This window comes from uncultured Winogradskyella sp. (assembly GCF_947498345.1).
In the GTDB taxonomy this organism is placed as follows: Bacteria; Bacteroidota; Bacteroidia; order Flavobacteriales; family Flavobacteriaceae; genus Winogradskyella.
Genome location: NZ_CANMJY010000005.1, coordinates 173,014 through 230,684, shown reverse-complemented (window position 1 = coordinate 230,684; position 57,671 = coordinate 173,014). Strand labels below are relative to the sequence as shown.

At 34.2% G+C, this 57,671-nt stretch carries 30 protein-coding genes (1 of these 30 running past the window's edge); 29 read left to right on the top strand and 1 reads right to left on the bottom strand.

Annotation, left to right across the window (positions count from 1 at the left end; all coding sequences use genetic code 11):
* The 14 genes from Q0912_RS08665 to Q0912_RS08600 form a co-directional block, all read left to right on the top strand.
* On the top strand, positions 1-1,635 hold the end of the coding sequence (locus Q0912_RS08665; protein ID WP_299114101.1) for a hypothetical protein. It extends 1,992 nt beyond the left edge of the window; 1,635 of the gene's 3,627 nt are visible here — the last part of the coding sequence; its start codon lies off the left edge, out of view; its stop codon occupies positions 1,633-1,635.
* Positions 1,636-1,985: 350 nt separating this feature from the next.
* Entirely contained in the window at positions 1,986-3,779 is a 1,794-nt protein-coding gene (locus Q0912_RS08660; protein WP_299114099.1) for a sensor histidine kinase, read from the top strand.
* Positions 3,780-3,943: 164 nt separating this feature from the next.
* Positions 3,944-4,945: a hypothetical protein gene (locus Q0912_RS08655; RefSeq protein ID WP_299114097.1), complete on the top strand. Its 1,002-nt coding sequence runs from the start codon at positions 3,944-3,946 to the stop codon at positions 4,943-4,945.
* A complete protein-coding gene (locus tag Q0912_RS08650) occupies positions 4,926-5,993 on the top strand; it encodes a sensor histidine kinase (protein ID WP_299114094.1) in 1,068 nt (355 codons plus the stop codon). The genes Q0912_RS08655 and Q0912_RS08650 overlap by 20 nt, the downstream gene beginning before the upstream one ends.
* A 1-nt stretch (position 5,994) precedes the next feature.
* On the top strand, positions 5,995-6,642 hold the full coding sequence (locus Q0912_RS08645) for a response regulator transcription factor (protein WP_299114093.1): 648 nt from the start codon (positions 5,995-5,997) through the stop codon (positions 6,640-6,642).
* Positions 6,643-6,741: 99 nt separating this feature from the next.
* On the top strand, positions 6,742-7,044 hold the full coding sequence (locus Q0912_RS08640) for a hypothetical protein (protein WP_299114091.1): 303 nt from the start codon (positions 6,742-6,744) through the stop codon (positions 7,042-7,044).
* A gap of 165 nt (positions 7,045-7,209) precedes the next feature.
* Positions 7,210-17,841 carry a BspA family leucine-rich repeat surface protein gene (locus Q0912_RS08635; protein ID WP_299114089.1) on the top strand — a complete coding sequence of 3,544 codons (10,632 nt, stop codon included), beginning with the start codon at positions 7,210-7,212 and terminating at the stop codon, positions 17,839-17,841.
* A 268-nt stretch (positions 17,842-18,109) separates the two neighbouring features.
* A complete protein-coding gene (locus Q0912_RS08630) occupies positions 18,110-20,293 on the top strand; it encodes a T9SS type A sorting domain-containing protein (protein WP_299114087.1) in 2,184 nt (727 codons plus the stop codon).
* 18 nt (positions 20,294-20,311) lie between these two features.
* The gene (locus tag Q0912_RS08625) at positions 20,312-20,470 is read left to right on the top strand and encodes a hypothetical protein (protein ID WP_299114086.1); all 159 of its coding nucleotides are present in this window, start codon (positions 20,312-20,314) and stop codon (positions 20,468-20,470) included.
* A gap of 503 nt (positions 20,471-20,973) precedes the next feature.
* On the top strand, positions 20,974-23,859 hold the full coding sequence (locus tag Q0912_RS08620) for a triple tyrosine motif-containing protein (protein WP_299114085.1): 2,886 nt from the start codon (positions 20,974-20,976) through the stop codon (positions 23,857-23,859).
* A gap of 161 nt (positions 23,860-24,020) precedes the next feature.
* Complete coding sequence (locus tag Q0912_RS08615) at positions 24,021-24,215, top strand: hypothetical protein (protein WP_299114084.1); 195 nt, start codon at positions 24,021-24,023, stop codon at positions 24,213-24,215.
* Positions 24,212-33,628 (top strand): BspA family leucine-rich repeat surface protein, encoded by a 9,417-nt coding sequence (locus Q0912_RS08610; RefSeq protein ID WP_299114083.1) that lies wholly within the window; start codon positions 24,212-24,214, stop codon positions 33,626-33,628. The genes Q0912_RS08615 and Q0912_RS08610 overlap by 4 nt, the downstream gene beginning before the upstream one ends.
* Positions 33,629-33,662: 34 nt before the next feature.
* A complete protein-coding gene (locus Q0912_RS08605) occupies positions 33,663-35,834 on the top strand; it encodes a T9SS type A sorting domain-containing protein (protein ID WP_299114082.1) in 2,172 nt (723 codons plus the stop codon).
* Between the two features lie 17 nt (positions 35,835-35,851).
* A complete protein-coding gene (locus Q0912_RS08600) occupies positions 35,852-36,010 on the top strand; it encodes a hypothetical protein (protein ID WP_299114081.1) in 159 nt (52 codons plus the stop codon).
* Between the two features lie 402 nt (positions 36,011-36,412).
* Here the strand turns inward: Q0912_RS08600 and Q0912_RS08595 are convergent, their stop codons facing one another.
* Positions 36,413-37,555 carry a T9SS type A sorting domain-containing protein gene (locus Q0912_RS08595; protein WP_299114080.1) on the bottom strand — a complete coding sequence of 381 codons (1,143 nt, stop codon included), beginning with the start codon at positions 37,553-37,555 and terminating at the stop codon, positions 36,413-36,415.
* A gap of 54 nt (positions 37,556-37,609) precedes the next feature.
* Between Q0912_RS08595 and Q0912_RS08590 the strand changes: the two genes are divergently transcribed.
* The 15 genes from Q0912_RS08590 (at position 37,610) to Q0912_RS08515 (ending at position 57,458) form a co-directional block, all read left to right on the top strand.
* Positions 37,610-38,545, top strand: coding sequence for a polysaccharide lyase family 7 protein (locus Q0912_RS08590; protein WP_299114079.1), 936 nt, complete (start codon positions 37,610-37,612; stop codon positions 38,543-38,545).
* Positions 38,546-38,572: 27 nt separating this feature from the next.
* Positions 38,573-40,402, top strand: a complete 1,830-nt coding sequence (locus tag Q0912_RS08585; protein ID WP_299114078.1) for a T9SS type A sorting domain-containing protein — start codon at positions 38,573-38,575, stop codon at positions 40,400-40,402.
* Between the two features lie 110 nt (positions 40,403-40,512).
* Positions 40,513-42,582, top strand: a complete 2,070-nt coding sequence (locus Q0912_RS17495; protein ID WP_366125126.1) for a polysaccharide lyase family 7 protein — start codon at positions 40,513-40,515, stop codon at positions 42,580-42,582.
* A gap of 40 nt (positions 42,583-42,622) precedes the next feature.
* A complete protein-coding gene (locus Q0912_RS08570; protein WP_299114076.1) occupies positions 42,623-42,970 on the top strand; it encodes a cupin domain-containing protein in 348 nt (115 codons plus the stop codon).
* A gap of 156 nt (positions 42,971-43,126) precedes the next feature.
* Entirely contained in the window at positions 43,127-46,342 is a 3,216-nt protein-coding gene (locus tag Q0912_RS08565) for a SusC/RagA family TonB-linked outer membrane protein (RefSeq protein WP_299114074.1), read from the top strand.
* A gap of 6 nt (positions 46,343-46,348) precedes the next feature.
* Positions 46,349-47,950, top strand: a complete 1,602-nt coding sequence (locus Q0912_RS08560) for a RagB/SusD family nutrient uptake outer membrane protein (RefSeq protein WP_299114072.1) — start codon at positions 46,349-46,351, stop codon at positions 47,948-47,950.
* Between the two features lie 13 nt (positions 47,951-47,963).
* The gene (locus Q0912_RS08555) at positions 47,964-49,178 is read left to right on the top strand and encodes a hypothetical protein (protein ID WP_299114070.1); all 1,215 of its coding nucleotides are present in this window, start codon (positions 47,964-47,966) and stop codon (positions 49,176-49,178) included.
* A 13-nt stretch (positions 49,179-49,191) separates the two neighbouring features.
* Positions 49,192-50,724: a PKD domain-containing protein gene (locus tag Q0912_RS08550; RefSeq protein WP_299114068.1), complete on the top strand. Its 1,533-nt coding sequence runs from the start codon at positions 49,192-49,194 to the stop codon at positions 50,722-50,724.
* A 100-nt stretch (positions 50,725-50,824) separates the two neighbouring features.
* Positions 50,825-51,682: a polysaccharide lyase family 7 protein gene (locus tag Q0912_RS08545; protein ID WP_299114066.1), complete on the top strand. Its 858-nt coding sequence runs from the start codon at positions 50,825-50,827 to the stop codon at positions 51,680-51,682.
* Between the two features lie 168 nt (positions 51,683-51,850).
* On the top strand, positions 51,851-52,552 hold the full coding sequence (locus Q0912_RS08540) for a FadR/GntR family transcriptional regulator (RefSeq protein WP_299114064.1): 702 nt from the start codon (positions 51,851-51,853) through the stop codon (positions 52,550-52,552).
* 29 nt (positions 52,553-52,581) lie between these two features.
* Positions 52,582-53,880, top strand: a complete 1,299-nt coding sequence (locus Q0912_RS08535) for an MFS transporter (protein WP_299114062.1) — start codon at positions 52,582-52,584, stop codon at positions 53,878-53,880.
* Between the two features lie 22 nt (positions 53,881-53,902).
* Positions 53,903-54,667 carry an SDR family NAD(P)-dependent oxidoreductase gene (locus Q0912_RS08530; protein WP_299114060.1) on the top strand — a complete coding sequence of 255 codons (765 nt, stop codon included), beginning with the start codon at positions 53,903-53,905 and terminating at the stop codon, positions 54,665-54,667.
* Positions 54,668-54,682: 15 nt separating this feature from the next.
* A complete protein-coding gene (locus Q0912_RS08525; RefSeq protein WP_299114058.1) occupies positions 54,683-55,705 on the top strand; it encodes a sugar kinase in 1,023 nt (340 codons plus the stop codon).
* Positions 55,706-55,712: 7 nt separating this feature from the next.
* Complete coding sequence (locus Q0912_RS08520; protein ID WP_299114056.1) at positions 55,713-56,381, top strand: bifunctional 4-hydroxy-2-oxoglutarate aldolase/2-dehydro-3-deoxy-phosphogluconate aldolase; 669 nt, start codon at positions 55,713-55,715, stop codon at positions 56,379-56,381.
* 240 nt (positions 56,382-56,621) lie between these two features.
* Entirely contained in the window at positions 56,622-57,458 is an 837-nt protein-coding gene (locus Q0912_RS08515; RefSeq protein ID WP_299114054.1) for a DMT family transporter, read from the top strand.
* Positions 57,459-57,671 lie beyond the last annotated feature (213 nt).

Sequence of the window (57,671 nt, the reverse complement as noted above, 5' to 3'; positions counted from 1 at the left end):
AGTTATAATTTAAAGATGGACCAAAGACACCTTCCAAAAATACGATTCATACAAAAATATGATAACTCTTATGTTTTAGAAAGTGTTGTTGATTGGCTCAATTATGACAAGGAAATTCCTGTTGAAATAATTGATAAAAAGGATAAAATTAAATTACTTGTTGATTGTGTTAATGCTATTATTCAAGAGTTAAGAAATAAATTAATTGAATACAATACACTCGAACTATTAAGCTTTTTAATGCATCATCATGAAGCAATTATACAAGCGAATGAATACCGAAAATTATATATACCTGCAAGGTTAGAATGTTTTTCAAAATATGTAGATGTTTTTAATGAATTTCATGAAACAGAATCGGAGTATGTAAATGTTTCTTTATCGATGAGATGCCTTATAGAATTTGCGAGTGCAGAACCGTATTTTAATGATAAGCTTCCAAATAATGACGACGTAGATTATTTACTAGCATTAATGAATGAAATGATATATTTTGGATATGTACAAGATATAATAAGGTTTGATATAGATAGTCCAAAAATGGGATTATTGGAATCTGGAAGAATTGGAATAAGTAAAGGCTTTTTCGATGATGTTCTGCTTAACTATAATATATCAAATAAAGAAGATGAATTGGTTGACTACAAAGAGAATTTTGAATCTAATTTCAATAAACATGAAAAGAATGAATCAAATGAAAAAAATGAAGAAGATTATTTAAAGAAAATAGATGAGGCCTTTATTTATGATTTGGGAATTACATTTTTAGAAATAAACACAATTTCATTGTTTTTGGCGGAATATTGTTTAATTCAAGAGAGTTCATATTATAAGATGGAAGAAAAGGAATTCATTGAATTAATAATAAAGGAAACAAAATTCAATAATGAAAAAATTAATTCATATTTAAATTTGCTTACTCTCAACAGTAGAGGGAAAATGGATAAGCCACCAGAAGGCTACATAATACCTGAAATTTTTCCTTGGCGATATAATAGAAAACTCTCTTATCTAAGGAAACCATTAATTAGACTCATTGATAATGACGATAAAGTTTGGTATCTATGGAGTGCAAGGTTTTTAATTCGAGCATCAGATAATTTATTATATCAATTTTCAAATGCAAGCCTTAGAGTGGAGGATAAGCATCATAAAATAAAAAATTTAATTGCTAAACGTCTTAATATAAAAGGTAAAAACTTCACAAATGAAGTAAGAGATTGGCTAATTCAAAACCCAAAATTGAGAGTTATTGATTTTGAAGTTAAAATTGATATAAAAGGTGTTTTAATAGCTAATAAAAATTATGGTGACATTGATATTTTGGCTTTTGATGATAAGAACAAATTGGTATACTCAATTGAGTGTAAAAATACCAAACAAGCTAAAATAATGTATGATTTTCAAAGAGATGTGAAAAATTATGCTGATAAGCAGTTACCTAAACATGTTGCAAGAAATGATTGGTTAGTTGATAATATTAAACAACTTTCAAAGAGGTTTAATAAAAATGTTGATGATTATAAGGTAAAGTCAATTGTGATAGCATCTTATCAATTACCAATTAAATTTTTAGAAAAAACTAAATTACCAATATATTCATTTAATGAGATTAAGCGATCACAAATTTTCTAATATTCTATTATTTCTTGTTTTCAATATAATTGTCCCGTATCTGTACCATTTTTCTTGAAACGTCTATGAATAGGAGGGAAGTACTTTATGTATCAGAAAGTAGTTTAAAATTATTGCCTGTAATGGAGTTATTATTATTGAAAGACTAGTAAATAGTGTAAGCACTTTATACGTCCTTAGCTTAATACTTTAAAAAGATTTCCTCAAAATCGTGGGTTAATAATTTATAAGGACCAGCACGTATAAAATGAATACTGCCTCTTATTTAGTATAATATGTTTTTATCGTAAATTTGATTTGTAATCAACGAGAGTAGTTGATTATTAAAATCTATATTCGATTTATTGTATATGATTATTATAACGCATCACCTAAATGTATTTAAATGTGTCGCTTTTATTACTTCGTTAGTTTTTGTTACCGGATTAAAAGCTCAGAATGATAGTATAGCTATCGAAAAATTATACAATGAAGGTATTCAAAATTTAAGAGTTGATCCTTCAAATTCCTATAAAAACTTAGAAGGAGCTCTAACAATTATTAATGATAGTGTTTTAACTAAAAATAAAAATAATCATCATTTCTTATTGCTAAAAGCAAATATCCTTGATAGACTAGCTTACAATTATAGAAGAAACTCAGATTATGCAAATAGTCTTAAACTTCTTCAAGAAAGTCTTACTATAAAAGAAAGGATAAATGAAACACAATCACTGTCTTTGACCTACTGTTATTTCGGGAGTTTATATGTTAAAAAAAAGGATAGCACCAAGACCTTAAGTTTTTTTAACAAAGCAATGGATGCTGCTAAACAGTATAATCATGATGATATTCCTTATGTAATGAATTCGTATTCTAATTATTATATGGTATATAAAGATTTTGAAAAAGCTAAAGTATATGCTCAAAAAGCATACAAATTCTCGGACTCAACACATAATTTTAAAGAAAAGGCCTATTCATTAACCTTATTATCGAGGTACTACATTAGAATCAAAGATTTTAAAACTTCAATTCAATATTCTTTAAAAGCGCTTAAAGTTGCAGCAGAAATTAATGATAAAGTGTTCGCAGAATTAAGTAATAAAGAACTTGGATATGCTTATAGAAAATTGGGACAGCCAAAAAAAGCACTAGATTACTATTTAAAATCTTTAGAATTAACAAAGGCTTTTGGCTTTAATAACAGACTTGCAAATCGTTATTTAAGTGTAAGTAATGCTTATACAGATTTAAATCAACACGAAGACGCGTTTTCATATTACAGATTGTATAAAAGACAGCAAATAAAAAACTTAAACATTAAGAATATTAGAGATTTTGCTGAATTAGATGCAGAATTTAAATACAAAAAAGAAAAATTAAAAGATAGTTTATTGTTTGTGCAAGAAAAAAAATTGTCTCAAGCTAAAATAGAAACTCTATCTGCACAAAACAAAATAAAAAATCAATGGCTGTTATTTGGAGGAATAGGATTTTTTACACTGTTTTTAATTATCTATTTAATTCGTTCTAAAAAATTTGCAATATCAAAGCAAGAGTTACAAGAACAATTTTCACAAGATCTTATCAATGAGCAGGAAAAAGAGCGTTCTCGTATATCACGAGAATTACATGATAGTGTGGGTCAAAAATTAATGTTATTATCTAAAACCACAAAAAGTATTGGTAATAGTGACGCTGAAAGTATTGCGAGCTCAACATTGGAAGAAATACGAAGTATTTCTAGGGGTTTACACCCTTCCAATCTTGAACGTTTAGGATTAACAGAGGCCATTAATGCATTGGTTTATGATATTAATGTCAATACAGATTTATTTTTTACCGAAGATATAGAGAATATAGATCATGTATTACCTAAAGAGTTTGAATTGCATCTATATAGAATCATCCAAGAAACGTTGAGTAATATTGTAAGACATTCAGAAGCCAAAGGAGTTAAAATGAAGGTTAATAAGACTTTCAACAACTTAACAGTAGTTATCAGCGATAATGGTAAAGGTTTTGAATTTGAAACAAAACTCAAGAATATAGGCTTAGGCTTAAAGACCTTGTTTGAACGTGCTAAAATTATTGGAGCCAAAATGAACTTAGATAGTGAAATTAGTAAAGGCACAAAAATGACATTAACTATTCCAATTTAGCAGTAATAAAATTTTTTTCGATATTTAGTTACTATAAAAATAAGAGCCAGTACGTATAAAATACGAGGCAGCTCTTATTTAATGCTAGTATGCTTTTATTGTACATTTGATTCGTAATCAACTAGAGTAGTTTATTATTAAAATCTGCATTTAATGTATTATATATGATAACTATAAGACTTACCCAAAATGTATTTAAATACTTTGTTTTTCTAGTTTTATTTTTTACTACTTTAAGTTATGCGCAAGAAGATTCTTTTGATATAAAAATTCAAAACCTTAAAGACGATATTGTTAAGTCTAATGGAGGTCATAAACTGAGGTTATTGGACAGTTTAAGTCGATTCATTAGTTATAACAGAACCCATTTAAAATTTGATTCTATTACTAAAAATACAATTGATTTAGCCTATGAGCTAGATTCTATTGATTTGGCACTTGTACGCACAAATTCATTAATTTTTTATTATGCAAACAGAGTTAATAGACCTAAAGAAGGCATAAAAGTCTTGAAAGATTTTGAAAGCAGAAACATTCAAACAAATGATTATGATCTTTTAGCAAGACTATATACCAATGCAGGTGATGCTTATTTTTTTTCTGGCGCTATAAAAGAATCTATTCCTATATACAATAAGGCTGAAGATTTTGCTTTAAAGGATAATGATAGTGTGTTATATGCCCAAGCAAGAACATATAAGGCTTCTGCCTATGTGGATACAGGTGACTATGCGACAGGTTCACAATTACTCTCTGAAACGACGAAAATGTTTACGGTTCTAAAAGATACTTCGGGTATACTTAGTGCAAGAAACACGTTAGCTGTAGTATATAGTAAAATGGGATTTTATGAAGAGGCTAAAGAAGAGCGTGCTGAGGTTATTCGCATAAGTAAAATGCAAAAAAAATATAGGTCTATAGTTCCGAATTTATTTAATGCTGCTATTGATGCCGATAAAAATGATAATCAGGCTTTGAGGATTAAGTATCTAAATGAAAGTTACAGGTACAATAAAACTGATGAGTCTACTCCACGAACTAGATTATCCTCTATAATAACATATTCTTTGTTAAGTGCATATTCAGAAAATGATAGCCTAGTTAAAGCGCAACAATTTTACAATAAAGTACAAAGTGAATTTTCTAATGAAGACCAATCCTTTTGAATATGCGTATTGGTCGTCTTTAGCAGATTATTTTATGGCAACTAAAAATTATAAACAAGCCTTAGTTAATGCGCAAAAGGCTTTAGAACTTCATCTAAACTCTAATAATACAGAAGGTGTATACCAAACTTATGATAAGCTAACCCATATATATAAAGGATTAAATGATTTTGAGAATGCGTATAAATATACTTCTATGCATAAAAAAATTGACGATTCTATAAATAGTGTGCAAAAAGCTAGAGCTTTATCGTATTATCAGACCTTATACGAAACAGAAAAACGTGATTTTAAAATTTCATCCCAGCAAAATGAAATCGTAGTTTTGGATCAAAAAAATAGAGCTAAACAGCAATGGCTATTGTTTGGTGGATTAAGTTTGCTAGCACTATTTACAATTATATATTTAATACGTTCTAGAAAATTTGCTAAAGTAAAACAAGAACTTCAAGAACGATTCTCACAAGATTTAATTAACGAACAAGAAAATGAGCGTTCACGATTAGCGCGGGAATTACATGATAGTGTTGGGCAAAAACTAATGTTGTTAACTAAGACCACAAAAAACCTCGGTAGTATAGATGCCGAAAACTTAGCGAGCTCTACATTAGAAGAAATACGGAGTATATCAAGAGGGCTACATCCTTCAAACCTCGAACGTTTAGGTCTAACGGAATCTATTAACGCATTGGTGTATAGTGTTAATGCCAATACAGATGTCTTTTTTACAGATGAAATAGAAAACCTAGATAATATATTATCTAAAGAATCTGAGTTACATTTGTATAGGATAATACAAGAAACTTTAAGCAATATTATAAAGCACTCTGAAGCAAAGGCTGTAAAAATGCAGATTAATAAAACATTAAAAGAAATACATGTAGTTATTAGCGATAATGGCAAAGGTTTTGATTTTGAGACCAAACAAAAAAGTATAAGCTTAGGTTTAAAAACCTTATTTGAACGTGCTAAAATTATTGGTGCTAAAATGAACTTATATAGTGAAATTAGTAAAGGCTCAAAAATGACATTAATTATCCCCATTTAATATGAATAAAAAAGACATTACTCTAGTTATTGCAGATGATCACCCTATGCTGTTAAAAGGATTGAATGATGAGCTACAATCAAATGGCTATAATATAATTGGGCAAGCCAGTAATGGAATACAGGCCTTAGAAGTTATTCTAAAGCTACAACCTCAAATAGCATTGTTGGATATTGATATGCCCATACTCACTGGTTTTGAAGTCATAAAAATGGCACGAGAAAAAGGCTCTAAAACAAAATTTATTATTTTATCATTTCATAAGGAGTCTTATTATATAGTACAAGCAAAAACATTTCAAATTGATGGGTATTTGCTTAAAGAAGACACATTTTTTGAAATTGAACATTGTATAATCCAAGTTTTAAATGGTCATATATATTTTAGTAAATCTATTGATGATCAACCCATTAATCTAGCAAGCGAAGAACTCAGGCGCTTAAAACTATTAACGCTTTCCGAATCAAAAATACTAAAACTTATTGCTCAAGAGATTTCTAATCAAGATATAGCAGACTCATTATCATTATCTATTAGAACTATTGAAAAACATCGTAGTAATATAATAGAAAAATTAAGCCTTAAAAAAGAAAATAATACACTTACAAACTGGGCTCTAGTCAATAGAAGCATTATTCTATCGCGATAGTATAAGTAGTGATACGTAATAATTACGTGTTAGCACTTATTTAGAAATACTTACTCTGAAACTATATTGCAATTCTAAGGATTATGATAATTATTGGATATGCAAATTTTACTAGCACACAGCGACAAAAAATATGCGAATAAATTAAAAAAAGAACTTCTTAATAAGAATTTTAAAGATATTCATGAATTTGACGACGGTTTTGCAGCCTTATCATACATCATTCAAAATTATTGCGAGTTTATTATAATAGAAGAAAATTTACCCAATTTAAATGCAACCGACATTCAAAGAGCATTGCTTTTTAAAGGCATAAAGACGAAATTTTTAATAGTGAAAAATAAGAAACCAGACTTTCGTAAAATTGAATTTGCATTGGCTCAAAATTATACCATTTCCTAAAATATGTTTAATTGAAAATTTTGTTTGTACTAGGGATTGAGTATAAATAATGAGCGATAAACATTTATACTCATACGTACTGGTACGTAATATTTACGAGCCGTCACTTATTTTATAAAGCTAATACCGAATCTACCTTGCACATGATTTAAAAATTAAATAATCATGAAAGCAAAAACCCCTTTAATAACCCTAGTACTATTCATTTTCTTTTTTAGTCTGCAAAGTGTCGAGGCACAAATTGCTCGATGTAAAGATATCACTGTTGCACTTGATGTAAACGGTCAAGCTTCTATAGACGCGCAAGATATAAATGATAATTCCTCAAGTGGTGGAGTTGCTGTTACTTACTCTATAAATGTGAGTACTTTTGACTGTTCTAATCTAGGAGAGAATACTGTACAACTTACGGTTAGTGGTGGAGGAAATAGTAGTAGTTGTAATGCTATAGTAACTGTTATTAGCGGTAACTATGCAGACCTTCAATGTAGCGACTATATTATTGGTAACGATCCTGGTCAGAGTTTTGCCATTATTAGTCCAGCAGACTTTGATGGGAGTAATATAACTATTAATGATAATGCCCCTTGCCCTAGTGATACATTCACAGGTTCATATAGTGCCTCTGGTTTTGGTTTTTCATATTTTATAGGCCAACCAAGAGAAGTTACTTATACGTATACTAATAATTACGGAGAAGAACAATCGTGTACCTTCAACGTCATTGTAAATGATACAGAAGCACCTGTACTTGGTGGATGTCCAACAACAGATGTTGTGTTACTAGAAGGCGAAATATTACAAGAACCTAGTCTTACAGGTAGTAGTGATAATTATGATGCTAACAGTCAATTGGTTATAGAACGATTAGATGCTGGTCCCGCTTTTGGCACAGTACCTACTTCAGATTTTACAGTACAATATCGTATTGTAGATACTAGCGGAAATGAAAGTAGTATTTGTAGTTATAATGTAGTTATTGACAACGCACCTGTAATTACTTGTTCATCACCTTCTGTTATAGTTGATGAGAGTACAAGCACATATGAGTTTACACTAAACGAACTTGCAAATGCTACCAACGATTTATCAGCAACTGCTAATCTTGCTTTTGGTACAGGAACAGAAGTTTCGGTTGTATTAGATAATAATAGCCCTACAGATCAAATTCTTAATATACCAACAGGTTTTCATTATCAGTTATTTGAGTTAATACCGCCAACTACAGGAAGTTATACGTTTACTTTGTCTGGTAATAATTCGAGTAATTTATTTATTTGGGAAGATAGTTTTAATCCAAACACAGGAGATTTTGCTGCAAGACCAGGCTATGTGGGGTTTGCAAGTTTTAATGCAAATGGATCACTAGCTCAAGGAAGTAACAACAATACCTTTACCTTACAACGAGATAAAACCTATTACATGTCTGTGATAGAAGATGGAGAAGATCTGTTTTTTACAGGAACACTAGCTTTTAGTTCAGAATTAATTTATCTAAATGGGGCTTCTTCAATTACCTTAGATTTAGATTGTTCTGACGCCGGAACTATTATACCAACTAACAGAGTATATGCATATGAAGATAATGGGCAAAATACTAGTTGTGTGCCAAGTGTAAATGCTACCGATAATATAGCACCAGTATTTATAGGTTGCCCAGCAGATATTACTGCTGGTATAGATCCAAACAGTGCAGGTGCTATTGTTATTTTTACGCTTAGTGCTACAGATAATTGTATAACGACAGAAGATTTACAAATCTCTCAAACCAGTGGATTGGGTAGTGGAGAATTGTTCCCAATTGGTGAGACAATCCAAACCTTTACAGTTACAGATGCTAGTGGAAATACAGATGAATGTACATTTACTATAACTGTAGAAGATACAGAAGCACCAACAATTAGTTGTCAAGATGTTACTGTTCCACAACTCCCAACTACAGATATTGGATATAACATTTTACCTTCAGATTTTGACAATGGCTCTACCGATAATTCTAGTCAATTAGATTTTTTAGCAGAGAATGATCAATTTTACGTTAATATAGACAATACAAGTCCTGTACATTCAAACTTATACCATCAATCTTCAATCTTCATGGTACCATCTAATGGAGCGTATAAGTTTAATTTTGACCTTAACAAAAACGATGAAGGATCAGGAACATTCGTGCCTCAATTTAGATATAGTATATGGAATATTCCGCCTACAGAAAATGGAGAAGGTCTTATAGCCGATACAACAATTGATATTGCTACAGGTCAAGTTGTAAGTGGAAATACAACCACAACCTTAAGTGCAGGTGTAAAATACTATATGCACGTATACGCAGCATCAAGTACAAGTACAACTTTTGAGAATTTAACAGGAACAATGTCTGTAGATACAAGCATAAGTTCGTCTTTACCAATGTTTATTAATTGTAGCACTGTAAATATTGATGATGTTACAATTACTGCTGTTGATGTAGTAGGTAATACAGATACTTGTACAGCATCAGTATCAGTATCTAATATTAGTTGCCCAATAGAATTAATTATATCACCTACAGCAAACCAGGATTTTCAGTTGCCATTTATGCCATATACAGGTGAAACATATTCTGTAGATTGGGGAGATGGAACATCTACAACAGGACATACAGGATATACTAACCATAATTACGCTCTTGCAGCAGAGTATACTATAAAAGTATATGGAAATATTTCCTATTTCAGATTCTCAGATGTAGATCTAAATGATGCAAATGCTCCAATATTAAAAAGCGTCGTAAGTTGGGGAGATAATGTTTGGGAAACCATGTTAGAGGCATTTAATGGGTGTAGTAACCTAGAATCTTTGCCAGTCACGCCACCAAACTTGTCTAACGTTACAAATATGAATCACATGTTCGCTAGGGCAAGTATCTTCAATCAAGATATAAGTAACTGGGATGTATCTAATGTGACTGATATGGAAGGGACTTTTGCTGCCACAATATTTAATCAACCCTTAAATGGCTGGAATGTATCCAATGTAACTACTATGGAAGGAATGTTTTTATCCGCCATAGAATTTAATCAACCTCTTAATAACTGGAATGTATCTAATGTAATTAACATGGATGGAATGTTTTTAGATGCATATGCGTTTAATGGAGATATTACTACTTGGAATACATCAAATTTAGTTAATGCTAATGGTATGTTTGCTACTGCATCATCATTTAATCAGAATCTTGGAACTTGGGATATCAGCTCATTAAATAATGCTTTTGCAATGTTTAGTAATACTAGCTTATCAACTACTAATTATGATAATTTATTAATAGGTTGGGCAAATTTAGATGCAGGAGAAACGCAGATACCTACAGGTACAGCTTTTGATGCACCTCAGAGTCGCTATTGTAATGGAGAAGCTGCAAGAACCGAATTAATGAGCACATACGGTTGGGCTATTAGCGATGGTGACCGAGATCCATTTTGTGGTGTTATTGAAGAAGAATTATTTATTACCGAATGGAATGCAAATGGTAATAGAATTATAGAAATACCTACAAATGAAAATGGCTATAATTATAGTATAGATTGGGGTGACGGTACTTTTAGTTATAATCAAACAGGTAATGTTTCTCATGAGTATACGTCTACTGGACAATATGATGTGAAAATATATGGAGATTTCCCAAGAATTCATTTTGAAAGCTCAACATCTACAAATAGAACTAAAATAAGAGAAGTTAAACAATGGGGCGCTATAGAGTGGTCTTCAATGGCAGGTGCTTTTTTAGAATGTAGTAATTTAAAAGTTACAGCTACTGACATACCAAATTTATCTAATGTTACAAATACGTCATCTATGTTTAAAGATTGTACTTCTTTAACAGAAAATGATATGTTTAATAATTGGGATATGTCTAATGTTTCAAACATGAATAATATGTTTGAATCAGCAACTAATCTCGATCAAAACGTTGGTAATTGGGATATTGCAAGTTTAGTTACCGCCAATAATATGTTTACAGATACAGCACTCTCTACTGATAATTATGATGCGCTCTTAATTGGTTGGTCAACACAAGAAGCAGGAGAAGGTTCAATACCAAATAGCGTTTCATTCAATGCCAATGGCTATACATATTGTAATGGTGAAAATGCTAGATTAAATTTATTGTTTAATAATTTTTGGAACATTTTTGGTGATGGTCCAGATCAGTTTTGTGGTTTAGGAAGGCCTTTTATTACCGAATGGCAACTTACAGGTGATTTCCAAACTATAGAAATACCAACAACTGGTAGCGGATATGATTATGTAATAGATTGGGGAGATGGTAGTGATTTTGAAGGTGCTACTGTAGAATATGATCAAACGGGTGATGCTTCTCATCAGTATGACATACCAGGTACATACGTAATTAAAATTTATGGCGATTTTCCAAGAATAGATTTCAGTAGTTCTACTGGAGTAAATAAAAGTAAAATAAGAAAAGTTACCCAATGGGGAGATATACAGTGGTCTACTATGCTAAATGCTTTTACAGAGTGTAATAATTTAAGTGTAACCGCTTCTGACACGCCAGATTTGTCTAATGTAACTAGCTTACAAGGCATGTTTAATTCATGCACATTTCTAGTAGGAAATGATTCGTTTAACAATTGGGATGTCTCAAATGTCTCTAATATGATAAACATGTTTAATAATGCATTCTCTTTTAACCAAAATATAGATAATTGGGATATCACAAGTTTAGATAATGCTTCTAGTATGTTTGGAGGTGTAACACTTTCAACAGAAAATTACGATGCTTTGTTAATAGGTTGGTCTACTCAAGAAGTAGGAGAGGGTCCAATACCAAGTAACGTTAATTTCAATGCAGGAAATAGTCGTTATTGTAATGGAGAAATTGAAAGAGCTCGTTTAATAACAAATTTTAGTTGGTCTATTGATGATGGTCAACAAGATCCAACTTGTGGTCTTATTTCTGAACCATTTATAACAACCTGGAATACAGATATTTCTGGGACATCTAACTCTTCTTCAATTATAATACCAACATTTACTGGAGAAGTTTATAATTATACGGTTCTTTGGGGAGACGGTACCTTAGACGAAGGCTTAACAGGTAACGCCACTCATGAGTATGCTACACCGGGTGTTTACGAAGTGAAAATTTATGGTGATTTTCCTAGAATTGATTTTAATAGCTCAACATCTGCAAATCGAGCTAAAATAATAGAAGTTACTAATTGGGGAATTAATGAATGGACAACTATGGAAAATGCTTTTTTCGACTGTGGTAATTTAAACATTACTGCTTTAGATGTACCAAATTTATCCAATGCTTCTAATTTGAGTAGTATGTTCTTTAATTGTACAAATTTTAACAGCGATATCAATAATTGGGATGTCTCTAATATTACTAATATGCAAGCAATGTTTTATGGTTGTACAAACTTTAATCAACCCTTAAATAATTGGAATGTTTCTAATGTAACTAATATGTCTGGATTGTTTATTTTTTCTAGTTCATTTAATCAACCACTAAACAATTGGGATGTATCTAATGTTACAAATATGAATTTTATGTTTAATAATGCAATTTCTTTTGATCAAAATCTAGGCGAATGGGATATTACAAGTTTAGATTTTATAAATAGTATGTTCAATGGTGTAAAACTCTCTACCGAAAACTATGATGCTTTATTAATAGGATGGGCAACTCAAGAAGTAGGGGAAGGACCAATACCAACAGATTTAGAATTCAATGCAGGTGATAGCAGATATTGTAACGGAGAAGCTGCAAGAACCGAATTAATGAGCACATACAGTTGGGGTATTAATGATGATGGTCTCGATTTTAGTTGTAATTTTTTACCTTTTATAACAAAATGGATTGTAGAAAATGGTCAAAGTATAATCATACCTACTACCGGAACAGGCTATAATTATTATATAGATTGGGGAGATGGTACCATTGAAGAAAACTTAACAGGTGATGCTTCTCATGCCTATGCCATTGCAGGGGAATATGAAGTGAAAATCTATGGAGACTTCCCAAGAATTACTTTTGGGTACTTGGGCTCAGTTAGTCATAGACAAATGATAAGAGAGATTACACAATGGGGAGATATAGAGTGGACATCTATGGAGCAAGCTTTTTTTGGTTGTACTAATTTAAATGTAACTGCAACAGATATTCCAGATTTATCTCAAGTAACTAATGCTTATGCAATGTTTGCTAGTTGTAGGTCACTCACAGGAAATAGTTCGTTTAACAATTGGGATGTGTCTAATATTACCAATATGGAAGGTATGTTTGCTGCTACAGATATATTCAATCAAGATATAGGTAATTGGAATGTATCTAATGTTACTAACATGAGTAGTATGTTTTTAGATTGTTATTTTTTTAACCAAGATATAGGCAACTGGGATGTATCTAATGTTACTGACATGAGTAGTATGTTTTATAGTGTCTTTAATTCTTCAGTGATATTACCATTTGACCAAGATTTAAGTAATTGGGATATTACAAGCTTAGAGAACACAACACTAATGTTTAGAAACCTTGCATTGTCTACAGAAAACTACGATGCCTTGTTAATAGGTTGGTCTACCCAAGAAGCCGGAGAAGGACCGATCCCTACAGGTATTTCATTTTACCCAGGTCTTAGTTATTATTGCAATGGCGGAAGTGCAAGAACCGAATTAATGAGCACATACGGTTGGGGTATTAATGATTCTGGACTTAGTCCTATATGTGGTCTTACAGAATCACCATTTATTACCAGATGGGAGAATATTTTAGCCTTTGAAACTTTAACCATCCCAACAATGGGTGATGGTTACAATTACATTGTAGATTGGGGAGATGGAACTATTGATGCAGGTATAACAGGAGATGCTTCTCACGATTATATAACAGAAGACATATATGCAGATGTACAGGAGCGTATAGTAAAAATATATGGCGATTTTCCTAGAATTGACTTTAGTAATTCTACAGATGAAATTAAAGCCAAAATAAAAGAAGTTGTACAATGGGGAGATATAGAGTGGACATCTATGGAAACTGCTTTTTCTGGTTGTAGTAATTTAATCGTAACCACTTCAGACACACCAGATTTATCTAATGTTACCAATACAGAAGGGATGTTTTCTGGCTGCCAATTGCTTGTAGGAAATGATTCGTTTAACAATTGGGATGTATCTAATATTACTAATATGGATCATATGTTTAATGGTTGTATAGACTTTAATCAACCCTTAAATAATTGGGATGTATCAAATGTTGTAGGAATGAGTAGTATGTTTGCTTCAGCCACTAGTTTTGATCAAAATCTAGGTGATTGGGATATCACAAGTTTAGTTTCTGGAACTGAAATGTTTAGTGGAGTAACATTATCAACTGAAAATTATGATGCGCTGCTCATAGGATGGTCTACTCAAGACGCAGGAGAAGGGCCAATACCAAGTGATATAAATTTAGTGTTTGATGCTGGTAATAGTAAATATTGTGAAGGCGTACATGCCAGAAATCTTTTAGTAGAATCAGTATCTAATGGTGGTTATGGATGGACTATTAATGATCTAGGCATAGAAAACCCAATATGTGGTTTAGGAAATCCTTTTATTACTAAATGGAATGTCGGAGCTAATGAAAGCATAACCATTCCTACTACAGGTAGTGGATATAATTATGTAGTAGATTGGGGCGATGGTATTATAGAAAGTAATTTAACAGGCAATGCAAGCCATACGTATGCTACAACAGATACTTACGAAGTTAAAATATATGGTGATTTTCCAAGAATCTACTTTTTTCCTTCAGACCAGAGTAATAGAAACAAGTTAGAAACCATAGAGCAATGGGGAGATATTGAGTGGACGTCAATGTTTGCAGCATTTTATGTTTGCGAAAATTTAAAGATTACTAACCTCGATATAGACGAGCCAGATTTATCTAATGTTACAAATACAGAATCTATGTTTGTTGACTGTATAAATTTTGACAGTGATATTAGTAATTGGGATGTATCTAATGTTATTTATATGGATCATATGTTTAATGGTTGTATAAGCTTTAATCAACCCTTAAATAATTGGGATGTGTCAAATGTTATAGGAATGAGTAACATGTTTTCTGGAGCGACTAGTTTTGATCAAAATCTAGGTGATTGGGATATTACAAATTTACAATTTGGAGCAGGTATGTTTACTAATGTAACACTCTCTACAGAAAATTATGATGCGCTGCTCATAGGATGGTCAACTCAAGAAGCAGGAGAAGGACCAATACCAACAGATTTAGAATTAGATGCCGGTAATAGTCAATATTGTTTAGGAGGAGATGCAAAAACTCTTTTAGAAGAATCTATTGTTAACGGAGGTTATAATTGGAATATTAGTGATGGAGATCAAGATCCATTATGTATTATAGATTATTTTATTACCAAATGGAATGTAGGAGCAGGTGAAAGTATCACCATTCCAACTACATTAGATGGATATAATTATACAGTAGATTGGGGTGATGGCACTATTGATGAAGGCTTAACAGGCAATGCATCTCATACCTATGCCTCTGCAGGTGAGTATGAAGTGAAGATTTCTGGTGATTTCCCAAGAATATTCTTTAATAATAGTGGAGATAAGTCAAAAATCACTGAAGTAAAGCAATGGGGTTCTATTGAGTGGACTAGTATGGAATCTGCTTTTTATGGATGTAATAATATACATATAACAGCTATTGATGCACCAGACCTTTCATCAGTTACTAGTATGAAAAGTATGTTTAGAAGTACTCCTATAGATGAGGATATTTCACATTGGGACGTAAGTAATGTAGAGGATATGGGCTTCTTGTTTAGGCAATGTGTAAATTTCAACAGTGATATATCATCTTGGAATGTTAGTAGTGTAAATTCTTTTGCTACCATGTTTACTGGAGCATCTCAGTTTAACCAAGATCTTAGTACTTGGGATGTAAGTAATGCAACTATAATAAGAAGTATGTTTAATAATGCATCTCAGTTTAACCAAGATCTTAGTACATGGGATATTAGTAACGTTACAGATGCTAATAATATATTCTCAAATACAAATTTATCAACAGAAAATTATGATGCCATACTTATTGGTTGGTCTACTTTAGATACTATGGCAGGGGAAACGGCAATACCAAATGGTATTTTATTTGGGGCAGAAAATATTAAATATTGTTTGTCAGAGACAGAGAGAACGCTGTTAATGACACCTGTTATCGATGGAGGCTATGGTTGGACAATCACTGATGGTGATCAAGATACAAGTTGTGTTAGAGTTTTATTATCCCCAAAAGTATATTTACAAGGAGCAAGTTTAAATGCAAATACAGGAGAAGAAAGTTTAATGCGTGATGATTTACGTGTTAATGGATTAATACCGCTAACATCGCCTTATGGTGATGCTGCGATAGTAGAGGCTACAGTGCTTACAACTATGGGTACTGATGCTATCGTAGATTGGGTTTGGGTGGAGCTCAGGGATAAGGATGATAATTCAATAGTTATAGATTCACAATCTGCCTTATTACATCGCGATGGAGACGTGGTAACTATAGATGGTACTTCTGCCTTAGCATTTAATCAGCCATTAGGGAGTTATTATGTTGTGGTGAATCACCGTAACCATATCGGTATCATGACTGCTTCAGCAGTATCCTTAAGTAGCACAACTACCACTGTAGATTTAAGCTCAGATGCAAATACTGTAGCAGGAGGTACAAATTCCGTGATATTGTTAGATAATGGTAGCTATGGGATGTACACAGGGGATTATGACGCTAATGCACAAATACAGAACACAGATGCTAGTGCTGTTATCCAACTGATCGGTGGTGCAGGTTATGATGAAGCTGATATGGATTTCAATACACAGGTACAAAATACAGATGTTAATGCACTTATCAACCCTAATATAGGACGTGGTCAACAGTTTAGCAGAAGCACCAACAGTATGACCACGGCAGGCATAACCCTGGCTTTTGCCAATGCAGAGATTACCAATGATGGTGTAGACAATTTCTATGAGGCAGATATTGTTATATCAAGTACAGAGGCAATCTATGTAGGTTCAGGCCAGGTATACTTTGATTATAACACAGCAGCCTTTGGAGAAAATGTATCAGCAAACACTAATATAGAGTATAGTCAACCAAGTGGTTCAATATTAGGTTTTGCATGGCCAGGAGTACCCTTTGCTACACCAGCGTATAAGGATTTTATACAGAATGATAATACGATCTCTAGAGTGTCCTTGTCATTCCAACAGAATATAGCTTTGGTAGGATTAGAGACCGAGCCAGATGCTTTAGAGGTGAATTCTACAGCAAAGGTGTTGTTTCATATTAAGATAAAATATATAGATTCAAGTGAGGATGCTAATATGTGTTTTTATAGTGATGGGGTGTTTCAGGACCAGTTCTTTACAGCCTGTGGAGGCACAAGTGTAGCAGATTGTACAGGTGCACCAGGACTGCAGATCACGGATGATAGTTATGATTGTACAGATGCAGGTGTAGGCACCTTAAGCATTACAGATCATGATATAACTGACTTAGTACTCTATCCCAACCCAACAAGGACTAGTTTTTATATCAAGGGCATAAGTATAGATAGTATGGTAAAGGTCTATGACATTAATGGCAGATTGATTACAAAGCAAAACATAGTAGAAGATCAGGCCATAGATATGAGTCGTTATGAAGATGGAATGTACATGGTAGAGATAACCTCAGGTACAAGTACAGTAATCAAACGTTTAATTAAGAAGCATTAAAAAAAAGAAGAGCCTCCCTTTTATATAGTTAAGGTTAAATTTTGTTGACAAGGCTGTTGTAATAGTATAAGAGGGTAAATAAGTAGCAGCTGAAATAAAACCTTCTAATCAAAAGATTGGAAGGTTTTTGTAATAAAAGGTATGGGTAACTACGTACTGCTACGTAATATTTACGAGCCGTCTCTTATTTTAAAAAGCTAATGCCCAAACTACCTTGCACATGATTTATAATTTAAATAATCATGAAAGCAAAAACCCCTTTAAAATAATGAAAACACTAAAACAGATTTTAGCGCTAGCTATTTTGAGTATGTCTAGCCTAAATGCACAGGAGATTACTTTAAGTTTTGCTAATGCCAAGGTTACTAATGATGGAATGGACGATTATTATGAGGCAGATATTATGCTTTCATCAACAACAGATTTTTATGTTGGCTCAGGGCAAGTTTATATTGATTATAATACAGCTGCCTTTGGTGAGAATGTATCATCAAATGGAAATATAGAATACAGTCAACCAACGGGTTCGATTATAGGTTATGCTTTTCCAGGCTTTCCATTTCCAACACCAGCGTATAAGGACTTTGTAGAGAATGATAATACAGCCTCACGAGTATCCTTGTCCTTTCAACAGAATGTAGCTTTAATAGGCTTAGAGTTTGCACCAGAAATACAGGTCGTAGCAACAGCGAAGCAATTATTCCATATCAAGATAAAGTATACGAATGTCAATGAAGACCCAGGGATTTGCTTTTACAGCGATGGTGTATTTCAGGATCAGTTCTTTACAGCTTGTGGTGGGGCTAACATAGCAGATTGTACTAATAGTCCAGGGGTACAGATTACTAATGATACTTATGATTGTTCTGGTGCAGAATTGAGTATAAGTACAACGTATGTGTATAATAATGACTGGACACCTTCAGATCCAAGTGGTGTATCTACAGGCTCAGATGAGATTATCATTGAGGCAGGTGAAGCAGCTATATCTGCAAATACGATAGCAAATACAGTTACCATAAATTCAGGTGCAGGGCTTACGGTAAATATAAGCATGGATTTAGAAACGGTTTCAGGGACGACCTTAGAGTCGACCTCTACAACCTATGCAAGTTTAATAGTAGATGGCACAATAACAGGGAGTATCGCCTATGAGCGCCATGTTAATCAAACAGGATCATCAGGAGGCAATGATTTAATCACGCCACCAGTGAGTGGTCAGAGCTTTACAGATTTTATGGCCAACAATAGTAATATTGTATCCAACGCAGGCAACACTTTATATTTATTCGGACCCTTTGATAAGACTTCTGGGACTTATCAGACTTATGCCAACACAGAGTCAGCTACATTGACTTCTGGTGTTGGTTATAGAGCAGCTACGACTGATAATAGCACTTTGCGTTTTGAGGGTAGCGTGCGTCATGGTACAGTGAATCAGGCTGTGTTCAATAGCGGGCCATCATATATGGAATGGAATCTTATAGGTAATCCTTATCCAAGCTATATGAACGTACAGGATTTTTTGAATAACACCAATAACATGAGTGCTTTAGATGTTACTAATGTTGGGATTTATGGTTATGATGGTGATGCTTCAGATGGTTGGGTGATTTATAATTTAAATACCACAGATATTAATACAGTTATTGCGCCAGGACAAGGTTTTTTTGTGGCAGTAGATATTGACACTTCTATAGAGTTTACACCAAGTATGAGACGTCATGACACATCGGATGATTTTATAGCAGGTAGAACAGAAGAAAACCAACATTTAAGCATAGAGCTTAGTAATGCTAATGAGAACACAAAGACAGACTTTTACTTTAATGGTAACTCAACAAATGCATTAGACCCAGGTTATGATGCAGCTGTGTTTGGTAATGTAGCTGACGCCTTTTCAATTTACTCCCATCTTATAGAAGAGAATATAGGTGTAGATATGGCAATTCAATCCTTACCAGAGGATGTTTTAACAAATGGAGTTATACCATTAGGAGTAAACACACTTCAGGGAGAACAGCTAACAATAAGTATAGCAGCGAGCAACTTACCACAAGATGTAGATGTTTACCTTATCGATACACAAGAGAACCAAACAAAAGATTTAAACATTTCGGATTATGTGATGACACCAATAGATGATCTTAGTGGAACAGGACGTTTCTATATATCCTTTAATCAAGAGACCCTAGGGACAACAGAGACGAATACAAACAACCTAAAGGTGTATACCTTAAGAACCAATAATCAATTAGTAATAAAGGGTATTATAAATGAGCCAACACTAGCAAAGTTGTATGATATTAATGGCAGACAGGTTTTAAGTAAAGCTCTAGAAGTAACAAATAATTATAATACGATAGATACAAGTGTATTGCAAAGTGGTGTATACATGTTGCAATTATCAAACAATATATGGTATTACACAGAAAAAGTAATAATTGATTAAAGCCTATTGCAACTAACTATGAAGAGAGATCAAAAAGATACTGTAACACGAAAAGAGGCTATAAGTAAGATCGGTAAATATGCAGCGCTAACTGCATTGGGCACCTTTATAGTATTAAACCCATTACAAGCACAAGCATCATCACCACCAGATCCAGGTGGGAACCCATTTGATTAAAAATAGAATGAAAGGAAAAATAATAGAAAATTCAGAATCAATTTGTATGGAATTAAATTCTTCAATAATTAATAGCGAAGAAGCACAAAGCTGTTGACTTATAAAGGGGTAAGGTTTAACCAACAGTAGTGCCAACCTCCTTGTCGTAAAGATAAGGAGGTTTTTTTAGTTTGATTAATTTAGATTTTTAATGTACCAAATTTGTATCATAGATAACTTAACACTTATCATTGTTAATGTTTTACTTTCTGTATTGGGAAATAGTTTAAAACAGTTGTTCCGAACCCGTACTAGTTTTCTTGAAAAGCCCATAAATAGGGCGGAGTACTTTATGTATCCACAAATGATTTAGAACGTTGCTTGAAATCATGTTGATGACAATACTATAATTTTAGTTTATTTTAATTCAATCGGATTTTTTAGTATTTTGATGACATGTTTTAAGAAAAAAAGATGTTTCTTTATAAGCTATGTTCAAAAGGCTGAGCTTTTTTCTTCTTCTATTGTTAAATAGCCTCGTTACACTTGGGCAAGCTTATAGTGCGCAACACGATGTAAATGGATTGCCTTATATGAATCACTACAGGCCATCCGACTATAATTCTCACAGGCAAAATTGGTGTGTTATTCAAGATCATAGAGGAATTATTTATGTGGGAAATAATTCAGGCTTATTAGAATATGATGGTTCGGAATGGCGAAGTCATAAAACGTCTAACAATACCTCAATTCGTTCTTTAGGTATTGATAAGAATGGAAAAATTTATTATGGTGCTCAAGATGATTTTGGGTATTTAGATAACACTAAGAAAGGAGAATTGGTTTTTGTTTCACTGATAGACAATTTGCCTATGTTATCTCATAGAATAAGGGATGTTTGGGGTATCCAAGTTGTAAATGACTTAGTGTACTTTCAATCAAATAACCATCTTTTCAGTTTTGACGTCAGTAATATTGAAAAAAATGATAAAACCGTAAAACTTATCTATGAGTCGGAAAATAGTTCAGAAGAGATTAATGGTCTATCCTTAATTGATAATGACTTATACGTTTGGATTTTTTCTAAAGGCTTAATGCGATTAAATGAAAATACACTCCAAGTGGTTAAAGGAAGTAAATTGCTAGCTAGAAGAGAAATTGTAAAATCACTCCCAATAATAGATCAAAAATCAGTACTCATCTGTACATTGGGAAAAGGCTTTTATCTATCAAATGGTAATACAATAGAAAAGCTAAACACATCCTTAGAATTAGAACAGTTACTACTTACAAATAGAATTTTTGATATTAGGTATTTATCAGATGGCAAACTAGCTGTGGCGACTAATAAGGCGGGTTTGTTGGTTATAGATAAAGATTTTAAGATTTTACAAAAAATTAATAAATCCAATGGTCTTCTAAGTGATACAGTTTACAACACGTTTTCTGATGCACATGGGGGCCTTTGGTTAGCAACAGATCAGGGCATTTCTAGGTTAGAGTTGCCTAGTGCTATCCAGAAGTTTGAAAAAAACTTTGGATTAAATGGCGTTGTCTACGATTTTGCTCAAAACGAAGAAAGCCTTTACATCGGAACTAAATTTGGGGCGTTTGAAATGCGTATGGATAGTACTTCAACAGAATTCTTTAAAGTTGGTGATATTTCTGATGACGTATTTTCGTTAGAATTAATGGAAGATGAGCTCTTTGGGGCATTTCCGTATCAAGGAGTATACATTTTAAATAATGAGAGCAGCGATAAACTTATAGATAAGGAGCTACCTGTAAAAGTGAAAAAGTCGCGACACGACCCCAATCTTATGTTCATTGGAAGCGGTTCCAATAATTATGGTTTTGCAATAATGTACAAACATAAGTCAGGTTGGAAGCGTTATTTAACAACACCTGTAATTAAAGATCAAATTAGAGAGATTGAAGAAAAGGAACCAGGTGTTATTTGGCTAGGAACGAGGCGAAATGGCGTACTTCGTTTACACATTCCCAACTTAAAAACACTCAGCTCATTAGAAAGTGGATTGTACTTAGTAGATAGCATTAAATTAGAATCGCAACGTTATGCCATAGAAAACTCTACGGCTACGTATCGTTCAAGATTGTGGTGGGTTAACGATACTATAAGAATTGCAACTTCTAATGGATTGCGTAAAATGGATGTAGTTTCCAATACATTGGTTTTAGATAATAGCCTAAACGAAAAACTAACTGATTCTTCTGTAACCGTAAATATCATTAAAAAGTCAGCGGATGATACGTTTTGGGTATATTCCGATGCTACTAAAAATACATTAGCGAAGTTAAAGCAAGAACATGGACACTATAAGTGGGAAGAAGTTCCAGAACTGAATAGAACTATAGGAACTGTTTTTACGGCTTTACATCCAGATATTGTAAATCCAGACCTTCTGTATTTAGGTACCAGCGATGGTATTATAACCTATGATTCCAGCGTCAATCGATCCTATAATGCAGATTACAACACCTCGATAAGAAGGGTTTTTATAGAACAGGATTCGCTGGTTTACAATGGCACTTGGTTTGGCTTTAAAAAAAACAGACCGTTCAGCACCTTCAATTTTTCACGCGAGGCCATTCGTTTTGTATATGCTGCAACGAGTTATGATATGCCCGAGCTCACCTTATACCAGACGTTTTTGGAAGGCTATGATAAAGATTGGTCCTCATGGACTTCTGAAGTCAAGAAGGACTATACCAATTTACCTGGTGGTGATTACACCTTCAAAATAAAGGCAAAAAACGTTTATGGAATTATTAGTTCAGAGGATGAATATGTATTCTCTATAACCCCTCCATGGTATTTAAGTACCGTAGCTTACATAATATATACCGTTTTATCGATTTTGGGTGTAATAGCCGTATTGCGATATCGGGAAAATAAAATTCTTGAACGGCAGAAAATTGAATTGGCAAGCTTAGAGAATAAGTTCCTTAAAACCGAGATAAAATATAAGCAAAAGGATTTAGCGGATTTTGCCGTGAATATTTCCCAAAACCAAAAATGGGCATCGCATCTGTTGGAACGAGTTAAGGAAATAAAAGCAACAAAAGGACGAACCAAAGGGAAGAATATTGAACTTTTGGAACAAGAAATAAAAGATAAAACTACGATAGAAAAAAGCAAGTTAGATTTTCAAAAACGGATCGATGTGCTCAATAATGCATTCTATGATTCCCTTTTAAAATCCTATCCAGATCTTACAAAAACAGAGATGAAATTATGCTCACTGATTAAGCTTAATTTAGATAGTCACGATATCGCCATTCTTCAAAATGTGACCTTGGAATCTGTTTATAAAAGCCGAACCCGGCTTAGAAAAAAGCTAAAATTAGCATCTGATGTTGATTTAAATGTGTTTTTAAAGCAATTCTAAAAATAAACACAAAATCCTGTAAATCAGATTTTTAAAATTTAAAAAGCGCAAATTGTCCATGATTTGTCACTGTCCTTTTTTCTTTTTTTTGCCATAGGTATATATACATTCGTAGCACTAAACCAGATTTCTTAAATCTTTAATACCTAAAAACGAAGTATATGGATCCATTAAAAAAACTGCAACGGTTTCTGTTTCCATACAAGAACAATAAATATTCTACAGAAACTCCAAATCCTGAATTTTCAGGTTCGGAGGTGTTGTCAAATAATGAGCTGCTTAAAAAAGAAAAAGCCGTTTTGGAGAAAGTAGAAAAAGTGATAAAAATAATAGAAAATAAAAAAAAGCGATCATGATAAAAAATACGCTCTTAGTCATGGCCTTAGCCATAACTACACAAGTAGTGTTAGGTCAAAATGAATTTGTAACGACTTGGAAAACCGATAATCCGGGAACATCCAATAGTACCTCAATCACAATCCCAACCAATATTGCTTACACCTATAATTACAATGTAGATTGGGACAATGATGGAGTCGTCGATGAGTTTGGCATAACAGGAGACATCACTCATGATTTTGGTGCGCCAGGCACCTACACCATTCGTTTGAATGGTGACTTTCCTCATTTCTCAATGCCATTTTTTGGAGACAATAAAAAATTATTAAGTGTAGACCAATGGGGAAATATTGAATGGTTATCAATGTTCGGGGCATTTAATGGGTGCAGCAACATGCATATTCTTGCGACAGATGCACCAGATTTATCTAATGTAGAATTTATGACTTCTATGTTTAACGGGTGCTCCTCAATGAACGAAAATATAAATCATTGGGACGTAAGCAATGTTACAGATATGCACAGGGCTTTTATTAATGCAACTAACTATAACCAACCACTTGATAATTGGGATATGTCTAATGTACAAGACATGGGACAAATGTTTATCAACGCTACGAGTTATGACCAAGACTTGAGCAATTGGGATTTTAGCAGTTGCATTTCATTAGGAGGTTTTTTGTCTGGGGCAGAACTTTCTGTAGAAAACTACGATGCCCTGCTTATCGGTTGGAGCACAGATGGTAGTGGTGTTGCTGATGATGGTATAGACGATGTGCCCACAAATTTAGACCAATTTAGCGGTGGAAACTCAACGTATTGCTTAGGGTCTGCTGCACGCCAAGATTTAATAGACACTTATGGCTGGACCAATTTTACTGACGGTGGTTTAACCTGTGCTAGTAGTGATTTTTTTATCACGACTTGGAAAACGGACAATCCAGGCGGAAGCAATAACACCTCTATTACGATTCAAGCCCTTTCGGCAGAAACTTATGACTTTGAGGTGGATTGGACCTACGATGGCGTTTCCTTCAATGCCGAAGATATAAATGTCACTGGAAACATAACCCATGATTATAGTGTGGCGGGGACGTATACTGTGGCCATACGCGGTACGTTTCCACGAGTTTTTTGGCAATCCACAAACGATAAACAAAAATTAATGAGCATCGAACAATGGGGTAACTTATCATGGAGTTCTATGAATTCATCATTTAGTGATTGCATCAATTTAAATATCAATGCCACCGATGCACCAGATTTATCTAATGTAGAGGATATGGCCTTTATGTTCTCGTCTTGTACATTGCTAAATGCCGATATCAACCATTGGGATATTGGTAATGTTACCAATCTGAACTTAATGTTCGCCGACGCAACAGCCTTTAATCAACCACTATCCAATTGGGACGTTTCAAAGGTTTTGACCATGTCTAATATGTTTAGTGGTGCCACGAGGTTTGACCAAGACCTTGGCAACTGGGATTTGAGTAGTGTATTGTCCATTTCTGGCCTGTTGTTTGGCTGTGAGTTATCCCTAGAGAATTACGACAGTACTTTAGTGGGTTGGGCTACAGATGCTAGCGGAGTCGCCGGAGATGGTATTGATGACATTCCGCAGAATATGTTCTTTCATGGAGGAACCAGCGTCTATTGCGATGCTAATACACCCAGACAAGAACTCATTGATACACATAATTGGACGATTACTGATGCTGGTGAAGCGTGTTTTTCGGAAGATTATTTTGTAATCACTTTTAAAACAGATAATCCAGGAGGCAGTAACGATTCCTCTATAACAATCCCAACATTTTTAGGAGAAACCTATGATTATGACGTTGACTGGACCTATGAAGGAGCTGATTTTAATCCTGACGATACTAATGTTACAGGAAACATCACTCATGATTATGGTGTGGCTGGTACTTATACTGTTGCTATACGTGGTAACTTTCCTAGAATTTATTTTGAATCCTCTAATGACGCACAAAAACTATTGGCTGTAGAACAATGGGGAACCCAAGAATGGACCAGTATGGGTGGGGCTTTTACTGGTTGTAGTAATTTTAACATCATTAACCCTACAATTGACACCCCAGACTTATCTAATGTTAAGGATATGTTTAGGATGTTCAAAGATTGTTCATCGTTTAATGCACCTATAGGTAATTGGGACGTGAGTAATGTCGATAATATGCAAGAGGTGTTTGCGCTAGCCACGATTTTTAATCAAGATATTGGTGATTGGGATGTGAGTAATGTGTTATCCATGGCAGGTATGTTTAGCGATACAGGTGCCTTTAATCAAGATATTAGCAATTGGAATGTGAGCTCTGTAAATACTATGAAAGGTATGTTTGCTAGAACGATGATTTTTAATCAGGATATTGATAATTGGGATGTCTCTAATGTTGAAGACTTGAGTAATATGTTTACTGGTGCCATAGCGTTTAATCAAAGTCTTTCTTCTTGGGATGTAACCAGTGTAGAAAATATGACTGCAATGTTTAGTAATGCTACAGCATTTAATCAAGATATCAGTAATTGGGATGTGAGTGGTGTCAATAGAATGAATACAGTATTTAATGGCGCTACAAGTTTTGACCAAAATCTTGGAAACTGGGATATAAGTAGCCTAACCGAAATAGCTTTCATGTTTGACGGAGCAGAACTTTCTAGAGACAATTATGATAATACATTAATAGGCTGGTCAACAGATTCTAGTGGAGTCCCAGGGGATGGTGTTGATGATGTTCCTACAAATTTAGACCTGTTTAGTGGTGGGAATTCTGTGTATTGCACTGGTGAAAATGCACGTCAAGAATTAATAGACACCTATGGGTGGACCAACTTCATTGATGGTGGTTATGACTGTGTTAATGCGCATTTTGTTACCACTTGGAAAACAAATAATCCAGGAGTAAGTAACAGCTCATCTATCACCATACCCACATTTTCAGGAGAAACCTATGCGTATGACGTGGATTGGACCTATGATGGTGTAACATTTAATGCAGAAGACATTAATGTTACCGGCGATATCACCCACGATTATGGTGTGGCAGGTACCTATACGGTTGCCATTCGAGGAACGTTTCCAAGAATTTATTTTCGAGACTCTGACGACCCAGAAAAGTTACTAACTGTAGAGCAATGGGGTACCCAAGAATGGACTAGTATGGCTTGGGCCTTTGCAGGGTGTCGTAATTTTAATATCACCAATCCTACGATCGATACCCCAGACCTGTCTAATGTTACAAGTATGACACGGATGTTCATAGATTGTTCATCGTTTAATGGGGCTATAGGTAATTGGGATGTGAGTAATGCTACCTCAATGTCACTTATGTTCTATAGAGCAGAAGCGTTTAATCAGGATATTGATAGTTGGGATGTTAGCAGTGTAAGGGACATGGGGAATATGTTTAGAGAAGCAGTTGCTTTTAACCAGGATATTGGTAGTTGGGATGTTAGCAGAGTAACCAGTATGGAAAGCATGTTTAGTCAGGCCATAGCTTTTAATCAAGATATTGGTAATTGGGATGTAAGCAGTGTAAGAGGTATGAGTGATTTATTCAGAGATGCCACAGCATTTAATCAGGATATTAGTAACTGGGATGTGAGTAGTGTAACTAGAATGAATGCGGTCTTTGATGGAGCTACCAGTTTTGATCAGAACCTTGGTAACTGGGATCTAAGTAGTGTCACCGAAATGGCTATCGTATTTCTAGGCGTAAAACTTTCTAGAGAGAATTATGACAATACATTAATAGGTTGGTCAACAGATACTAGTGGAGTTCCCGGAGATGGTATTGATGATGTACCTACAAATATAGACCTTTTCAATGGAGGAAGTTCAACCTATTGTGATGGGGCTAGCGCTCGTCAAACATTGATAGATACCTATGGATGGACGAACTTTAGTGATGGTGGTGTGGACTGCCCAACGGATTATTTTTTGATGACTTGGAAAACAGATAATCCTGGAGCAAGTAACGATCACTCTATTACCATACCCACATTTTTAGGAGAAACATATAACTACGATGTAGATTGGACCTATGATGGGGTAACCTTTAATGCAGAGAGCACCAATGTTACAGGCGATATCACCTACCAATATGATGTAGAGGGTACCTATACGGTAGCCATTAGAGGGGTGTTTCCAAGAATTCGTTTTCGATTTTCAGATGACCCCAAAAAACTACTCACCGTGGAGCAATGGGGAGCGAATCCATGGACCAGTATGAATGAAGCCTTCTTCGGATGTAGCAATTTTAATATCACCAACCCTACGATAGATACTCCAAACCTATCTAATGTTACAGAAATGATAGCGATGTTCCAGTATTGTTCATCATTTAATGGGGCTATAGGTAATTGGGATGTAAGTAATGTAGAGAAGATGACTGCTTTATTTAGAAATGCTCCAGCATTTAATCAGGATATTAGTAACTGGGATGTAAGCAGTGTAATTAGTATGGATGGAGTCTTTGATTTTGCTACCAGTTTTGATCAGAATCTTAGTGATTGGGATCTAAGTAGCGTAACTCAAATGGCTGTTATGTTTGAAGGTGTAAAACTTTCTAGAGAGAATTATGACAATACATTAATAGGCTGGGCAACAGATACTAGTGGAGTTCCCGGAGATGGTATTGATGATGTACCCACAAATATAGACCTTTTCAATGGAGGAAGTTCAACCTATTGTGATGGGGCTAGCGCTCGTCAAACATTGATAGATACCTATGGATGGACGAACTTTAATGATGGCGGTGTGGATTGCCCAACGGATTATTTTGTGATGACTTGGAAAACAGATAATCCTGGAGCAAGTAACGATCGCTCTATTACCATACCCACATTTTCAGGAGAGACTTATACTTATCAAGTCGATTGGACCTATGATGGTGTTGCTTTCAATGCTGAAGATGTAAATGTTACTGGAGACATTACTCATGATTATGGTCTAGCGGGCACCTACACCGTAGCGATACGAGGTACTTTTCCGCGCATTTATTTTGAATCTTCAAGTGATCCAGAAAAGCTATTGACTGTAGAACAATGGGGTACCAGCCCATGGACCAGTATGGCTGGAGCTTTTACGGGATGTACCAACTTTAATATTGTCAATCCAAGCATTGATACACCAGACCTATCCAATGTTTTTGATATGACCGGAATGTTTAGCCTTTGTTCTTCATTTAATGCACCCATAGGTAATTGGGATGTGAGTAGTGTTGAAGACATGACTGCACTATTTGATAGAGCTACACTTTTTAATCAAGATATCAGTAATTGGGATGTGAGCAATGTAATGACTACGGGTGGTATGTTTAGGGATGCCATAGCCTTTAATCAGGATATTGGAAGCTGGGATATCTCTAGTGCACTAAACACTAATTCTATGTTTGTGGGTGCAACGGCATTCAATCAAGATCTTTCCAGTTGGGATATGACCAGTGTTGAGAACATGACCGCCATGTTCAGAAATGCTACGGCATTTAATCAAGATATCAGTACCTGGGATGTAAGTGGAGTCAATAGAATGAATGCAGTCTTTGAAGGTGCTACCGGTTTTGATCAAAACCTTGGCGATTGGGACATCAGCAGTGTAACGGAAATGGCTATTATGTTTTCGGGAGCTGAACTTTCAGAAGAAAACTACGATGCTCTACTTATTGGTTGGAGCACGGATAGTTCTGGTGTTCCCGGTGATGGTATAGACGATGTGCCTACCAATTTAGACCTGTTTAGCGGTGGAAGCTCAACGTATTGTAATGGGGCAAATGCTCGTCAAGAATTGATTGACACTTATGGCTGGACTAATTTTACTGACGGTGGTTTGGGCTGTGCTAGTCAGCATTTTATAATGACTTGGAAAACAGACAATCCGGGAGCTTCAAGTGATACGCAAATCACCATACCAACGACCGGCGGAGGTTATAATTATGAAGTTGATTGGACCTATGACGGTGTTTTTTTCAATGCTGAAGATGTAAATGTTACTGGAGACATTACCCATGATTATGGTCTAGCGGGCACCTACACCGTAGCGATACGAGGTACTTTTCCGCGCATTTATTTTGAATCTTCAAGTGATCCAGAAAAACTGTTAACCGTAGAACAATGGGGTATCAGCCCATGGACCAGTATGGCGGGAGCTTTTACGGGATGTACCAACTTTAATATTGTCAATCCAAGCATTGATACACCAGACCTATCCAATGTTTTAGATATGACCAGAATGTTTAACCTTTGTTCTTCATTTAATGCACCCATAGGTAATTGGGATGTGAGCAGTGTTGAAAGCATGTTTGCACTATTTAATAACGCTACACTTTTTAACCAAGATATAAGTAATTGGGATGTGAGCAATGTAAAGCGTACAGGTGGTATGTTTAGGGATGCCATAGCCTTTAATCAGGATATTGGAAGCTGGGATATCTCTAGTGCACTAAACACTAATTCTATGTTTTTGGGTGCAACGGCATTCAATCAAGATCTTTCCAGTTGGGATATGACCAGTGTTGAAAACATGACCGCCATGTTTAGAAATGCTACAGCATTTAATCAAGATATCAGTACCTGGGATGTAAGTGGAGTCAATAGAATGAATGCAGTCTTTGAAGGTGCTACCAGTTTTGATCAAAACCTTGGCGATTGGGACATCAGCAGTGTAACGGAAATGGCCATTATGTTTTCGGGAGCTGAACTTTCAGAAGAAAACTACGATGCTTTGCTTATCGGTTGGAGCACGGATAGTTCTGGTGTTCCCGGTGATGGTATAGATGATGTACCTACCAATTTAGACCTATTTAGCGGTGGAAATTCAATGTATTGCTTAGGGTCTGTTGCACGCCAAGATTTAATAGACACTTATGGCTGGACCAATTTTACTGACGGTGGTATGAGCTGTGATAGTAGTGATTATTTTGTCATGACATGGAAAACTGATAATCCGGGTGCTAGTAATAACACGTCTATTACTATACCTACATCTTCAGGAGAGACTTATAATTATCAAGTCGATTGGACCTATGATGGGGTGATATTCAATCCTGAAAACGTTATTTTTTCAGGAAGCATAACACACGATTATGGGGTGGCTGGCACCTACACCGTGGCTATTCGCGGTAACTTTCCACAAATAGACTTCGGCAATAACCCTGGTGACAAGGATAAAATACTCACTATAGAACAGTGGGGCACCAACCCATGGACTAGTATGCTTACTGCTTTTATGAATTGCTCCAACCTAAACATTAATGCTTCAGATGCTCCCAATTTGTCTAATGCAAATAACTTGTTAGCGACGTTTTTGGGGTGTACTTCCCTAAATGCTGATATCAATCATTGGGATGTATCCAACATCACCAATATGTGGTTCACATTCAAAGATGCTACTTCATTTGATCAACCATTAGATAACTGGGATGTAAGTAATGTAACTGTAATGGAAAGTATGTTTTCCGGAGCTACCTCGTTTAACCAATCTTTAAACAATTGGGATGTGAGTAGTGCAGAGTATATGAATGTAATGTTTCAAGGAGCTACCTCATTTAACCAGCCCTTAAACAATTGGGATGTGAGTAGTGTAGTGAATATGAATAAGATGTTTGATGGAGCTACCTCATTTGATCAAGACCTTGGTTCTTGGGATCTAAGTAGTGTAACCGTAATAATCAATATGTTTGTGGACGCTCAACTCTCACAGGATAATTACGACGCTCTGCTTATTGGTTGGAGTACCGATAGTTCTGGTGTTCCTGGCGACGGTATAGATGATATACCTACAAATTTGATCTCATTCAGTGGTGGTAATTCAACCTATTGTTTAGCAGAAAGTGCACGTCAAGAACTTATAGACACTTATGGTTGGACCAATTTTACCGATGGTGGTCTAGACTGTCCTAGCACCATTGTGTTTAGTCCAAAAGTATATTTGCAGGGTGCTTCAATAAATCCAAATACAGGCGAAGAAACTTTAATGCGCGATGATTTAAGACTAAACAATTTAATACCATTTACTTCACCTTATAGTGATGGATTAGTAGCAGATGCATCGGTATTCGCAATTAGTGGAGTTGATGCTATCGTTGATTGGGTATGGGTAGAACTCAGAGATAAAGATGATAGCAGTATAGTCATGGATAGCCAATCGGCACTGTTACAACGTGATGGTGATGTTGTAGGAATTGATGGCGTATCACCATTATCTTTTAATCAGTCGGCGGACAGTTACTATGTATCAATTAACCATCGTAATCATGTAGGTATAATAAGTGCTTCTATGGTAGCTTTAAGTACAATTATTACAATTGTAGATCTAGCTTCAAATCTTAGCAATGTAGAAGGCGGTGTTAATGCTGTTGTAGCTCTTGCTAATGGTAAATATGGAATGTATACTGGGGATTATAATCCCGATGGGCAAATACAAAATACTGATGCCAATGCTGCGATACAGCAGATCGGTAGTTCAGATTATAACCTTGCTGATATGGATGTTAATTCTCAGGTTCAGAACACAGACATTAACTTAATATTGATTCCAAACATTGGAGTAGGTCAACAATTCTCGAGACCAGAGCTAGCACTATTTAGCAATCAATTCGCGCCAGATATGACCCTTTCTTTTGCCAATGCGCAGATTACCAATGATGGTGTTGATGATTATTATGAGGCGGATATTATGATAGAAAGCACAGAGGATTTTTATGTGGGCTCTGGTCAGATATATATTGAATATAATACAGCAGCTTTTGGTGAAAATATTTCAGGCACTGGTGCTTTAGATTATGGACGTCCAGATGGATCTATATTAGGTCAGACTTTCTTTGGTGGATTTGTATCGGGTTATTCAGATTTTGTAGAGCAGGATAATACAAGCTCAAGGGTGTCCTTGTCCTTTCAACAGAATGCTACATTATCTGTATTGCAAACAGAGCCAGTAATTCAAATCACAGACACACCAAATATGCTATTGCATATCAAAATAAAGTATAGTGATGTAAGTCAGGATGCAAATGTTTGCTTTTTCTATGACGATGGTCTGTTTCAGGATCAATTTATTACGGCATGTGGAGGTTCATCTTCAGTAGATTGTATAGGTGAGCCTGGGGAACAAATAACCAATGATACATATGACTGTTCAGATGCAGGTGTAGATACATTAAGTACGATAGCTTATGAAGAAGATGCCATAGTGCTATATCCTAATCCTGCAAGTAGGAGCTTTAAGTTAAAAGGACTAAAGGCATTGAGTATGCTCAAGGTTTATGATATCAACGGCAGGCTAATTATGAAGCAAAATTATTTAGAGGATCAGGCTATAGATATGAGTCGTTATGAAGATGGTATATACATTATAGAGATAAGTACAGGTCATAGTACAATCATTAAGCGCTTAATTAAAAAAGAGCGCTAGATCAATTAACCCCTTTTAAAACATTCAAGAAAACATGAAATCGTTTATATATACATTATTTATAAGCCTATTGAGTTTAAATACGCTTTATGCTCAAGACATTACCTTCACCTTTGCCAATGCGCAGATTACCAATGATGGTGTGGATGATTACTATGAGGCCGATGTTATGATTGCATCTACCGTGGACTTCTATGTGGGCTCTGGTCAATTATATATTGAATATAACACAGATGCTTTTGGTGAAAATATTGCTAATACCACAGTTTTTGAGTATGGACGGCCAGTTGGGTCTATTTTAGAACAAACATTCTTTGGTGGATTTGTAGCGGGATATTCAGATTTTGTAGAGCAAAACAATACTGCTTCAAGGGTGTCCTTGTCCTTTCAACAAAATGCACCGTTGGGAGTACTTTCTTCACAAGGGGCCATTTTAACTACGACCACACCAAAGGTATTGTTGCATATTAAAATAAAATATACAGATGTCAACGAATTACCAGAGGTCTGCTTTTATTATGATGACGGCTTGTTTCAGGATCAATTTATCACAGCATGTGGAGGAACAGGTTCAGTAGACTGTACTAATAGTCCAGGTATACAGTTAGTTAATGATACCTATGATTGTTCAGGTGCAGCATTGAGTAGTAATTACATATATAATAATGGCTGGACACCCTCAGATCCTAGTGGACAGTCTACATCAACAAGTAGCATAGAGATTATCTCAGGAACTGCTTCCATATTAGCAAACACTATTGCTGACAATGTTGTAGTAAGAGCAGGGGCTGGGCTGAGCGTAAATACAGGTGTAACTTTAGAAACCGTTTCAGGACTAAGCTTAGAATCCAGTTCAACAAGCTATGCAAGCTTGATCTCTGATGGCAGCATAACAGGAAGTATTATCTACGATCATCATGTGAATCAGACGGCATCATCAGGTGGTAATGATCTAATTACACCACCAGTGACAGGGCAGAGCTTTACAGACTTTATAGCCAACAACGGTAATATGGTTTCCAATGCAGGTAACACCTTGTATTTGTTTGGTCCATTTGATAAGACCTCAGGGACATACCAAACCTACAGTAATACAGAAACTGCAACATTAACTTCAGGTGTTGGCTATAGAGCCGCAACAACAGATAACAGTACATTACGTTTTGAGGGTACCATTAACCAAGGCATGGTAAATCAATCGGTATTTAACTCAGGTCCAGCCTATAGTCAATGGAATCTGGTAGGTAATCCCTATCCCTCGTATTTAAATGTTCAGAACTTTTTAAATAACAATACAACGGTATTGGATGCTACTAATGTTGGGATCTATGGTTATGATGGTGATGCGTCAGATGGTTGGGTGATCTATAATTTAAACACCACAGATGCTAATACCATTATTACACCAGGTCAGGCTTTCTTTGTTGCTGTAGATAGTGATGCTTCAGTAGAGTTTACACCAAATATGAGACGCCATGGAAATACTGATGATTTTATTGCTGGTCGTGATGTAAATGTTAATCATCATTTTAGCTTAGCGCTTAGTACTAGTAGTACAAGCTATAGTACCAATTTTTATTTCAATGCTAGTTCAACCAGAGGTTTGGATTTGGGATATGATGCAGGTGTATTTGGAGGTGAAGCAGATACTTTTGCTATCTATTCGCATTTGGTAGAGGATAACCAAGGTGTAGATTTAGCGATTCAATCCTTGCCTATAGAGTTTCTGTCTGATGGTATGGTTCCACTAGGACTTAATGCTAATGCAGGTGAACAGTTAACCATAGGTATTGATGTTTTAAATCTTCCAAGTGGAGTGGAGGTATACTTGATAGATACCCTTACAAATACATCCACAGCATTAAATACTACGGATTATGTATTTACAGCAGTGGAAGACCTAAGTGGTACAGGGCGTTTTTTCATAGAGTTTTCTAACAGCACATTATCAAGCGTAACATCAGAATTGAACAACTTGAATGTTCATTATCTAAAGCATACTAATACAATAAGCATAAGAGGTCAGCTAAAAAACAACACTCAGGCAGAATTATATGATATCAATGGCAGACGGGTTATAGATAAAGATTTAGACACAAATAATTATAGAAACAGACTATCAACTTATGTTATAGGTAAAGGTATATACATTTTAAAGCTTAGTAACTCAGAAGGATCAAGATCTTTTAAGATGCTTATTAATTAAACAACATAAAGAAAGGTTTGAAAACAGAAAAACAGAATCATATCACACGAAAAGAAGCTATTTCAAAGCTAGGAAAATATGCAGCTATAACAGCCGTAGGAACTTTTGTGATCTTAAACCCGTTAAAAGCTCAATCTTCATCACCACCAGATCCTGGAGGTAATCCTTTTGATTAAGATATTGATGTGCATTAAAATGAAGAAAAAAAATGTAATAGTATTTACCTTAAGTTTTGATCTGAATTAATAGCAAATAATGCACAGATATGCTGTTGTTTATTTAAAGGGGTAAATCAACAGTTGTATAAGCCTCCTTATCTCTCGGTAAGGAGGTTCTTATATAAATACATTTGATGTTACTTAAAAGAAATTCTAATTTATATTAATAAATACAACTTTTATATTGTTTGATTGTTTTTGATTTTTACTGTACCGAATTTGTATCATAGATAACTTAACACTTATCATTGTTAATGTTTTACTTCCTGTATCGGCAAATAATTATGTGCTCTAATTTAGTTTTATGAGTTTGTTATATAATCGAAGAAATAAAGAGCTAGTAAAGACACAACTAACCATTTAATTGTTTGGTATTACTATCATTTTTGAGTGAAAACTTTGACCTCCTTTAATGATTACAAAGTAATTTCCAGATGAAAATAATGATAAATCTAGTGTTAATTGATTTTGGGATTTAATAGATTTTTCTAATACTACTCTACCATCTATACTAGTAATTTGAACTGATTTTGATTTAGGAGGAAGATTTAATAAATGAAGCAAACTTTTTACTGGATTAGGAAATAGCTTAAATTGTTTATTGTTCGTGTCGTGTTCATCAATTGATAAACTTTCAATTTCTTCAATATTAAAGTTTGCATACAAAACTACTTCATCTCTTAAATCTTGGTCGTTAATTAGGCTTCTGTAGATTCCCCATTTGGGCCTAACAAATTCTGCTCCTAATCTCCAATTAACAATGTTAGTATTTGAGTAATCAAATAGTATGATACCATCATTGATTCGTTTTATTTCAAGACTATAGGTGCCAGATTCCCCATACTTAATAGTTTCAGTGGCTTCAAGCCACGAACCAATAAATGGATCTAGATCTGTTTGAGCAAGTGTAACTTGAGTATTAGTTTCTGCATAACGCAATTCTAAACGGTCGGGATTAGATTTGCGTGCAGTTAAGGTGTACATAGGCATACTTTCTAACGATCCACCAACAGATTTTAACTGATGTAGATGAGTGAAATTTGGTGAGGTTTGAAAACCAGCAGCAAGTTTAAATTTCCAATTATATACTACGGTTTCACCTACCACTCCAAGTAGGTTATCAGGTGATTGATCATAGGACTTTATTTCATTACGTTGTCTATCAAAATTGATACACCTGTCATTGTCTTGTGCCACATGAATATGAAATCGAAAAACATATGTGCTTAAGTCCATATCAAAAACTTCGTCAATATGGTATCCAAATTCTGGATGATTACAGTCAGGAACTTCTATTGGATTATAACCTGGCGCAAGTACAGATGTAATAAGGTTATACGTATTTCCTGGTCCATCGGCATCAAGTATCACTTGACTATGACCACTCATACATAAAGTAAATATAAGTACAAAGATTTTTCTTTTCATTTTACCAAACTCATCATCGTTACGATGATTTTTATTATCCTCAACTATTAAGTTTGTTGTTTTTAAAATTTGCATAATTGATTTTATTGTTTATTTTTGGTAAACCAATCTGGTAAACCAATTTTAAATATGCGTAAATTTAATAATATTATTAGACTTCTCTCTATAGTATTCCTATTATTATTAATAGGACAATGTTCTAAAAGTGATGTTAAGGAGTCCGATTCAGATTATTCTAATAGTGGAAATGATGCATCACATGATAACGACCTAGATTCTCTTACGCAATATGCCGAAGTAAATTTTTCTAATTGGAAATTAACATTACCTATAGATGCGAACAATAATGGAAGCCCTGATGAATACCAACCAAATGAATTGAAGAATTTTGGATATCAAACACTTCAACCAGTTATTCCTTATATGTATGATGATACCGCAGATTCATCTCTGGTATTCTTTACTTTTCCTGATATATCAACAACTAATAGTTCTTATTCAAGAACAGAATTAAGAGAACTGATTAACCCAAATAATTCAAGAGAAAATTGGACATTGCTTGAAGGAGGAGAAATGGTAGGGAGATTAAAAGTAGAAGAGGTGTCAGAAAATAATTCATCAAATGACGATTATCATAAGGTTATTGTTATGCAAATTCATGGTGTTATATCAGAAGAAGATATGGAAACTCAAGGGTTTTCTGGTAATAATGGACCTCCTTTAATCAAAATTTATTGGAAGAATGGATATATATGGTGTCATAAAAAATCACTTAAGGACGAATCTACTTCTGGTGATGATTTATACGATGTATATAATGGAACATGGACTGATATTAAAGATAATTTAGGCTATGTGGGCTTTGAGGCCTTTAATTTTAGAATTACTGCATCTGATGCTAGAATTGAAGTTCAACTTAATGACGAAATACCTATAATTTACCAAGATGTTAGTCTAAATAAATGGCCTTTTGAAAACTATTTTAAAGCAGGAAACTATTTAAATACAACAGATGATGAGGCATTTTCTAAAATAAAGTACTACAGTTTAACCGTTACACATTAAAAATAATAATCCTAAAAAATCAATCTAATGAAAACAAAATTACTTTTACTAACATTACTTTTTACAAGTTTTGTTCAGTCTCAAACACTTACATTAGGAACTAGCGATTCTTCTTCGGCAACTCGAGGACCTTTCCAGCGTTCTAGCAGTAGCTCAAGTTCAGTATACTCAAGAGCTGTATTACATTACTCAGCTACTGAATTAGCTTCTTTATCACCTTCTGCAACAATAACTCAAATAAACTTTGATTTAGGCTCAACAAATATTATCACAGCTTCAGGAGATGCTACAATGGTGATATATATGAAAAACTCTAGTACTACTGATGTAGTAGTAGATGGTACTTCTTGGACAGATGCAATTGATGGATCTACTGTTGTAGGCACTTACACATTTAATACAGCTAATAATTTCCCTGGTACAGAAGGTTTTATGAGTTTTGTTTTAGATTCAAATTTTAATTACACTGGCGATGCCTTAGAAATAGCTGTAGATTGGGATTGTTCTAATTTGGTACCTACAGATCCCATGGAACCAAACTTATTGTTTTCAGGTAACGGTTCACTAAATTGGCATTGGGATACTACTACACATGAATCCTTAAACTATAGAGCAGGTTCTTCATCTGCACCAACGTCTTTAACCAATAGAAAGAGTGAGCGCGTAAACACACAAATTGTTTACACAGGTTCTACCACAGGACCAACTGTAGGTCAAGTAATTGGAGAGTTTCCAGAAATGGATGGCGGTATGGAAAATCAAACAGCAGATACAACAATGAGTTCTGCAGGAAGTTCACAATCTGGTACAGCACAAACATTATGGACAGTTTCTTCAACAAGTAATTCAGCTGTGAGAGAAATGACAGATGATGGTACTTTAGCCAGAACAGGAACTTTTTCTGCAGCTTGGGCAGTTAATTCAGGTTCAAATAATGTTCGAATGCAGTCACCTTCTCCAACAAACCCAACAATTCAACCTGATACTGAGTACACAGTACAGTATTTTTATTCTGCACCAACAGATCCAACTAATGATTTAGACGCAGGGATTTATTTGAATAATACGTCTGGTGGAGTTGCCGGAAATACTACCGATGTCACTCCATTCGCTGCAAATACATACACTAAAACTTACAGAACAATCACAACTGGTTCTACTTTTAATGCCTCAAATTGGGCTGTTGCTAGATTAGATGGTGATGACAATAATTATACTGATACTGTTCGAATTGATGACTTTGTAGTGTATTCTGGACCATATGATAGTGTTGCTCCAAATGATCCAACAGCTGGTTTATATTCCAATAATTCTGGTATTGCAACCATTGGATGGTCAGCACCTTCAGGAGGTGTTGATGGAGGTGGTTATGTAGTATTCAAATACACTTCTGCTCCAAATGCTGATAATGACCCAAACCAAAATGGTATTTATGAATATGGTAATATAACAACCAACGGAACAGGAAGTCTCTTTGGAACTGTAGTATACGTTGGCACAAACACAAGTTTCACTGAAACGTATGCAATAGGAAACCATTACAAAATTTATGCAGTTGATAAAGCCTTTAACTTTTCAAATGAGTTAGTTGTTTCTGATGCTACACTTGGACTAGCAAATTTAGAGACTCTTGAATTTAAATTATATCCAAATCCAGTTAAAGACATTTTGCATATAGAAACTAATTCAAATAGCACCTATTTGAATTTAGAAATCTATGACTTATTAGGTAAAAAAGTTTTAGACGCACATATTAATAATGGCAGCGTTGATATTTCTAGTCTGAATAGTGGAATGTATTTATTAAAATTAGAAACAAATAATATAAGTGCTACTAAAAAAATAATTGTAGAGTAGTATTTTAATCTTGATAAAAGTATGTAGTTTATGAAACTATGTTTTAATAGTTAATTAGGCACTGTAAAAAGCATAAATTGCTACAATTATTAGTGAATCCATCAAATAATATGAATTTCAAAATATTCAAATCCTATCTAGTTCCTTATCTATTTTTGGTAATAACAGTCTTAATTTTTGTTAGCTGTTCAGAAAGTAAAAAAGAAGATGTATTGTATAATACAGATAAGATGGTAATAGGAGGTAACCCAAATGATATTATTCCATTTTTTGAACATTGGAACTTAATTTTGGGTGATGGTTCTAATATAGGTCAGGCAACTAATTATAATAATAAAAACTTCTTCTATGCTGCAAAAGAAGATAAGGAAGAATGGGTTGTATTTAAAACACCCAATGCTGGAAACACTCATGGGACATCAAACAATACAAGAACTGAATTAGCTCAATTAAAAAAGTGGTCACCAATGACCGATGCTAAAATGAGTGCTACTCTTAAAGTAATGAATGTTGCAAAAACAGGTGACGCTCGAGTAGCAGCTACATACTCAGTAGTTGTAGGTCAAATTCATAGTGCAGATGGACATGAAAATGAACCTTTAAAGATTTTTTATAAAAAATTTCCTGGTCATACTAAAGGATCAGTATTTTGGAATTATGAAATAAATACTGCGGGTGATGATAACTCTACACGATGGGATTATTCCCACCCTGTTTGGGGTTATGATTTTTCTGTAGTGGGTAGCAAAGAAGATAGTTATCCACCTGAACCAGAAAATGGCATTGCTTTGGGTGAAGAATTTAGTTATGAAGTAAAGATTAAAAAAGGCATTATGTATTTGTCTTTTTCTAGTGAAGGACACGAAACCAAAACATTTGCCAAAAATCTTATTTCTTCTGAATATATTAAAGAATCAAGCATACCAGAACAGGTTAGAAACCTATTTTTTCCATATGGTCAAGATGGTGTTGAAAAAGAAAACGCATATAAAGAAGAAGGACTTTTTTTTAAACTAGGTTCTTATAATCAGACAAATGGAAAGAACCCTAAAGTAAATAGAGTTTGGTGTTCAGGTGCTGAGACACATGGTGGTGATATTCAAAAGCAATATGCAGATGGTAATTATGCAGAAGTTTGGTTTAAATCTGCCACTATTGAGGTTAGCAATGATGCTATATCCAATGCTGGATATTTTGAAGCAAATGATGGTTTGAGTAAAAAAATAGTTTACCCAAGTGAGGTCATTCCTTTTATGGATAAATTTAAAATATTGATGGGAGATGGAACGAATGTAAGTAATCTTTTAAATTTTGAGCATAAAGATTTCTTCTATACTGTAATTGATGGAACCCGACGTTGGGTGGTCTACAAAACACCAAATTCTGGAGTTACATCAAAGAACTCAAGTAATACTAGAACTGAACTACAAGAAAAAAGAGAATGGACACCAGAAGAGGGCGGTAAACTAACAGGGACATGTAAAGTTATGCAAGTCTCCGTTTCAGGTGATGCTAGAGTTGCAGCATCATATTCTACTGTGGTAGGACAAATTCATAGTGGTGAAGGACATGAGAACGAACCTCTAAAGATTTTTTACAAAAAATTCCCTGGTCATACCAAAGGATCCGTATTCTGGAATTATGAAATTAATACTGCAGGTGATGATAATTCTAAAAGATGGGATTTTTCAACTGCAGTATGGGGAAACGATATGTCTGTTATTGGGACAAGTAAAAATGATTATCCTGATGAACCAACCGACGGTATAGAATTAGGTGAAGAGTTCAGCTATGAAGTAAATGTCTATAAAGGAGTTATGTACCTTACATTTAAAAGTGATAATCATAAAACGAAAACATTTACAAAAAACCTCATCTCATCTGAATACACTAATAAATCTCACTTTCCCAATCAGGTGAAGAAGTTATTTGTACCAATAGGGCAAGATGGTACAGAGCGAGCTAATGCATATAGTGGTGAGTTAAATTATTTCAAACAGGGTGCGTATAATCAAACTAATGGTAAAAGCCCTAAAACTAATATAGTTTGGTGTACAGGGGCCGAAACATATGGTGGCGATATAACTAAGCAATATGAAAATGGTTGCTATACAGAAGTATGGTTTAGAGAAGCAACGTTAGGTCCAGGTATACCAAAAAATAAATTAAGAAACCGGTAAAGAAAAATATTTTGAAGTATCTAATTAATAAAAAGGTAATATGAAAACATTTGGAGCTAGTAAAGAATTTGTATTAGATAAAAATCTAGATTGGGAAGTTGTAGGGGAAAGAGTAAAACGTAAAATAATGACGTATGATGACAAAATAATGTTAGTAAAAGTTCACTTTGACAAAGGAGGTATAGGTTATAAACATGAGCATTATCATTCACAGGTAACTTATATTGAAAGTGGTGAGTTTGAATTTTCGATTGGAGATGAGACTAAGATAGTAAAAGAAGGCGATTCTGTTTATATACCACCTCATGTTTTACACGGTGCTGTTTGTATTCAAACAGGAGTATTGATAGACGTCTTTAGTCCAATTCGTGAAGACTTTATGCAATAAATTCAGAATTTTGGATATGTTTTTAATACAAAAAGAAGTAAAACAGATATTAATTCGCGAAAACGTTGTAGTTAACCAAAATTTATATATATTTGGTAAACCAATTTGGTTTACCAATTTGGTTTACCAAATAGCTAACTAAATCAATCACTTAATATGACTTTAAAAATTAGGCTAACAATTATAGTTGCTTTGTTATTTAGTGCTGTAATTTTTGCTCAAGACGTTTATACTTTAAAAGGCACAGTAACTTCTGCTAAAGATAAAATGCCTATTCCAGGTGTTAACATTCTTATTCTAAATACATCAAGAGGAACTTCGACAGATTTTGATGGAAATTTTGCAATCGAAGTAAATAGTGAGGATATATTACAGTTCTCTTACCTTGGTTATAAAACTCAAACGGTTGTGGTTAGCGGGCAACTATCATTAACAATTGCTCTAGAAGAAGATAGTAATGTTTTGGACGAAGTAGTGTTAATAGGCTATGGGGATCAAAAAGAGCGAAATGTAACGAGTGCTTTAACAAAAGTTTCTAGTAAGGATATTAAAGACCTTTCTGTACCTCGTGTGGAAGATGCCCTTAGAGGTAAAGTAGCAGGTTTAAGAATACAAACTGTAGCTTCAGAGGCTGGTGGTGATCCTAAGATTACATTAAGAGGTCCTGGGTCAATTACAGGTTCATCGTCTCCATTGATTGTTGTAGATGGTATTGTTTTAGGAACAGAACCAGATATATTAGGCTCTATAGATAATAATAATATAGCATCTATAAGTGTGTTGAAAGATGCGTCATCGGTAGCTATATACGGTTCTCGTGGTGCTAATGGTGTGATTTTAATAACTCTTAAAGAAGGTGTAACAGGTAAGACACAGTATTCCTATAATACATTTACAGGGTATAGATATGCCATAAATAATGACAATTTCAATACATCTATTTCTGATGAAAGATCAAGACTAAATAACCTACAAGGAGTTGTCGATCAAATTTCCTCAGATAGTCAAAATTTAGATCGTATCATCAATGATTATAATAATGCATATGCTGAACTAGAAGCTATGGATTTTATAGCGTCTCTTGGTGGAGGTGAAAAGAATTGGCAAGATGAGATTTTCGAAGGAGGTGTAATACAAAGTCATTCTTTATCAGTTAGAGGGGGTACCGAATTAACAAACTATGCAGCATCTATTGCCTATCTTGAGGATGAAGGTGTAGCGCTAAAAGATAAATTTACAAAATACAATGCTAGAATTAAGGTCGATAGCAAATCAAGAAATAAGAAAATCAAATTTGGAGGAAACTTACGTGCTAATTACAATGATCAAGTTAGGCTTCCATCTAGATTTACAGATCCACTGAGGCAATATGGTCATTTACCTCTATATCTAAATGAAGATCACCTAAATTATATTACAGGGTCAGACCCAGGAGATGCAGGTGCTCAATTTGAGAATATAGGAGTAGGTAGTTACGGATTTTCTAGAGCTTTTGACCATGTGTTTACAGTAGACCCTAACAATCCTAGAGCTATTGCTAGGGATCCAGTTACTGGTTTGCCTTTGGCAAGTGATTTAACATCTGGTGGATTAACCTTGTCAACCACTAGAAATGTTCATCCATTGGTGCATTTTTTAGAAAGATCTAGAGAGAAAAAACAGTTTACACTAAATGCAGCTACATATTTTGATGTAAAATTAGCAAAAGGTCTAACCTTTAGGCAAACAGCATCTGCAATTTTTAGACATACTAAAAATACAGCTGCAGATTTCTTCTTCGGTCAAGAAAATAGGGAACAAGAAGCTTTTAGAAATGAAAGAAGAGATGAAATCAATCAGTATGCTTTTGAATCTATTTTAAGGTATAAGAAAAGTTTTGGTAAGCATAGTTTCAATTCTATATTAGGTTTTGAATTTACTCTAAGAGATTTTTATAGACAGGAATCAGAAGCTGTTGGTTTTACAGATGATTTTAATAATAACATTGCTCTTGCTGATGGTGGAACTACGTTTACAGATAATGCCAGAGAAAAGCTTGTGTCCTATTTTGGGAGAATAGATTACAACTATGATGAAAAATATTTATTACAAATATCAGCTCGTACAGATGGTAGCACAAGATTTGGATCTAATAACCGATTCGGATTTTTCCCAGCAGCATCAGCAGGTTGGATTATATCAAATGAAGAGTTTTTATCATCAAGTGACTTTATTACTTTCTTAAAGCTAAGAGCCAGTTATGGTGTATCTGGATCTAACGAAATATCCAATAATATATATGAATCACTTTATAGATTTGAAGAAACATTTAGTACTGTAGGGTATGATGGAGCCCCTGGAGTAAAAGCGGTGACCCTTGCAAATGCAAATTTAGGATGGGAAAAGCTTATAGAATTCAATCCAGGTATAGATATTACATTTGGTAATGGTTTAATCAATTTATCTTTGGATTATTATAAAAGAACAAGTGAAGATTTGATTTTGTTTGCGCCAGTAGCTGCAGTATATGGTGTGGACAATTGGTTACAGAATATAGGTGAGGTGAAAAATGAAGGTTTTGAAATTGAATTAAATTCAAGATTATATTCAAATGAAAAAGTGAGATGGACTGCTTCTGGTCAATTTTCTTTAAATAGAAATGAAGTGGTTAGCCTCGGGAATAATGAACAAATAATTTCTAGAATAGATCAAGATACCCGGCCTACAGAGTTTATAGCCAGAGTTGGTCAACCAATAACATCTTTTTATGGCTGGGTTTATGATAGAGAAGTCCCTTTAGAATGGATAGATAATCCATTTAATAGATTTAATAATGATTTTGCTAGAGTTTATGTTAAGGATTTAAATGGAGATGGAATTATTGATGATGAGGATAGAACAGAATTAGGTAGCCCATATCCAGACTTTACATGGGGATTCAATACATCTCTAACGTTTTATAATTTTGATTTTTCAGTACAGCTAGAAGGATCACATGGTGCTGAAGTAAGAGTTGCAGACTTGGATCAATTATATTATGCTAGTGAGTCGGCAGCAAATCCAGTGTCTAATTTTCCAGATTTCGATTTAACAGTGCATAGAAGATTTACTGATGATCATATTCAAGATGCATCTTTTGTAGCTGTTAGAAATATCATTTTGGGTTATACTTTTCCAGAATCTATATTATCTGACTTAAATGTTAGTAACTTAAGAGTTTATATGACAGGAGAGAATTTATTTTATTTTACAGCAGCGGGTTATGAAGGCTTTAATCCTGAAGCTGCTGGTCAAACATCAAATAACGCAAATACACCATTAACTTCTGGATACCAAAGAGGTGATGGTCCAATAGTACGAACCGTTTCATTAGGAGTTAACTTACAATTTTAATTAATTATGAGAAAGATATATATAAAATTCATAGTCGTTTGTTTTTCTATTTCACCTTTATTTACAAGTTGTGAAGAAGAACTAGATCTTACCAACCCAACAGCACTTTCTTTAGAAGAGTTATTACAAACAGAAAATGGGTTTGAGTTATTGGCTAATGGTGTTTTGGATGCCTATCAAAAAGTTCCAGCAAATGAATTCTTATTGATAGAGCTAAGATCTGATAATGTAAGAGCAAATACCGAAAACGGAAATTTCCCAGAAATTAACAGATACAATGTAGACCCAAACAATGGTGATGTTGCTACATACTATTCTAATAATATGGCCGCAATTAAACATGCCAATACAATTATAGATAACCGTTTTTTAGCACCCGAGAATCAGCAATATACTGTTGGGGAAGCCTATTTTATGAGAGCATTATGTCATTTTAATCTAGTAAGAGCATATCAAAATGTACCGTATATTGACAAAGTTTTAGACCCAAATATAGATGAAGCAAGAGATTATCCGCAATTGCCTGAAGCAGAAGTTTATGAAAAAATCATTGACGATTTTAGTACATCTATAGCCTTTTTAAATGGAGGAGAGCAGAACAGATACAGACCTACGGAAGGAGCTGCTATTTGTTTAGCTGCTAAAGCCTATTTAAGTCAGCCTAACCCAAATTACTCTGAAGCAGAATTATTATTAGCCTCGGTTGTAGAAAATAATACTTCCTTTGGTTATGACTTACTTTTTACAGACATAGATGATGCCGAACAATTTGAGTTTAATCCAGATCCAATGAATCCAACTATTGATATTTTAACAGATCAAGAGTACTTCGCAAATTTGGTTATTGATTATGGAAACGTATTTGGCAATGAAATTTCTGAAGGGTTCAACGATGGCATTCTTGATGGATCATGGTCTAATAATCCAGCATTAGAAATAAATGATGAAATTATATTTTCTATAGCTTACGATTTGGTTAGTAGTGACAACTATGTAACAAGTGATAGTGGTTTAGACGATCAAGTTGAGACCGATTCGGAGTCGTTTAGTTTTGCAATGACATTACAAGGACCTTCTAATGGTGTCAATATAGCCTCACTGGATTTTTTAGATGTTATGACTCCCGAATTACAACCTGTTAGATTTTATGTGAGTTTTGATAGGTTATCATACAACCCTTCTGATATAACAAATGATACATTCAATGCCAAATTCCCAACAGACGGGGAAATTGGAGATAACGATTGGATAATTTTGAGATATGCTGATGTATTATTATTATATGCAGAAGCTATATTAGCTGGTGCAGAAAGTACTACAGATCAAAGAGCTATTGACGCATACAATCAAGTAAGAGCAAGAGCAGGTCTTGAAGAAGTATTTGCAGTTTTAACAAAGCAAGAACTTTTAGATGAAAGAAGAGTTGAGTTGGTTTATGAAAATCAACGCTTATACGATTTAATTCGATTTGGAGAAGCAGATAATGTACTGCAACAATTCTCAATTGATAATAGTTTGAGTTACACAGCAGATAGAAAATACCTTCCTTTTCCACAAAGGGAAATAGACAACTTACCGAACTTTTACACGCAAAATAATGGTTATTAAAAATAGAATAATTATGAAGACAAATGTGTTAAGCTTAAAATCGTTTGCGTTAATAGCTTTATTAGCATTAAGTGCTTGCGTAAGTGATGATATAGCAGATGTTGGCGATTTAGAAGATGTTACAGGACCAACACCTTTTTACAATTTTAGTGAGATTACTTTTGCTGAGTTTGATTGCGAGGACAATGAATTGTCTGCAAACTATCAATTTAACTTTCAAGCAGGATCAAATTTAGCTGTTAATGGAACGCAATACCTTTGGAGTATCACCGATATGGATAATAATAATGTTGATATTCAATTAATTAATAAAAATTTACCAATTCTTCAATTACAAATAGAAGCAGAATTAGCTGATGTTATTGCCATTCAAGAGGATATTGAAGAGTTAGAGTTTAAGATACCATGTGAAGATGATCCAGCTAGAGTCGCAGTAATGGAAGCACAAATAGCAGACTTAGAAATAGCTTTAGCAGCCGCAGAAAATGCACTTTCTGATACAACTTTACAAAATGTCGCAGATTTAGAAGCTCAAATTTTAGCCTTGGATGATGCAACATTACAAGACCAAGAATTAATAATTGAATTTCCAGGTCCAGGAATCTATAACGTAGGTCTTACAGTTACAGATAACTTAGATAAGTCTGATTATGCTGAACGATTAATTACAGTTAATCAGGCTGTGCCTACTATACCTGTACCAGAAATAGAAGAGGCTAGTTTTGAAGATAACAGTTTGTTTGATGGAACTGGTGATGGCAGAGACTCTTGGAGAGTGCCAAGTAATGCGGCATGGAGCCCATCAGGTGGAGGTACAACAGTTATACAGATTAATACGGATACAAGCCCTGGAGTAGGAGCTGATTTGCCTGATGGTGTACAAGCTGCAAAATTCCCTGCTAGTGGAGATAGAGTTGCCTATCAAGAAATTGATGTTACTCCAGGTGCAGAGTATGTTATAACATATTTTAGCGCATTTAATTTAGGTGCTGACGGTCAGATGAAGGTATCTATCCTAAGCCCTAATACTTCAAGTTTTGCTGAGGCACAATTAGAAGAAAATATAATTGCTTCGAGAATAGATACTAACGCCGGTAGAGTTGTAAATGTTTTTAAGCAACATTCAATAACATTTGAAGCTGGTGAAAATGAATCTGTTATAATTTTTGCAAACAACTCAGGTGATGAAGCAAGATTAGACGCTTTTAATATAGTCGTTAGACAATAAACAACATAATATTATGACTCATACACTAATTAAAAAACATATAGCAAGCCTTATTATATTTGTTTTTACGCTTTTATTAATTTCATGCTATGATGATGGGTTTGAAGAGTTTGTTCCACCCACAGGGAATATAGACAATATACAACCCAATACATTTTTTACAACAAGTACAGATGTTGACAATAGTTTAACCATAATATTCAGAAGTTATTCAACAGATGCCGTTTCTTATTTATGGGATTTTGGTGATGGAAATACGTCAACAGAGGCAGATCCTGATTATACGTATACTATTGGTGGTTTGTATACAGTACAATTAACCACAATAAGTTCTGATGGCCTTGAAGCAACTGCTACAGTAGACGTGTCACCGATATTTATAGATTTCGACTTTACAACTCTAGATTCACAAGTTACTTTTAATAACTTAACAACTGGTGCAAATACGTTAGTTTGGGATTTTGGTGATGGTAATTCAGTAGAATGGAGTAGTGAAGTAGATACTGAAGAAGATCCAGATTTCAGTCCGATATATTCATACTTAACGGAAGATGTTTTTCAAGCTACACTAACAGCAACCAATTTTTTAGGAAGAGAATTTTTTGTGACTAAAAATATTGAAGGTTTAATTTTGTCTACCGTTCCCAATTTTACATTTACTACTTCATCATTAACGGTACAGTTTACTGACGACTCGCTCTTGGCGGTTACCCATAGTTGGGATTTTGGAGACGGTAATACCTCTACAGAAGTTAACCCTACCCATACCTATGCTATGGCAGGCACCTATGATGTTACATTAACAACAACTAATGAAGCTGGTGTCGCAAGGGATATAACAATACAAGTTCCTGTAGGAGGTATAACTCCGACCTTTGATGCGGTTATTCAAAATGCAGATTTTGAAAGCTATCCAACTGCAGAAAATAATAACAATGATCTTGTTGATGCTTGGACTGTCGATCCCGATAATACATTCAATGATGGATCAGACACTCCTTTTAACTTTTGGAGGAATGACGATTTAGAAGCATGGGTTTCTAACCCAGCAAACAATGGCGGTACAGGAACTACAGACAAAGCAAGCTCATCTGGTACCGATGCGCAATCAGCAGGTGGTACTTCAGGTCGATCTCTTAAGTTTGACAGTTCAGGTGAAAGAGCATATCAACCTTTTGAAGTAGAAATTGGAGTAGAAGGGTATTCAATTTCAGTATTTGTTAAATCTGAAACGACTCCTGTAGGTGAGATAGAAGGTACATTTTATATTTTATCTGATGAGCCTTCTAGTGATAATGATTTGGCTTCACTAACCTTAGCTAGTCAGCAAGTAGTCTCTGATGCCATTAATAATTGGCAACAAATTTCATTTAACTTTAATGCCGATGCAACGTTCAGTTTTCCCCAAGATCGTGTAGATGAAAACCCTAATGATATATTGGTGTCTACTGATCAGAGGTTTGTTATTTTTTATTTTGTACCAACAACTACAGTTGCTTCTAGCAATGAAGTTTTTATTACTGATGTAGTTATAAGTACGCCTTAATTTTAATGTAGAATTGATGAAATGTAATTTAATAAACATATTTAATTTTCGAGTAGTACTGTTTTTATTTATAATATTACTTTTTAATACAACTTGCGTTATGTCTCAGGTACAACAAATCGAGAAAGAGCATACGGAGGTTAAAAAAGAAAGGAAAAAGAAAAAAAAGAAGCGAAAGAAAAAAGTTAAGTTACCAAAAATTGATCTCAATCATTGGAAAGTCACGCTCCCTGTAACAAATGATAAAGGCAAGCCTTATGAGATTGAGCCACCTGAGATTTTAAATTTTGCATCCAATGAAGTTGCACAACCTTACATGTATATAGATTCTATTAAAGGCGCAATAGTATTTCATGCTATGCCTACCGATTCAAAAACTAGAAACACAAAGTATACAAGATCAGAGCTAAGAGAGCAAATGGAGCCTGGTAATAACAACAAGAATTGGACTTTTAAGGATGGTGCGTACATGAAAGGTAAAATAGAAATGGATGAAGTAACACGAGATGATAATGGGAAATATCATCGTGTTATCATTATGCAAATTCATGGTAGATTGACTAATGAGCAAAGAGATTTAATTAACGAAGATGATAACAATGCACCTCCAATATTAAAAATTTATTGGGATAAAGGAAAAATAAGAGTTAAGACAAAAGTTTTGAAAAATCCAAATGCTGTAGAACCAGAAATTTTTCATGAAAGTGCTTGGGGTGATGATGAAGGATTTAATTTTGAACAAGAAGTGGGATTCAGGAAGTTCACCCTAGAGGTAAAAGTCTCAGAGGGTAAAATGGTAATTGTACTAAACGGAAATGAGTATAAAGTTTATGAAAATATACATATAAAAAAATGGGGTGTTTTTGAAAATTATTTCAAAGCTGGTAATTATTTTCAAACTAGAGACAAAGGGGCTTATGCAAAAGTACGATTTTATGAATTAGAAGTGAGTCATTGATAAAGTTCGCATTGATTATTTTTGGCAAATACAATGCTATTTTATCTTAAAATAGAAGAAGTAATATAAGTATGACAAAACTTTAATAATTATTACATATTATAAATTAAATTATATAAATTTAAGTGTAAATATCTGGTTAACCAATATCTGGAAATTAAAATAAATATGAATTTAGAAGCATTACAAAAAATGGAAGGCCTTAGCCTTCAGAAGACTATTATATCCAAGATAAAAGATCTTATAAATTATAAAAATCTTGAGCCGGGTGATAAATTACCTTCCGAAAGAATGTTGTCTGATAAATTTGGAGTAACAAGGAGTAACATTAGAGAAGCTATACAAAAATTAGAGTTTTATGGTATTCTAAATTCTATTCCACAGAGTGGAACGTTCGTTGCCAACATAGGTGTTATAGCCATGAATGGAATGATTGAGGATATCCTTAGACTTGAGGACCCTGATTTTAAATCTTTAGTTGAAACTAGAATATTATTAGAGCTGAAAACTGTAAGATTAGCTGCACTGAGAAGAACAGAGAATGATTTAAAGAAGATGAAAGAGGCTTTAGATGCATATATTATAAAAGTAAAAGATGGTCAAGATGCCGTTCAAGAGGATTTACTGTTTCACTTAGCCATTGCAAAAGCAAGTGGTAATAGTACTATGAATACTTTTATGTTAATTATAACTCCAGAAATAATTACCAACTTCGAAAAATATCATGTTTGTGATAAAGGTTTGGCAGAATTAGGTATCGCAGAACATCAAGCCATTTATGATGCTATACAAGAGCAAAATCCAAAATTGGCGAAACAAAAAATGAAAGACCACTTTAGTGTCTTGTATCAATATTGTTATAATATTTAACTAACCATTTTAAATTCATATTTATTATAATGAAAATTAAAAATTTAAGATGGTGGGTAGTAGGTTTAATAGCACTTGCTACTATAATCAATTATATAGATCGCCAAGCATTGCCTGTTTTATGGCCCGATATGGCCGAGGAATTATATCCTGAAAAAAATCCAGATGAACGAAAAGAAATCTATGCAATCATTTCTACCATATTTATATTATCCTATGCTTTTGGCCAAGCCATTTTTGGAAAAATATTTGATAAAGTTGGAACTAGAATAGGTTTCACAATATCAATTGGTTTTTGGTCTATTGCAACTGCATTACACGCTTTTGCAAAAGGAGTTGTTAGCCTTAGTATTTTTCGTTCCTTATTAGGTATTGCTGAAGCAGGAAACTGGCCAGGTGCAGCAAAAGGAAATGCAGAGTGGTTTCCAACCAAAGAAAGAGCATTTGCTCAAGGACTTTTTAACTCAGGTGCAGCAATAGGAGGAATAATAGCCTTTCCTACAATAGGTTTTTTGTCTGTCTATTTAAGCTGGCAATATATATTTATAGTTGTGGGATTATTAGGGTTGTTATGGCTCATACCTTGGTGGATATTAGTAAAATCTCCACCTAAAAAGCACCCATGGATAACTGATGAAGAGCGTGATTATATTTTAACAGGACAAAACAATCAAAATATGGATAAGCACGATAGTTTAGATGAAGGCTATAATCCAAACACAAGTGAGTTATTGTCACATAAAGAGAGTTGGGGAGTTATTATAGCCTCGGCAGCAATCGATCCTATTTGGTGGTTATTTATTTTTTGGATACCTATTTATCTAAATGAGGTTTATGGTATGGATGTAAAAGCAATTGGGTTTTATGCATGGGTTCCATATGTCGGTGCTATGATTGGAGCTTGGTTCGGTGGACTTCTAGCTCAAAATCGCATAAAGGCAGGATGGACAGTAAATAAAACTCGTAAGTTCATAATCACCTTAGGTTGTATGATTATGCTACCTACATTGTTGGCAATGGCAAACCCCGGAGCACCAGAAACAGCAGTGGTATTAATGGCAGTTATATTATTTGGTTTCCAAACAACAATTGGCAACGTCCAAACCTTACCAAGTGATTTATTTGGCGGAAAATCTGTAGGAACTTTGTCAGGATTTGCTGGTATGGCTGCTAAATTAGGGGCATTTGGTTTAACGGCTTTGGTGCCTTGGCTAACATTAGGTGGTAATTACACACCTGCTTTTATAATTGGAGCAACATTAGCTATTATTACTATGGCAAGTATATGGATATTATGCCCAAAAATTCAACCTCTTAAAGCAAAATAGAAATAAAAATAAAAGATAAAGCATGAGTAAAAATAAAGATAAAATAGCAGTAGTAACAGGTGCAACTGGAGGCATTGGTTTTGCCGTAGCTAAACGATTAGGTGAGGATGGTTATACAGTATTGTTAAATGGAATACAAGATGATGCTGGAGCTCAAAGGGTAAAGGAATTATCTGAAGCTGGTATTAATGCCGAGTATTATGGATTTGATGTTACCAAAGAAGATCAAGTGGTCTCAAACATTACTAAGATAGGTGAGAAATATGGTAAAATTGACGTACTTGTAAATAATGCTGGTGGACTTGGAGGAAGATCTAGGTTTGAAGATATGACTACTGAGTTTTACAGGTTTGTAATGGCATTAAATTTAGATTCAGTCTTCTTTGCATCAAGAGCAGCTATTCCATTTCTTAAAAAAGGTGAACATCCTTCTATAATCAATTATACGTCTAACGCTGGTTGGACTGCTGGTGGACCAGGTGCAGGAATTTATGGTACCTCTAAAGCAGGTGTTCATGCTATTACCAGAGCTTTAGCTAAAGATTTAGCAGAATACGGAATAAGGGTTAATGCTGTTTCACCAGGGACTATAGATACACCGTTTCATGCGCAAATTAAGGCTACAAAGCCAGAAGTCTTTGCGTCTTGGGCAAATAATATTATGTTGGGAAGACTAGGACAACCTAATGATGTCGCAGGTGTTGTTTCATTCTTAGCAAGTAAGGATGCGTCATTTGTTACAGCCGAAACCATTCAAATTGGTGGTGGACAGGCATTAGGTATATAACAAAATTAAGTAATAATGGAAAAGGTAGTAACCTTTGGTGAATTAATGTTAAGACTTTCTACCGAACGTTTTTTAAGATTTTCTCAAGCGAAATCTTTTAATGCAACATATGGCGGAGGAGAATTTAATGTAGCTGTATCTCTTGCTAATTTTGGCATTGCTTCAGAATTTGTTACTAAATTACCAAATAATGAAATTGGTCAGACAGCTTTAAGAGAATTGCGTAAGAGAAGTGTAGATTCAAATAATGTTATTTTTGGGGGTGATAGATTAGGCATATATTTTCTTGAAACAGGGGCTGGTACAAGGCCAAGTAATGTGTTATACGATAGAGCAAATAGTGCTATGGCCAATATAAAAAAAGGCACTTTTGATTGGGATGACATATTAAAGAACGCCACTTGGTTTCATTGGAGCGGAATTACTCCTGCTATATCAGTTGGAGCTGCTAAGGAGTGTTTAGAAGCTGTCAAAACTGCAAAAAAGTTAGGTATTACAATTTCTTGCGACCTAAATTATCGATCTAAACTATGGAAATATGGTAAATCGCCAAAAGAAGTTATGCCAGAATTACTAAAATATAGTAACATAATTTTAGGTGATATTGATACTGCAAGTTTTATGTTGGGAATAGATAAGGTAAACCCTAATTATCAAAACCTAAAAACCCTACCTATTCTCTACAATAAGATTTTTGAAATATGTCCTGAACTAGAAATTATGTCTACCACTTTACGTTATTCTGTAAGTGCTTCGCACCAAAGAATTGGTGGTATTCTTTATGATAAGAGAAATATTTATGATGCAGATATCAAAGAAGTTACTCCTGTAGTTGATAGGGTTGGAAGTGGTGATGCGTATATGGGGGGACTCATTTATGGACTGTTAAAGCATTCAAATGATAAACAAAAAGCTCTAAATATTGCTGTGGCTTCATGTTGTTTAAAGCATACAATATATGGTGACTATAATCTTATTTCTATGAATGAAATTGAAAAATTTTTAGATGGGGATAGCACGGGTAAAGTATTAAGATAGTAATATTATGGCAGGTTATACGAGAATAGAAGTCGTTGAGGTAATGAGACAAACGGGATTAGTCCCTTTGTTTTACGATAGTAGTCTAGACGATTGTAAAAAAGTACTTGAAGCATGTTACAATGCAGGAGCAAGATTAATGGAGTTTACTGCAAGAGGAGACTTTGCTCACGAAATCTTCGGAGAATTAAATAAATATGTTATTAAAGATTTGCATGGAATGATTATGGGAGTAGGCTCAGTAACCGATGCTGCTTCTGCTTCAAGATTTATGGCTTTAGGAGCCAATTTTATTGTAACTCCTGTACTTAGAGAAGATATTGCAATAGTTTGTAATCGAAGGAAAGTATTATGGTCTCCTGGATGTGGATCACTCACTGAAATCGCTCGTGCAGAAGAATTAGGATGTGAAATAGTAAAATTGTTTCCTGGTGAAATTTATGGTCCGGGATTTATAAAAACTATTAAAGGACCCCAGCCTTGGACTAGTATTATGCCAACAGGAGGAGTTTCACCTAATAAAGAAAACCTAAAATCATGGTTTGAAGCAGGTGCTACTTGTGTTGGAATGGGATCAAAATTGATAAAAAAAGATACTCAAGGTAAGTATGATTTTAAAGCTATTGAGAAAACTACAAGGCTGGTATTAAATATTATTGAAAGTGTAAAAGAATGAATCATTATAAATATTCAATTACACTTAAAGAAACCAAAGAATTTGAATTCATAAAAAGTAGTTACGACTGAAGAGTAGATCGAGCTTTAGTAATTTCAAAAATCTACCCTAAACTAAAAGATATTCAAAAAATGATAAGTAATTTGTCTAAACAGCATATTTACTTTGATACAAGCATTTCCAATTATAGTTTAAAAAAACTGTAAAGTTTTTAAAACAAATGAATAGAGATTGATTTTTATGATTAAAAAGGCCATAGTATTTATGATTTTAAGTGCCTTAGCCTTTTCTATTTTAAATGTACTTGTAAAAAGTTTAGGACGTTTTAATATTTATCAGATTGTATTTTTTAGATCAATAGGGTCATTATTATTTACCATTCCCTTCATTTTGAAAAATAGAATTTCAATACTTGGTAATAAAAAAACCTTATTAATATTAAGAGGGGTTACAGGATTTATTGCAATGACATTGTTTTTTAAATCCTTAACATATTTGTCTATGGGAGCGTCTGTTTCCATAAGGTATATTTCGCCAATTTTCGCAACCATTTTCGCAGTAATATTATTTAAAGAAAATACAAAATATTTACAATGGATTTGTTTTGCCATTGCACTAATTGGTGTGTTTGTTTTAAAAGGGTTTAATAATGACTTAAGTGGTTTAGGAATATTTTATGCTATTTTATCAGCTGTTTTTACTGGTTTAGTTTTTATATTGATTAGAAAAATTGGAAATCAAGATCATCCAATTATTGTCGTCAATTATTTTATGATTATTGCCTCTGTTAGTGCAGGTATTTTGTCTTTTAGTGTATGGATTACTCCAATAGGATATGAATGGTTATCGCTTTATAGTTTGGGTGTTTTTGGATATTTTGGACAATACTATATGACAAAAGCATTTCAAACTGGAGAAATAAATCAAGTAGCACCGTTAAAATACATTGAAGTGGTTTTTACAATGATTATTGGAGTAATATGGTTAAATGAAGTCTATAGCTTTATTAGTTTATTGGGAGTAGCTTTAATTCTATTAGGACTAGTGTTAAATTATATAATTAAACAAAACAATTGATTCAATTAAGAAGAGTTTTACTGGATAATCGCTAAGTATTACATCTTCAGCTTGGCTTTTAGCAAATTCTCTAAAAAAAGTAGTGATTGTATGATCATAATGCTTTTTAACCATAGTTCATAAATAGTTTTTGATAATAATAGATTTGAAGCTCTAGTTTGTTTATTTTTGATTTTTACTGTACCAATTTTGTACCATAGAAAACTTAACAAT

Excerpts from the sequence above, each read along its gene's own strand:
- Q0912_RS08660 (WP_299114099.1), top strand. The coding sequence starts at position 1,986 with ATGATTATTATAACGCATCACCTAAATGTATTTAAATGTGTCGCTTTT.
- Q0912_RS08655 (WP_299114097.1), top strand. The coding sequence starts at position 3,944 with ATGATAACTATAAGACTTACCCAAAATGTATTTAAATACTTTGTTTTT.
- Q0912_RS08650 (WP_299114094.1), top strand. The coding sequence starts at position 4,926 with ATGAAGACCAATCCTTTTGAATATGCGTATTGGTCGTCTTTAGCAGAT.
- Q0912_RS08645 (WP_299114093.1), top strand. The coding sequence starts at position 5,995 with ATGAATAAAAAAGACATTACTCTAGTTATTGCAGATGATCACCCTATG.
- Q0912_RS08640 (WP_299114091.1), top strand. The coding sequence starts at position 6,742 with ATGCAAATTTTACTAGCACACAGCGACAAAAAATATGCGAATAAATTA.
- Q0912_RS08635 (WP_299114089.1), top strand. The coding sequence starts at position 7,210 with ATGAAAGCAAAAACCCCTTTAATAACCCTAGTACTATTCATTTTCTTT.
- Q0912_RS08630 (WP_299114087.1), top strand. The coding sequence starts at position 18,110 with ATGAAAACACTAAAACAGATTTTAGCGCTAGCTATTTTGAGTATGTCT.
- Q0912_RS08625 (WP_299114086.1), top strand. The coding sequence starts at position 20,312 with ATGAAGAGAGATCAAAAAGATACTGTAACACGAAAAGAGGCTATAAGT.
- Q0912_RS08615 (WP_299114084.1), top strand. The coding sequence starts at position 24,021 with ATGGATCCATTAAAAAAACTGCAACGGTTTCTGTTTCCATACAAGAAC.
- Q0912_RS08610 (WP_299114083.1), top strand. The coding sequence starts at position 24,212 with ATGATAAAAAATACGCTCTTAGTCATGGCCTTAGCCATAACTACACAA.
- Q0912_RS08605 (WP_299114082.1), top strand. The coding sequence starts at position 33,663 with ATGAAATCGTTTATATATACATTATTTATAAGCCTATTGAGTTTAAAT.
- Q0912_RS08595 (WP_299114080.1), bottom strand. The coding sequence starts at position 37,555 with ATGCAAATTTTAAAAACAACAAACTTAATAGTTGAGGATAATAAAAAT.
- Q0912_RS08590 (WP_299114079.1), top strand. The coding sequence starts at position 37,610 with ATGCGTAAATTTAATAATATTATTAGACTTCTCTCTATAGTATTCCTA.
- Q0912_RS08585 (WP_299114078.1), top strand. The coding sequence starts at position 38,573 with ATGAAAACAAAATTACTTTTACTAACATTACTTTTTACAAGTTTTGTT.
- Q0912_RS17495 (WP_366125126.1), top strand. The coding sequence starts at position 40,513 with ATGAATTTCAAAATATTCAAATCCTATCTAGTTCCTTATCTATTTTTG.
- Q0912_RS08570 (WP_299114076.1), top strand. The coding sequence starts at position 42,623 with ATGAAAACATTTGGAGCTAGTAAAGAATTTGTATTAGATAAAAATCTA.
- Q0912_RS08565 (WP_299114074.1), top strand. The coding sequence starts at position 43,127 with ATGACTTTAAAAATTAGGCTAACAATTATAGTTGCTTTGTTATTTAGT.
- Q0912_RS08560 (WP_299114072.1), top strand. The coding sequence starts at position 46,349 with ATGAGAAAGATATATATAAAATTCATAGTCGTTTGTTTTTCTATTTCA.
- Q0912_RS08555 (WP_299114070.1), top strand. The coding sequence starts at position 47,964 with ATGAAGACAAATGTGTTAAGCTTAAAATCGTTTGCGTTAATAGCTTTA.
- Q0912_RS08550 (WP_299114068.1), top strand. The coding sequence starts at position 49,192 with ATGACTCATACACTAATTAAAAAACATATAGCAAGCCTTATTATATTT.
- Q0912_RS08545 (WP_299114066.1), top strand. The coding sequence starts at position 50,825 with ATGTCTCAGGTACAACAAATCGAGAAAGAGCATACGGAGGTTAAAAAA.
- Q0912_RS08540 (WP_299114064.1), top strand. The coding sequence starts at position 51,851 with ATGAATTTAGAAGCATTACAAAAAATGGAAGGCCTTAGCCTTCAGAAG.
- Q0912_RS08535 (WP_299114062.1), top strand. The coding sequence starts at position 52,582 with ATGAAAATTAAAAATTTAAGATGGTGGGTAGTAGGTTTAATAGCACTT.
- Q0912_RS08530 (WP_299114060.1), top strand. The coding sequence starts at position 53,903 with ATGAGTAAAAATAAAGATAAAATAGCAGTAGTAACAGGTGCAACTGGA.
- Q0912_RS08525 (WP_299114058.1), top strand. The coding sequence starts at position 54,683 with ATGGAAAAGGTAGTAACCTTTGGTGAATTAATGTTAAGACTTTCTACC.
- Q0912_RS08520 (WP_299114056.1), top strand. The coding sequence starts at position 55,713 with ATGGCAGGTTATACGAGAATAGAAGTCGTTGAGGTAATGAGACAAACG.
- Q0912_RS08515 (WP_299114054.1), top strand. The coding sequence starts at position 56,622 with ATGATTAAAAAGGCCATAGTATTTATGATTTTAAGTGCCTTAGCCTTT.